The sequence below is a fragment of the Myroides sp. C6-3 genome (assembly GCF_050522425.1).
In the GTDB taxonomy this organism is placed as follows: domain Bacteria; phylum Bacteroidota; class Bacteroidia; order Flavobacteriales; family Flavobacteriaceae; genus Flavobacterium.
The window spans coordinates 1-53,672 of the sequence record NZ_JBMVQP010000026.1 but is presented as its reverse complement, the minus strand read 5'-3'; the positions used below and the strand labels follow the sequence as shown (position 1 = coordinate 53,672).

The window sequence follows — 53,672 nt, the reverse complement described above, 5'->3', positions numbered from 1 at the left end:
TTTTCATCCTCTTTATCCGTATTAAAAGAATAGCTATCATCTTCATGAATAAAAATAAAGGAATCTAAAGGTACAGAAGCAAGCACTATTCTGTTTTTTAAATCAAAAAATAGATTCTTCGTAATCGCAGGAGATACATACATTCCAGCTTCCTCCTCTAGTGTGCTTTTTTTTCTATCCATTAACTCTCCGTGATATACAATATAGCGGTCGCTAATCTTCCCATAGCTGAGACAGTTACAGTCTATAGGGAATATACTTTTTAACCTTTTCAGAAATTCATTTTCCGATAGTTGTATATAGCCATTTTTCTTATATTCATGTAGCATCAAATCTGAAATCAGATCTAAGTCTACTTGTGCCAAATTATAAGCTCCGTCATCTTCATCACTATATGATCTGTCTTTCTGTAATTCAAACTGCTTTTTCAACAAAGAGACATTCACAATGTCTGACAACTCCGCGATATTATTCTTTTTTACTTGTTCCATTACACTCTCTTCTTGTGGTTGTTTTTGCAAGTCATTCTCTGCTTTTTTACATCCTAAAAACAGCACTAGAAATAACAAACTGAGATTTACTATTTTCATCTTTACTAATTGGTTTTATTTTTAGATTCTCTTTCTACTGATATTCCGAAAGACGAACCAATTATGAGTTCTAAAACTCACCACCTAACTTGTTTAGTTCTTCACTTTTCTTCCTTCACTCATCTTGGCGTTGTTACGTGCTATTCGTGCATTATAGGCTGATACTAAAAAAGCTCAACTTCCGCTGAGCCTCTAGTTACCACATCCCATGCTCCATACGCATCTCTTCGATCATCTCCGGATAATCACTATAGCCGAAATACTTATGTTTCTTCAAATAAGCGAGCAATTCGGTTCTGCTTTCTGGTAGATACAATTGAGAATATAACGCACTATAATGGCTTAAGCCTGGAGATAAAGCCGCTATATCCGGATTCTTGTCATAGATTTTCTGACTGTAATAGCACAAATGTGCGATTAGAAACATGCGGATATCTTTCGTTAATTTTTCATCTATCTGTCTGTTATCCGAAAAAAACATATTGTAATAGTCTATCGTTTCTTTACTGTTAATGTTAGCTATAAATTCCTGTATAATAAAAGGATACAGATAATCTTCTTTCCCATTAGTAAGAGTAACAAACTGCTCTAGTAACTTCTTATTGATCAAAAACTTCTTATCAAATCCTCGATAGGTACCAAAAAAAGAATGTGGATTAGCGAAGAGACTTCCGCCATTTGTTTCTGCACTTGTATAATCATCCTCAAAATACCTAAACCTTGTTTTGATATCGTATTTCAGATCGCGTTCATACATCGTCTTTACATCGTCTATATAAAACTGCGTTAATCGATCATCTCCATAGTATCCATATCGCTCATAGAGCATGGTCAAATAGGTAGGATCATTCAAATACAGCCAGTTAAGACTTATCTTACTTTTATTAAACAAATAATCGTTTTGATAGTAAATACTTTCTCTAAATACGAATTCCCAATTTGTAGTATTATACATATCCTCTTCTGTTTTAATAGTATCCTCATCAATATTAGATTGTACAGGATTTTCTACATAATACATACTTGCAGGAAATTCATTAAAATCAAGATAACCAGAAGCATATAAAAATGAAAAACCCTTCACGCCAAAAACATAATGCGGAATTTCTAAAAGGTCGTCGTCATACAAGCTAACCGCATAATCATCGTCTAATTTGAGGATTCCCCCTGTTCGAGAAAAGCCAAGTATATACGAATTGACAACCATAGGGTATCCATTCACTACCGTACCATCATACTGAAACACTTCTTTCAAGCGCTGGGTGTAAACTTCTGTTGAGGGAAATCTAAAATGTTTTGCTATCAACCAACTCTTTAAAACTTCAAAGACGTTATCCATATTATGAAAGTAATTATACCCAACATACTCAATACCCACATCCTCACCTCCATCTCGCACCATTCGTTCTTTACGTACTTCTGAAACTTTTTGTTTGATATGTTTTTTTAACATAGCGTATAACTCCTCTTTATTGACAAAATCAATCGTATCTAGATTGATTCTTATGTTTTTTGCGTTCATATTATTAACACTGTGGATTTCGATTTGTCTTGCCTTTCTTTCTTGTTCAATGACTGCCAACACACTATCTCTTTGTTGTTGAATATTAGCTTGCTTTATTTCCGTCTTTTCTTGGATACTCTCTTGCGGAAGTGTAAAACGCTCTGTAGAACTAGTATCTTTTCCTTGGCAACTGAATAACGCCAGTAGCCCAATGAATAAAATTAGTATTCTCATATTTTTATTGCCTTTGTTCTATTATCATTAAATTGTAATCCAACCCTCTCACATGGAGATGGTCATCGTGACCTTGCATAGTTTTACAATGGTTAAGTAAGAATTTATCATCTCCTTTATATGAAAACATCATTGAAAACATTTGATTTTTACCTCTTGCAAATCCATAGCGATGCAGGGCTTCATTAAATTCTATTTGTTTTTCTACTTCGGAATTTTTTACCAACAATCCTCCTCTATGTAGGTTTCTATTTTTAGGCACATAGCCTAAATCACATATCCCACCATTCAAATGTTCTTTACTCGGATCGGGATATCCCTTATAACTACTAGCGCCATTAAATGAAACATAATCGCAATTCATATAGCACATGGCGCCTAATAAGGGAGCCAAAAAATCAGGATTAATACTATAACGTTTATACGTTGTGGATCGATCTTCTCTAAACTTCACGACTAATCTATCTACTCCATCTCCTCCTTCATCATATCCTGTAAACTGCATAATATCCTCTATCATCTCAATCCTATCATTTGGATCCGAAGTATATACTCTTCCTTTTGCATCTACTTTTCCAGTGTATGATACTTTCGGAATAATTTTCACTCTTAATACACATAGTTCATGACGTTTATTGTTTTTATCGATATACACATACTTTCTATAGTCTGGACTCTTATTATTTCCTTCTTTCGGAATGATTTTTTTTATATATCGATCAGTTTCAAGCGCATGATAATACATTTCATACGTAATAATTTCTACATCTGAAACACTACTTGGAATAATCCATTTATGAGCGGTACAATCAGGAACAAAGAAAGCTGCAGAAGCCTTATTCTTGTAGGCGTTTGTCTTCTTGGTATACGAACCATCTGATGTATTATTTCCTATCGCTGACCACACTTCCAAAGCTTCTGCATCTGTATCACTTTCTCCATTACGAGGTAATTTATGAATTAACCAATTCAACTTCTTCATTGCAAAATATCCCATACCTGTCAATGTACCTATCTCTAAGTTATCTCTAACCTTAATGCTTCCTGACTTTGTCATAATATCTGACGTAATATCAGTATTAATAACGTCCTTTATTTCCCTTTGAACGTTATCATAAACATCTCTACCCGTAATTTGTATCAATCCACTACCGCGATAATTTACTCCGTCATCTTCACTGGTATTGCCATTTGTATCTTTGTAAATAAAACCAGCGATTGCCTTGGATTTATCTTGCCTCACTCCTTCAAAAGAATCAAAATAAACTACTTTGTCCCAAAGGGCTTTCGTTTTGAAGATGCGATTTTCATAGCCCTTTTTATCATCTTCTGTTTATATATATAATACCGTGCCGTTCCTGTTTACAGTTGCATACCAATCGTGCTTTTGGTAATTGCTATCTCCTGACTGAGCGATGTAAACATCGGATTGCCAAACCTTCTTCTTAGCTTCCGCACTATACACCATACTACCACTAAAAAAAGTTGATGGGAAATTTCGTAAAAGACTTAATCTCGAATAGTATAAATCTTCTTCGGTTGAATGATAGCGCCCTAGTATAGAAGTTCCTGCTTCTACAGAAGCTGCGGCAAAGAAGTAGGCCTTCTTTCTACATGTATCTAAGGAAAAATACTCCATAAACTTTGTATAAGCTTCTGCCACTTGTTGTAATGTTTCAGGTGTGGCATCGGGAAAAATAGGCTTTAACTGCGCTGGTGTAACCGCTGCTCTACAATTCGGACATCCAACGTGATTCGTAGATGCCACTTGTGCAGACCCACTTTCCACCTTCACCGGTACCCGCTTTTTATTTCGATTCTGTACCTCATTGTATATCGGATTAACCGCGAGTTTTAGCTGTTGAAAGTAGTTCTTCACGCCTTTTCTTCCTTCGCCCATCTTGGCGTTGTTGCGTGCTATTCGAGCGTTATAGGCTGATAGCGTTTGTATCTCCTGATCGATTGCCTTGATTTCACGATCCAATTGTTCGTAAATTTGAATAAAAGGAGCATATTTTTTTCTGAACTCATCACCTCTATCATTCATTCCTTCTATAGCATTTGCCATATACTCCTGATTGAGTTCTTGCTTGCGTTTCTTTTCCGCTTTCTTTTTCTTTAAATTTGCAATATACTGGGCTTTATCCTCCTCCTCTAATTCAATAATACTACTGTCATTTTGGCTTTTAACTCCCAAGTTTTCTGGATACATCACCCTAAATCTAAGTTTACTGCTATCGCTATACGTATACCTTTTTTGGGCGGGTTGTCCCTTCAAGCGATTAAACGCTTCTTGATCTTCTTTCTTCCATGTATATAGGATAAAATAAAACAACCGAGGATTTTTCTCATTGCCTTTATCTTGCACATGAGTAGATGATCCATACGCAGCACTAGAGGTAGGAAGTTGAATATAGTTGACAATTTCCGTTTCATGGGCTACTATATTGTAACACTCAATTAATTTATCGTCTCCTTTTTTATTCTCATAAAGGTGGAGTTCGTAAATCGTCTGATCTATTTCATTTTCAAATCCTTTATAGAGGTGAAGGGCAATAAAAGTCTGATCGGTATACTGAACAATAGCAGCTAACTCTTTCTTATCCTTATCGACAAATTTCCCAACACCATGTGGTTGCTCAGCCAAAATAGCATAGGTACCAGAAGCTATACTCTGATTGGGAAATACATGCCCTTTTCGAAATTCACTATGGTATACTTCTTCATTTTGATTCTCACAAGGCACTTCTACCTCAGAAAGGGTAAAATAAAAATTGAAAATTTCTTCTTTTGCCTGTTTGTTGTGAGCTACTTCTATTAAATTCTTCCAAAAATCAGTACCTTCTCCTATCGTTCTATTTATTACCCCTTTGCTGTCAAAAGTAACTTCTTGACTATAAATTAAGTGATGTCGCTCTTTTTCGATGGTTTCTTCTACCTTAAGGTACTTTAAGATTCTTCCTCCGTTTGTACGATTGTCCCACCAAATATGGAGCTTTCCTTTTTTGTTGGCCCATCCCTCTACCGTTGCAGCGATACCAAAGTTTTGTTTATATCCGATACGCGCTGTTTTGTGTTTGCCATCGTGAAAAAACCACTGTTTTATACGTCCCTTACTGCTGTTTAAAACGACCTCAACGGGAGTGTCATCACCCAACTGAACGTTCAAGAAATACATCCCTTCACTGCACAAAGTCAAGTCTAAGGTAGCTGTGCTTGCAGTAAAGTAAACAGGAGTACTCCCTATTTTTTTTGTTCTCTCCCTGCTTAGTTTTATTTCGCCTTCAGTTTGATTAGCACCTTTACCCAAATACGATAAGCTATAGAGCAACAAGGGGTCTTTTTTACTTTTATTTGCATTAATATAAGCTAGGGCTTCTTCTTTGGAGGCATGGAAATTCAGTACACTTGAGTTCGAAATAGGGACTACAGCCTCATAAACATAATCTAAAGGTGTACCGATACGAACTACAGCGCGCTGATGGACAAAGACAGTATAATTCTTTCCTTCTTCTTTTGCCACAGCATGTTGTACCGTTATGCTTTCTATTTTATTATCAATTACTTCAATCTGCTTCTGTACCTCCTCTAGGTCAAAAAAAAGGCGACTTCCATACAGGCATTGTAGGGTATACTTTCCTAACTCTCTAAAAACAAATACTCCTGTCTCCCCCACTTTTTCCTCTCCATACGTTCTTCCATGAGGACTGCGGATTCTCCATTTTATTTTAGTCGTATCTACTGTATTTCTATTCTTTAAAATTGCCTGATAACTAGCTTGGGTTCCGCGACGAATACGTCCTTCCACATGTTGAATATCAATCACTTTGTTTTCTAACACTTCCATAGATTGACGAAACGCCGTCAATTCTTGTCCGTCTTGTAGTACTTTAATCGTAAACAAACCAGAATTTACACAGGTAAACTTCGCCTCTAATTTATTGGCAGTCTGTGTATAGCGTTTAATGTCCACCAGTGATTCAATAGAAGAATCTCGATAACTATACAGTGTAGATTCCTCCCCCGTTATTGCTACTGATGCTATTGCTATAGTCAGACTACTCAACGTTGTTGAGGATAAAGGAAGGTTGCTAGTCACGGTAATTGTTACCTCATTTCCAATGAAAATCTCCTGATTGACTCCCTTTACACTAAGGGCAGTGATACTCGCTTGATCTACTACTTCAATATAACAATACTGGTCTTTATAGTAAGCCCATTCCCTACCTGCTTCCTTCTCACGGGAACTTGCATCTACAATATAGCGTCCGCTTTTGGCAAAGGCGAAACCAAACGGATTAGTGACTCGTTTAAAGGCTTTATACACAACTTTATCTTGGTCAACAACTTGTAATTTATAGGTCTTTGACGAAGAACTTTTCGCCTCTGTGAATACCTCTTCCGAGAGAATTTCAGTAACCCCCCAACTAATATTCTCTCCTCTTCTTTTGTTTTTATCCGCTGTATTGACGCTTACAGTTGCTCTAAAATCGACAAACTGACCTTTCAACACATAGAAAGCGCGCGTATTACCTTCGCTATAAGGGGTTAGGACAACATCCTCACTTAGTGTACAGGTTAGTTGGGACACATCACTAACATATTCTTCTGGGTATTTTTGTTCTTCTGATGGGAGTTCTTCATAACTCAGCAAGGCATTGATCGCACTCATATCAACAAAAGCATCCTCTACTTCTTGTACGTCCTCATCGTCTACGTCAACCGTTTGACCATGGGTCATAATTGTCAATGTCCCCCCTATGGCACAACTCAATGTTCCTAGTTCCGTGAGAATATCCTTACCTCCTACTTCTGGAAATTTGGCATTATTAGGCACTTTCCACTTCCCTTGGGGAGCATAGGTACACGTTTTATCATTGCCCTTTTTATGACTACAGGTAATAAAGGGGGAAACTCCTTCTTTAAACATTACATCTTCAACCGTAGCAATAGGCTTGTCTGCTTCTTGATCATTGATGTAGTACTTCTTATGGGTAGTAACCACTAAAGTTCCCTTAGCTGAGGGATTCCCATCACAGGTACAAGTAGCTCCTTTACAAACCACATATTGTGCTGCTATCGTTTCATTAGCGATATCATTTTCTCGCTTTTCTTCTTGAGTTTGCTCTACACTTGACATAACAGCATCACAGTGATCCTGATCCATTTGAGTGGTATCATTTAGTTCTTCTACCGAGATGATGAGACTTTCTCTTGCTTGTGTAGTAGTAGGTTCTCCTGAACCAACTGCTACCTGCTTGTTCGGAGGATCTTGTTCAATTGGGCCGACTGTTATTTGATTATCCTTTTTCATAGTCCGTTCTTTCGTATAGCTATAGCTAGCCTACTTTATTTTTTTATTATCATAAAAGCGGTAGTGCGTATCACATTTTTCCCTTGCTTGTAACGCTCGTTTCGAACGAGCTTAACAAGTTCTCGATCGCTATTATACACACTATTACAGTACTCTTCGCTATTCAACTCTTCCTCTACTTTTAGCTTCCACCTCGCTTTTAAGTATTCTAATTCAGCTGCGGTTTTCTTTCCAATTTCTTGTATTGTTCTCCCATTTTTTGTTTGTTCTATCTGATAGCTACAATGAGAACTCCCTACTTTTGTATAGGCGCCAGTAGTATCGTTTTTGATATACTCTCCTAGATTGTGCTTAATCCAGTGATAAAAAAACGGGTCCTGTTCAATTTTTTAACCCACTTAGCTCGTGCTTTTTATTTTCTAATTTATACAATGGCAGTAAATCACCCCAAACGTATAAACTATCAAGTAATTAAAAAAGGATTTTATCAAAAAAACAGAGATTAAAACAAACATACCTTGTTAAAAAAAGTTATTTAATTAATCAAATCACATAAAATGTATTTTAAAGACATCAATGTTCGCAATTTGAATTATTTCTAACAATTAGTTTTTCACAAGCTTAGTTAGAACAGCCAAACGATTACAAAATAGCGGTATACAGATTAGCTTGTTAACTACTCCCCACAAGAATTAAACCGAAATTCAGCTATTTTAGGTTTAAGCTGTGGTTTGTCAAAGCCGTATCCAGAAATATTCGATTTTTGACCAAAAATAGTTTCGTTTGAGCCTTTACCAGCTCCTTCGCCAAGGGCTACCATTGACGTAAAAGAAGCACATATACGGGAAAGTGATCGCTAAACCCCGGCTCATTGGTGGTATTCCGCAAGGGATACCCTTGATATTGCCCTGTAGTTTGTATCATAAAGGGCTTTTGAAAAATTTGAGCTTTCCAATAGCACCAAGAAGAATAGTCCTTCCCTAAAAAAGCTTCTGTCAGAATGAGGTGATCAAAAATATCCCAATGATCTCGATACGCTAAAGTACCATAACCGTTTTTGGCCATTTTATCCATGGGATTAAACAGTCCTTGAGGTTGTACCTTAGTTCGATCTCCCTCCGTTTGCAGTATCTTCTTTACACTCGTGTTGAATGGTCCATCGTTTAGATCTCCCATAGTAATGATTTTCGCCTGAGGATTTATTCTTTGTAAGGAGTCGATGATCTTTCTGTTCAAAGCGGCAGCTGCTTCCCTGTTCACACTACTTAATTTCTCACCTCCAACTCTAGAAGGCCAGTGATTCACTATAAAATGAACTTCTTCCCCCTCCAATAGCCCCGAAACCAATAGCTGATCCCGGGTATATATTCTCCTTTGAGCGGAACTATCTTTTGCCTTTTGTCTTTGATCATAAAGGTAAAGGGTGTGCTTTGTGCTTTGAAGTAAGACAAAATGTTTTCTCGCGTATAACAGTCCAACATCAATCCCTCTCCTATCCGGAGAGTCGAAGTGAACAATACCGTAATCACCCCGTTGTAAACTAGACTGTTGAACTAAATCTTCTAACACTTGGCGATTTTCAACTTCAGCCACACCAATAATTGATGGCAGTACGGGATTTTCCTCTCTGCCAATCTGTGATAAAACTCGGGCTACATTCATTAGTTTCTGTTGGTATTTCTTTTGATTCCATGCTCTTGCTCCTTGTGGCGTCCATTCTTCATCTCTATTTATTGGATCCTTAACGGTATCAAACAAATTTTCGCAATTGTAAAAAGCGATCGTCCGCACTTGATATTGTTTCTCCTGTGCAAAAACAGTTTCTCTTGCTATTAATCCTACAAGTACAATTAATAATTTCAAACAATAATTCATCATTTCATTCATTTTTATAATTTTTACTTAAAATAATAGATTTAAATTAAACAATAATTCAATAAAAAATTAACTTTATAAGAAATAAATCAATTTTAACTCCCTTTAATTCATCTATTATGCTTATGAAGTACTTTATACTTGCCTTACTTGTAGCCTTACTTCCTTCCTTTCTCTATTCGCAGGAAGAAGAAAAAATCACGGGAAAGGTACTTGATGCCAAAACGCGTCAGCCTTTGCAGGCTGTGGTAGCGCGCATAATAGGCACGCATCAATTTACCCTAACCGATAAAGAGGGAGCCTTTACTCTACACCCTTCAGCCCCAGGAAAATGGGAGATTGGATTTTCTTCTCCCGCCCACACCACTAAGCGATATGCCGTTGAAATTAGCGCACTAGAATCCCTCGATTTAGGTCATCTATTGCTCGAAGAAGATTGGATTTCCGCGGAACAATTGGGATTAATTACACTAACAGAAGAAGATTTAGAGGAGGACGAATCTCCTGCGATAGGTAGTGCTCGTTTCCTACAGGCAACTAAAGATCCTTTTCAGCAAGCCGCCGCTTATGCTTGGGGACAAAGCCAATTCCGCATTCGAGGGCTAGACAACGCTTATGGCAAGTTACTTCTCAATGGGGTAGTAATGAACAAAATACAAAATCATCGTCCGCAATGGAGCAATTGGGGAGGGTTAAATGAAGTAACGAGAAATCAACTTTTTTATCAAGGCTCCTCAGCAGCTGCGGAATCGTTTGGTGGTATTTGGGGTACACAGACTATCCAAACCCAAGCCTCAAGCTTGAGAAAAGGAACGCGAGTAGGTTTTGCGGGTTCAACTACTTCATACCTTTGGAAACCATTTTTTAGCTATGCCTCGGGCTTAACCCCAAGGAATTGGGCCTATTCTTTTTCGGGTTCTTATCGCGGAGCTAAAGCGGGGTATTGGCAAGGAACGAACTACGATGCCTTGTCGTTTTTTATCGGCATTGAAAAGAAAATCTCCGATAAACACAGCCTAAATTTCTCTGGTATTTATGCTAAAAACAAACGCGCTAAAAACAGTGCTAATACCCAAGAGCAGACCAAGCTGAAAGGAGTGACCTACAATTCCTATTGGGGTTGGCAAAACGGGGAAAAGCGAAATGCCCGTTACCAGAACATTGAAGAACCTCTAGTTACCTTGACGCACAGTTGGGCGATAAAGGAACAGACAAAACTAACGACAACCCTTGGTTATCAATGGGGATATCAAGGACAAAGCCGATTGGACTACCAAGACAATCTAAATCCAGATCCCGCCTACTACAAAAATTTACCTAGCTATTACCTCACTCAAATAGACAAAGCCTATTGGTCAATGACTAGGGAGGAATTTGAGATGCTTCCTAATGAAGATGCTTTTAAACAGGCTACTTTGGCCAATTTACAGCAAGCTGAGCAAGTTGGAACGGCCTTCCAACAACAGGGTCAACTCCATTGGCAAGAAATTTACAACAGCAATAGCCTTTTTAATGGGCAAAGTAAAATTGTATTATACGAGGATCGACAACAAGATCAAACACGCACGTTTACAACTAATTTTCAAACGACTTTTTCAACTAACATCACCTTCTATGCTGGAGTAAACTATCGTCATTTACAATCTTCAAACTTCAAAAAGCTCATAGATCTACTAGGAGGAACACACTATATGGATATTGATTCTTTTCAAGCCAAAGAATTACAAGACAGCAATGTACTCCACCCTAATCGCAGCATTGTCGTTGGTGATCACTACGGACACAACTATAAACTTTTCGCAACAACAGTTGATGCTTTCAGTCAATTTGTCTTTCGATACAATCGATTGGAGTTCTATTTCGCGGAAAATATTTCCTTTAGTCAGTATCAACGGGAGGGATTATACAAAAATCCACACTACCCTACACAATCCTACGGACCAAGCGAACGAGTAGATTTCAATACACTAGGCATTAAAGGAGGTTTCACGTATTATGTATCAGGTAAACACTTATTTCAAGCTCAAGCTATGTACTACAATCAAGCGCCTTCTATTCAAAATTCATTTGCCAACATTCGAATTAGCAACGCAGTAATCCCTCAGTTAAAAGCTGCCAACATCTTTAGTTTAGAGGGCAGCTATCGCTTTCGATCGCCTACTTTTCAAGGGAGGGTAACGGGTTATTTAGCAGAGATACAAAACGATACACAGCTTAACTTTTTTTACACAGAAGGCATTGCCATTTCTGAGGCTAAAGGAAACTTGGTTTCCGAGCGAATCACCAACAGCAATAGACGTCATAGGGGAGTAGAACTAGGTGCGGCCTATGCGTTAACTTCAACGGTCAACCTATCTGCTGCTGCTGCACTGGGGCAGTCTTCGTACACGAACAATCCCAATGTACATTACGATGCGATCGATACCGCTCAACCGGTAGACTTAGGTCAGGCTCTTTTGGCGAATTACAAGGTGTCTAATGGACCACAAACAGCACTATCTCTGGGTATAACCTACCGAGCTCCTACTTTTTGGTTTATTGGAGCCACAATCAATTACCTAGCAGATGCTTTTGTTCGCATAGCGCCAATCAAGAGGACTCAACATTTTATTCGCGATCCAGAACAAAGGGGACGCCCGTTTGAAGGATTAACCACGGCTCACTTACGTCAGCTTCTCCAACAAGAGCGATTGCCTGCCTATAGTCTCGTATCTCTTTCTGCAGGTAAATCTTGGCGCCTCTTTAATCGCTCCACCTTCGGTTTTTTCGCTTCTATACAAAATGTATTCAATACGACCTATCGCACTGGAGGATTTGAACAAGCCAGAAATGCCACTTACGCACAAGAACAAAAACACACAAGTGGAGCGCATACTGTATTTGGCACGAAATACTGGTACGGCTATGGTCGAAACTTCTTTATTCAGATTTACTATACCATCTAATCCCCACCTTTCATGAAAAAAAACTATACAATCCTAGGCAATTTCTTATTCATTCTGCTTTTTACTAACTGTGCGAAAAACGACAATTTTACTGTCCCTTCGCTCACTTGTATTGATCCTGTACGTCAGGTCAATACTACCATAGATGAGGTGTCCAAACGCATTGACGATAAGATTCGCCCCTATCCTGGTTCGAAAACCGATGCATTAACAGCTATTGTTATTTCAAGTGATCAAGGCGGAAATTTTTACAACAAACTTTACGTAGTAGAGGAACAAACGCAAACCCCTGCCATCATCAACTTAGAAATGGCAGCATCGTTTACCTCTTTTCCTCCGGGTACCAAACTCCTACTCCAATTGGGAAACCTGTATTGTACCAATAGCTATGGCAAATTAAACTTTGGTGGTGGTATATACACTGCTTCTAGTGGCAAACAATACATTGGAAGCATTGCTAAAAACGCTATTGTACAATGCATTGAAACCTATTGTAATCCTGTATCCGATTTTACAGTATACAACCACCTTCTCTCGCTAGAAGAGCTCAAACAAAACACAGCACAACACGTTGGCCAATTGCTTACCCTAGAAAACGTACAGTTTGACCCAAGTCAAATTGGCAAAAAGCTATACGATCCACTTGATGTAGATCTGCAAGGATATACCCTGAGAAAGGTAAAAGATGCCAAGGGAAACACCTGCTATATTCGAACCGGAAAAATGAGCAAAGACTTTGTTGACTATGTTATTACGGCCAACAGTGGTACAATTACGGGAATTGCCGATGTATTCAGCACACAAATTCAATTTTATCCCCGTGTGTTAGAAGACCTTCAACTCGATCAACCTCCTTTGGATGGATTTTCTTCAGAAACCGAAGGCGAAACAGATACGAATCCAGGCGAAGTCGAGCCAGAGGAGATTCCAGTTGAACCAGGTCCTATAGTAGCTTTCCCCGGTTCCGACTTTGAGCAATGGGATCATTTTATCGCTTCTATTGGCAAAACAGGATTAAAATTTGCCACGCAGGCGATCGGTTTGGGATGGGAGCAGTCCACAGGATTGGCTTTTCAAGGTTCTCCGACTAAAACAGATTATGCCTTTATCGCTTCATCAGTACAGGTTCCTCCACAAGCCACTGCACTTTCTTTTTTATTGAAAGGAACGGCTAGTCAGCGATCACTCTCCATCAACGTCTACAACGATATGGGCCATTTTATTGCCTATAATTTGGAGGATGTCCAAAAGAGTAAAACTGTACTTCCTACCCCACATACCAATCAACAGGGCAACGTCAATCAATACAAAGGAACCATTAACACCCAAGGCGAATGGATTAAAATCATCCTTCCTTTAGGTGATTTTGCCTACAATCAATCGGGAAAAGGTCCACTGCTGTCTATCCGTTTTGGAGGAAAAACCGCAACGATTTCCAGTGATTACGATTTGATGCTCGATGAGATTCGGTTTGAGATTCACGCTGATACTGTGCAAGTTGATTAACCTATCAATTAATAAAAGGATATCGTTTCAAACGAAGAAAGCGTGCAATTGCACGCTTTCTATTTATCGTTGTTCTCGAATCAGATAAATATAAACGGGAAAGTGATCACTGAATCCAGGCTCACTATTGCTATTTCGCAAAGGATATCCTTTATACTGTCCTGTAGACTGTACCATAAACGGTTTTTTAAAGATCCTTGCCTTCCAATATTTCCAAGACTCATATCCTTCTTGTAGATAGGCTTCTGTCAGTATCATTTGATCAAAAATATCCCAAGCATCGCGATACGCTAACGTTCCCAAACCATCCTTTGCCATCTTTTCCATCGGATTAAATAAGCCTTGTGGTTCCACCTCTTCCTTTTTGCCTTTGGCATTTAATACCTTCTTGATACTTGTATTATATGGACCATCATTCATGTCGCCCATCGTGATGATTTTTGCCTGTGGATTAATTCCTTGAAGGGAGTCTATAATTTTCCTATTTAAAGCCGCCGCAGCTTCCCTGTTTGGGCTACTCGCTTTTTCACCTCCCACTCGGGAAGGCCAGTGATTGACAATAAAATGAACTTCTTCTCCATCCAACAAACCTGTAACTAACAGTTGATCACGCGTATAAATTCGCTTATTATCCTTGAGCTGATCATAGATGTAAAGGGGGTGTTTAGAAGTATGTGTCGGTAAAAAATGTTTTTTGCTATAGAGTAGTCCCACATCAATACCCCGACGATCTGGTGAATCATAATGTACAATGTCGTAATCACCTGGTTGCATAGTTGGTGCGTGAATCAAATCTTCCAATACGGCTCTATTCTCCACTTCAGCTACTCCAATAATAACAGGCATATTGGGATTTTCATCGGTGCCAATTTGCGACATTACGCGGGTGAGGTTCTCAATTTTTTTCTCGTATTTCTTTTTGGTCCATGCCTGTGCCCCATCTGGTGTCCATTCTTCATCATAAATCTTGGGGTCTCGAATGGTGTCAAATAAATTCTCACAATTATAAAAAGCAATCGTGTGGATTTGATACTTTTTTTCTTGGGCATGAAGCGTTATACCCAGTCCTACTAGAATATACGCTAAAGTCAATATTTTTACTATTTTCTTCATAAGTTAACGTAATTTAGAAAAATACTTCACACAAAAATAGTAGTTTTTATCTTAAAAACTTAACTTTACTAGGAAAAGTATACGGCTTTTCGACTTAGCTCTTTAATAATTATTAGCACTATGAGGAAACTTTTATTTGTTTTGCTTTGTGCAATATCAACGGTGACGTTTGCACAAGACCACCATGAAATTAGAGGAAAAGTACTCGATGCCAAATCTCGAATCCCGATTAATGCGGTACAGGCGAGAATCATTGGGACCAATATTTCGACTCTAACAAACGGTGAGGGAATCTTTGTTCTAGAACTCCATTCATCCGAGGAACAAACAGTGGAACTATCCTATCCTGGATACGTTAATTTACAGCTGTATGTAACAGGAGAGGGAACTAACACCCAAGATTTAGGTGAAATTATTCTAGAAGAAGATTTAATGGCTCAAGCCCAAATAGGCTTTATCACTTTAACTGAAAATGATCTCAGTGATGACAATTCTGGTTCAGATACGTCGTCGGGATTATTACAGGCAACTAAGGATCCCTTTCAACAAGTAGCAGCCTTCAACTGGGGGCAATCTTTTTTTAAGGTTCGTGGACTAAACAACGAGTATGGAAAAACACTAATCAACGGTGTTGTGATGAACCGCATCTTAGATGGTCGACCGCAATTTAGCAACTGGGGAGGTTTAAACGATGTGATGCGCAATCAAGCGTTTTCTTCGGGTTCTAAGCCTTCCGATTATACGTACGGAAGCATTTTGGGAACGCAAGCCATTTCAACCCGAGCTTCTCATATTCGAAAAGGATCCCGTGCCGTTTTTTCAGGCTCTAATACCAACTACAATTGGCGACCAACCTTCATGCATTCTTCTGGCTTAAACAAAAAGGGATGGGCCTATGTAGTTGCAGGATCCTATCGAGGAGCTAAAGAAGGATATTGGGAAGGTACTAATTACGATGCGCTATCCTTTTTTACAGCAGTAGAAAAGAAATTCAATGACGAACACAGTCTGAATTTTTCAGCCATCTACGCCAAAAACAAAAGAGGAAAAAACGCGCCAATCACCCAAGAACAAGCTGATCTAAAAGGCTTTAAGTACAATTCCTATTGGGGCTGGCAGGAAGGTGACAAACGCACCTCTCGCTATCGAGCCATTGAACAGCCTATTTTTATGCTGACCCATTATTGGAATATGGATGAGAAAACATCTTTAACTACGACCGCTTCCTATCAATTTGGGTATATTGCAGATAGTCGATTTAGTTACCAAAATAACCTAAATCCCGACCCGACCTACTACAAGAACTTACCTAGTTATTACACCACGCAAATTGATCCTTCCTATTGGACCCTATCACAAGATCAATTCGACGCCCTTTCTCCTAACAATCCGATGAAAGTCAACACCCTATCCGCTTTAAAAAATGCAGAGGAAAACCGCGTTTCTTTCATTGAAGATGGACAAGTGGATTGGTCTAATATCTATGCGATCAATAACAGTTTTGACGGTCGAAGTAAGATCGTACTATACGAAGATCGTCAACAAGAAAAAATAGTCGCATTGAATTCTTCTTTCAAGCGAAAATTAGACGACAATATTACTTTGGATGCGGGCATAAACTATCGAAAACTGACGTCTACGAATTACCAAAAACTAACCGATTTATTAGGAGGTTGGTACTATTTAGACATTGATACGTATCAAGATCCCCAATTGCAAGATAAAGACAGTAACAACCCTAATAGACGTGTCAAAGAAGGAGATAAATTTGGGTACAACTATAAGCTTTATGCCGATATCTTTGATGCATTTGCTCAACTTGTATTTGATTACGGCCCCCTTGATTTTTATTTTGCATCAAATCTTGGGTACACCAATTACCAACGAGAAGGATTGTATAAGAACCCCGTGTACATGAACAATTCCTATGGAAAAAGCGGACATACAGACTTCACAACCTTTGGTTTTAAAGGGGGTGCTACGTATCAAATCACAGGTAAACACGCTTTGGATCTCAATATTTCTTATCACGAACAAGCTCCCACGATTAAAAATACCTTTGCCAATATACGCGTAAACAATGCACTAGTACCTTCACCCCAAAATGAAGCTATTTTTAGTGTAGATGGTAGCTATATCTTGCGCACGCCAAAGCTAAAAGCAAGGATAACGGGTTATTTTTCTGAAATCCACAACAGTACAGAGATTAATTTTTACTTTGCTGATGGTGCTGGTCTAAGGGATGAGAATGGAGAACTATACAACAATGGTAACAGTTTTGTATCTGAGGTACTAACAGGTATTGACAAAAGGCATCTCGGTTTAGAAATCGGTGCAGAATATCAGCTTACCCCTACCTTGAAAGCTTCAGCTGCCGCCGCACTTGGACAAGCTTTTTACACGAGTAATCCCAATGTATATTTATCCTCAGACAATCTATCGCGTACCTTTGACTATGGAGAAGCAGCCCTTAAGAAATACAAGCTCTCTAACGGTCCACAAACGGCTTTATCACTAGGTTTAGAGTATAGAGACCCCGCTTTTTGGTTTGTAGGTGCGAACGTAAACTATATGGCTGATGCTTATACGGACGTATCCGCTCTTAGAAGAACGCGAAACTTCGTTTTAGACCCTACAACACCTGGTCAACCATTCACGGATGTTACAGACGAAAAATTGCGCCAAATTTTAAGACAAGAGAAACTAAATGATTTTACCCTTGTCAATATTACTGGAGGTAAATCGTGGCGATTACCCAATAGAACTATTGTAGGCTTCTTTGCTTCAATCAACAATGTATTCAATAGGGTTTACAAAACAGGCGGATTCGAACAGGCAAGAAATGCAAACTACAAGCAAGAGATAGAACGAAACAGTGGTCCTTATAATCGATTTGGCAACAAATATTTTTATGGATATGGCCGTAATTTCTTTGTAAATGTTTACTACAACTTCTAAATTCTTAACTATGAAAACGATATTTAAATCTATATTTTTTGTCGCACTAGCCGGGATTTTACTCTCGAGTTGTGCCAAGAACGACGACTTTTCCGTTCCGTCTTTAAATTGTGAGGAACCGAAGGTAACGATCAACAAGACTATTGACGATCTATATGCATTAGCCGAAATAACAGTAAAACCCTATAGTGGAGACCCTCAAGATATACTAAAAGGCGTAGTTGTTTCCAGTGATAAAGGCGGGAACTTTCACAACAAAATTCACCTTGTTGATGAGAACACACAAAAACCACTGGTTATAAACTTAGAAAACAGCACTTCTTTCGTTCAATATCCACCAGGAACGATTCTTTACATTCGCTTGGGTGGCTTGTACTTCAATACCAGTTACGATGTTCTCAATGTTGGTGGTGGCACAAACGGTAAGTACACAACATCGATTCCCAAAGGATCCATTGACAAGTTTATTGGCAAATATTGTAAACCTGTATCAAACTTCAACACCTACAATCCGGTTATCACACTAGCAGAACTCAATGAGAAAAAAGAGCAATACAAAGGGAGATTGGTAACCATAAAAGACGTGCAATTCAATCGAAAAGTGGTTGGAAAAACGCTATATGATAAGACCGATGTCGATAGTCAAGGTCAAACCTTAAGAGAAATGGTAGACAAAGACAATCGCACCTTCTTCGTTAGAACGAGTCAATACGCTAGCGATTTTGTACCCTATGAGATTCCCAAATACAGTGGATCCATTACGGGTATTGTAGATATATTCAATAATGTAGTTCAATTCTACCCTCGTGTATTAGAAGATATTAACTTAAAAGAGGAACCCTTTGGCGATGATGAAGGACCAGTAGACCCGGGAGAGGTAGAACTAGGCAAATACTTGGCTTTTCCAGGGGCAGATTTTGAAGATTGGGATGCGTTCTTAGGGGTGATTTTCAAAAATCAATTGAGCGATGCTACAGCGCAAAAAGCAACTGGACAAGGCTGGAATAATTCAACGGGATTAGCCGTAAAAGGATCACGTGTAAAGAACGGTTATCTATTTTCAGTAGAGCACGTAAAAATGCCAACAGATGCGACCAAGCTATCCTTTGTGATGAAAGGAAAAGCAGCTAAATCACTATCAATCAACATACACAAAGCCAATGGAGTCAACTACTACGCCTATAACCTCGAAAGTGTAACGACTAGCAAAGTACTCCAACCCAACATGACAGAAACAGAGTATAATGGAATTCCATCAGGAAACACAACCAACATCTATGGAGGAACAATAGATACCAACGATAGATGGGTGAAGATTACACTCGATTTAAGCCCTTTAAACGGCGATTACCATACATCTGGAACGGGAACATTCATTAGCTTCAGAAATGGAAATGAAGCCGACTATGACCTTGTTATAGACGAGATTCGATTTGAAGACGGAACACCAGTAGAAGACGATGGCGGTGAAGGACCTGTTGATCCAGAACCAGGAGATCCACTCGTCGTGGCTGATTTCAATGCATGGGATGGATTTGTAGGTACTTTAAACAACTTTGGACTAAAACCTTATGCAACACACGCACCTGGTCAAGGAAGAAATGGAAAAGACGCCATGAAACTCTCCGGGACCACAACTGGAAACGACTACGTTTTTACCATTACAAACAAAGAAGTACTCGCTGGGAAAACCAAAGTCGTCGTTTGGATCAAAGGAACATCTACATCCAAATCTCTTTCATTCAATGTCAACAAAGCCGCTGGTGGCTATGATCCGTTTAACGCTGGTATTGTCGGCACAGAGAATCTCGAACTTTCAAAATTTACAACCAATCAATACAATGGCAGCATTGATACAGGGGGGCAATGGGTAAAATTGACGCTCGATTTAAGTGATACAGCCTATAACAGTACAGGTGAAGGAGATGTCTTCTCGTTAAAAACGGGAAGTGGATCAACCTATGAACTGCTTATTGATAGTATATATTTTGAATAAACGATACGTACTAAAACAAAAAAGGCTGTCTCTAAGAGACAGCCTTTTTTTAAAGTATAATCTATTTTCGATTAGTTTTTTAATGCTTCTGCACCACCAACAATCTCTAAAATTTCATTTGTAATTGCAGCTTGACGAGCTTTGTTGTAAGTTAATTTCAACGCATCTCTCAATTCTTGTGCGTTATCTGTCGCTTTGTGCATCGCAGTCATACGCGCCCCATGCTCTGAAGCTACTGAGTCAGCGATTGCTTTAAACATTTGCGTTTTTAACGACAAGGGGATTAAAGTTTCAATGATCTCTTCTTTTGAAGGTTCATAGATGTAATCTGATGCTGCTTCACTTGCTTCTGTTTCTATTGGCAATAATGGCAAAAATTGCTCTGTAACTACGATTTGAGTAGCGGCATTTTTAAACTGGTTATATACAATTTGGATGGAGTCATATTTCTCATTCACAAAAGCTTCCATTACATGTTCTGCAATAACCGCTGTATGGTCGAAATCGAAATGATCGTATAGTGAACTTTGATTATCAACAACAGTATATGACTTTTTAAGGATATCAAATCCTTTTTTACCGATTGTCAATAAATCAATATTAGCACCTTTAAACTCTGAATCCGCTAATACATTGATCTGTTTAATAATGTTGGCATTGAAACCACCACATAATCCTCTATTAGAAGTTACTGTAATGAACAATACATTTTTTACCTCTCTAACTTGCGAATATACACCTGAATTCTCTCCTTCTAAAGTAGAACTAACATTTTGAATAATCTCAGTTAGCTTCTCTGAATAAGGACGCATAGCTGTAATCGTATCAGTCGCTTTTTTCAATTTAGCTGCTGACACCATTTTCATTGCAGATGTAATCTGCATTGTAGATCCAATAGAAGAAATCCTATTGCGTATTTCTTTAAGATTTGCCATTTGAAAACGTATATAATTCAGAAAGAGAATAAGCTTGTAGCAAGCTTAAACTCTTTCAAAAAATTCTTAATATTTTGAAGCTAATTCTTTAGCTACTTTCTCTAAAACGCTAGTTTGTTCGTCTCCGAATTTACCTGCTTTTAATTGATCTAAAATATCTCTATGACGTGTGTTAAGAGCTTCGATGAAATCTTTTTCAAACTCTTTCACTTTGTTTACAGGAACATTTCTCAATAAGTTTTTAGAACCCGCATAGATAATTGCTACTTGATCTTCTACTGTATAAGGATCGTTCACTGCTTGTTTCAAGATTTCAACGTTACGTTGACCTTTTGAAATAACGTTCATTGTAGCTGCATCTAAATCAGAACCAAATTTCGCGAAAGCTTCTAACTCACGGAATTGCGCTTGGTCTAATTTTAAAGTACCTGCTACTTTTTTCATTGATTTAATTTGAGCAGAACCTCCAACACGCGATACAGAAATACCTACGTTAATTGCTGGACGTACCCCAGAGTTGAATAAGTCAGACTCTAAGAAAATTTGTCCATCCGTAATTGAAATTACGTTTGTTGGAATATATGCAGAAACGTCACCTGCTTGCGTTTCAATGATAGGTAAAGCAGTTAAAGATCCACCACCTTTAACGAAAGGTTTGATTGACTCAGGCAAATCATTCATGTTTTTAGCGATTTCATCATCACCAATAACACGAGCCGCTCTTTCTAACAATCTTGAGTGAAGATAGAAAACGTCTCCAGGGTAAGCCTCACGTCCCGGTGGTCTTCTCAAGATCAAAGACATCTCGCGGTAAGCAACTGCTTGTTTCGATAAATCATCATAAATAATCAAAGCTGGACGACCTGTATCACGGAAATACTCTCCGATAGCCGCACCTGCCATAGCAGAATAAACTTGCATTGGAGCAGGATCTGATGCGTTAGCCGCAACGATGATTGAATAATCCATTGCACCTTTTTCTTCTAGTGTTTTAGCGATAGCTGCAACAGTTGAAGCTTTTTGTCCAATAGCAACATAGATACAGTAAACAGGTTGACCTGCATCATAGAATTCTTTTTGATTTAGAATTGTATCGATACAAACGGTTGTTTTTCCTGTTTGACGGTCACCAATAACCAACTCACGTTGTCCACGTCCAACTGGGATCATCGCGTCAATCGCTTTGATACCGGTTTGCAATGGTTCAGTTACCGGTTGACGGTAGATAACACCAGGTGCTTTACGCTCCAATGGCATTTCATATAAATCACCTTCGATAGGACCTTTACCATCGATTGGTTGTCCTAACGTATTAACAACACGTCCTACCATTTTCTCTCCTACGCGTAGAGAAGCGATACGACCTGTTCTTTTTACTGTAGCACCTTCGCTTACACCAACAGAAGAACCTAACAATACAATACCTACGTTGTCTTCTTCTAAGTTTTGTACCATTGCCTCTAAACCGTTGTCAAATACAACAAGCTCTCCGTACTCTGCATTAGTTAACCCGTAAACACGAGCAACTCCATCTCCAACTTCTAGTACTGTACCAACTTCTTCTAAAGAAGCTTCAGAGCTAAATCCAGATAATTGTTTCTTTAAAATCGCTGAAATTTCAGCTGGTTTAATGTCCGCCATTTTTATCTATGTTTATACACGAAAAATTCGTGCGGTGATTTTTTTTACTTAATTAATTCTCTTTTTAATACTTGTAATTGATTTGCTAAAGAAGCATTGTATTGTAAATCTCCAATTTTCAAGATAAATCCTCCTAAAATTGACTCATCTACAATATTTGTAATTACAGCTTCTTTCCCTGGTGCTAACGTTTTAATTTTAGCTAAAACTTTAGCTTCAAGGTTAGCATCGATTGGCATTGCTGTAGTAACAGTTACTTTCTCAATACCTTTATACAAATCGTACTGTTTTTGAAACTCCAAAGCCGTTGCTTCAAGGATTTCAAATCTACTATTTGCTTTTAATAGTTTGAAGAGTTCTTTCACACTTTCGTTTACCGTTGCAAATACTTCTACTAAAGCATTTAATTTCAACTGATCTTTAACGAGAGGGTTTGCTAAAAACGCCTTCAACTCAGTGCTTTGAGTTATTGATTGAGAAATAAGGATCATATCCCCATTGATAGCATCAACATTTCCTTTTTCCAAAGAAACCTCAAGCATTGCTTTTGCATAACGTGCCGCAGCTCTTGTGCTTACCATAGTGATATTAGTTTAATTTTACATCATCTAACATTTTCTCAACTAATTGTGTTTGAGCTTCTTTGTTAGATAATTGATCTTTCAATAATTTTTCAGCGATTTCAATTGAAATTGATGAAACTTGAGTTTTTAAATCAAGAATAGCCGCAGCTTTCTCGCTTTCAATTGTAGCTTTTGCTTGAGCGATTAATTTTTCACCCTGTGCTTCTGCTTCTGTTTTAGCATCAGCGATCAATTTTTCTTTGATCTCACGAGCTTCTTTTAGTAAAGTATCGCGCTCAGCACGAGCTTCAGCTAATAACTTTTCGTTATCTGCTTTTAAATTAGCCATTTCTCTTTTAGCGTTTTCTGCAGCTGCTAATGCATCAGTGATTCCCTCTTCACGAGCTTCTAAAGCATTTACAATTGGTTTCCACGCGAATTTTCCTAAGATAACAACAATTACTATCATAATAATTAGTTGCCAGAAAAATAGTCCAAAACTGAAATCGTTAATTAACTTATCCATTATCTAAAATTATACTTTTTAATACCTGATTTTGTTTAATTAAAATAAGAAGTTTACCTGCAACCAACCGTTGCAGATAAACTCTTTGTACTGACTTGGATTATTTACCTAAGATTAAAGCACCGAATGCTAAACCTTCCAATAAAGCTCCAATGATAATCATTGCAGTTTGGATTTTTCCAGCAGCTTCTGGTTGACGAGCAATAGCGTCCATTGCAGAAGAACCAATTTTACCTAAACCGTAACCAGCTCCGATTACGATTAAACCTGCACCAATGATAGTTGGAATTGTCATAGTATTGAATTTAATATTAATTAAACAAATTTATTTATACTCTAATTTTTATTACTCTTTTATTAATGTGCCTCTTCGTGATCGTGATCTGCTACAGCCATTCCAATAAATAATGACGATAACATCGTAAAGATAAACGCTTGTAAGAAGGCTACTAAAATCTCCAATACAACTAAGAACGTTGACAAGAAGAATCCGATTCCAATCGCTCCACCTGTTCCTAACGCTTCTTTCATCACGAAGATGATAGCGATCAATCCGAATACTACCGAGTGTCCTGCTGTAATGTTAGCGAATAAACGCACCATTAAAGAGAACGGTTTAATGATTGCACCTAAAATCTCGATTGGCATCAACATCAATTTCATTGGCACTGGTACACCTGGCATCCAAAACATATGTTTCCAGTAGTCTTTGTTTGCAGAAAAATGTACAATAAAGAATGTACAAATTGCCAAACATACGGTTACAGAAATATTTCCAGTTACGTTAAATCCTAGTGGAGTTAGCCCCAAGATGTTTAAAATGAAAATCAAGAAGAACACAGACAACAAGTATGGCATAAACTTTTTGTATTTCGCTTTACCAATATTTGGCACAGCCATCTCATCGCGTACATAAAGCACTAAAGGCTCTAACCCTCTAGCAATACCCTTTGGCAAGTTGTTTGGTCCGTTTTTGTATGTTTTTGCTAATCCTAAGAAAAGGACAAACATTAAAATTGTAGTGAAGAGTAAAGAAGCTACGTTCTTTGTGATAGAGAAATCAAGTGGTTTCTCATTGATTGGGTGGTGTGCTTCATCGTACTCAATCGTACCTTCCGCATCCGTTTTGTATATCTTACTGTGATATAGCTTGTAGAATTGTCCGTCTTTTTCTACTACTTTTTTCCCGTAGTCGAATTCTGAAGACATGAAGATTTTAAGACCGTTGTCGATTAAGATAACTGGCAATGAAAAACCATAGTTTTTACCTGTCTCTTCATCAGAAAAGAAAACAAATGAATAATCATCTGCTAAGTGATGGGTAATATGAGCTTGAACTTTCTCAGCCTGCGTCATTTCAGCAGGAGTCCCTACTCTTTCCCCTTCAACTACTTCAAGGGTTTCTTCAACAGATTGCTCAGTTTCTTGAATTGAGTTTTCAAGTTTTTGAGTAGTAGTTTGCGCGTACGAAAATACCGACGAGGCTGTAAATAAAACAGCTGCTAATAAATTCAGTGATTTCTTGAGAGTCACCATATCTTAACTTCTTGAATATTTTGGTTCCTAAAATTTTGTGCAAAAGTACAATAATTCTTGTATTATCATACCTTTATATCAAACTTTTTTTACTTAGTTTCTCCTGACGTAGTATTCTTATTTAAAATACTATAGGCGACAAATGCATCCCCGCCAAGGAAAACCAACACAATGAGTAAAAAATTGTATTTAAATCCTTCGTCAGCCATTTCGTGATTCAACCCCTCTTTTGCGAATAAATAACTCGCAATTAATCGCAAAGTAATGAATCCCAAAAAGACAAAACCCAAATTATTAGGCAGACTATTTTTGATTCCAAATAGAGCAAAAAAGATGATAATAGAAAAGACCATTTCAAATCCGTAAAACTTTTCTAAACTATAACCGAGTTCAAGTAGAGCGTTTCCCGCATCTGTAAAAGCGATCACTGCATAGTGCAAGGCGAATACCACGACTAAACCAATAAAAAGTTTTAATCCAATTTGTAGTGTTTCTTTGTCCATTGTTTTATTTATTTAACTGATTGACTTGTTTGATTACTTGGTACAAAGCTAAACCTACTCCTACTAACGTACAAATTTTATTTGCAATTGCATTTTCAAATCCGTATCTATCATCTAACCAAGTACCTAACAGGTGTGATAAATAAATAATTATCCCCATTTGAATGGGGATATTAATTAGAGATAACCACTTGTTAGGTGATTTCTTGTCTGTCATTACGATCGTTGTTCATTGCCAACCATTTGACATTTAACGTCAATCTTGGCTCCTGGTTCAACGGCTAGGCGTCCTACTCTGATATCTCCTTTAATTCGTGCAGCAGATTTCACTGTCAATAGATCATTCACTAGAATATTACCTACTATCTCCCCTTCAATCTCACTATTTTCACAACTGATATCTCCTACAATTCTCGCTATAGGCCCCAACACTAGTCGTCCTTTAACAACCACATTTCCCTCAATAACCCCGTCAATTCGGATATCCGCTATTGCTTCAATATCCCCTTTAATCGTTGTTCCTTCTACAATGCGATTTGTTTGTCCCAACAAATCTAATCCTGTTCCTTTTGCTTTCTTTTTCGATTTATCAAACATTGTCAATACAATTTAATTAGACCCCACTTGCAGTGGAGCTTTATATTCCTGTAAATTCTTTTTAATTTGGATAACGGCATAATCTTCATGCATAATAGAGAGATAAGATGGATCATCGCCCAAACGACCAATCATTTGCTCTGCTTCTACTTTGGATTTAAACCCGTGTAATACATATATCTTCGTCGATTTCGTATAATAATCTTCTGTAAATTTCAACCCCGTTCCTGCCTCTACTCCAGCGAAACGCTGCATATTGGTTTTTATCGCAGTAAAATTAGCCGTTTGATCTATAGGCACTGCCACAATAATTTTCCAGTTATTAGAATCTGTACTAGAGAATTTTTTACCTTCTAACGCAGGGATTACATTTTCCAACAACTGCGCTGCTTCTCGTCCTTCTGCAGTAGTACTATACGTCAATGCCAAGTAGTTCAACGCCTCTTTATAAGGCACTAAACCTTCTGTGCGTGCAATCATCATAGCATTGAGGAGTTCAAACTTACTAACGTACTCATCATCAATATTTTCAAGCGCATTTTTCATCATGGCTTGCGCTTCTTCAAAATTCTCTGCCCTAAATACTTGATAAATACCAGCATATATTTGCTCAGGTGACAGATCACCGTCATTTTCAACGTTTAGATTCTGCATTAATTTAGCATAACGAGAGTTTGGATGCTCTTCGATAATACGCGCTTTCATTTGCGCTGCTTTTATTGGATCTATTTCTTGATACAACTTGTACAATTTATACATCGTTGGAAGAATCAAACGCTCTTTTGGATCAAACAACAACAACTGTTCTAAACGGTCTATTCCTTCAACAATTTTTCCAAAGCGCTCACTGTAAATTGCACCTAGTTCAAAATAAGCCAAATCTCTATCGTCTTTCAACTTGGCAATTTGAGTGCTATCTGTTGGTATTTTACTTACATAGGTATCTAGTTCATAACGTGGATCGACGAAATCATCTGCTTTCGGATTTGAAGTTCCACTATTTCCAGCGTTAGCAGCTACTTGCTCTTCTTCATCGCTTCCTAATGCAGCGGATGATTGCATCGCACTCCACCTCCAGTTATCCGTCAACGTACGATTCCCCCAACGGCGCTTAAAGTCTTGACGACCGCGAGTTATTGCTTGATTAGAGTAGAAGTAAAACGTTGTTTTTCCACCCATACTTCCGAAATTGGTTTCTCCGAAAGATTTTTCAATAGCCTCCCCAAAATTAGCCACATTAAAAAAGTCAGCACCCGTATTGGCCCCTTGTGCTAAGTTGCTTTGTATTTTTCTAAAATCTTCCTTGCGCAAAGCATCAATATAGGCTTGAAAATAAGCAGCTCTCCCTTCTTCCGAAAGCGATACTAAGTGTAGAATACTATCGTTCGTACTTGCTATCACCTCTAAATCAACCACTTCACGCAGTGATTCTCTGCGTTTCGTTATTCTAAATGTTTCTTTTGCTTTAGGAGGAAGTAAGGCAATTGCACTGTCATAATATTGCCCTGCAACGGCATAACCCGCCGAATTAAAGTAAATGTCAGCAATACTCAAAAAGTTTTTGGCTTTCAATTGCTTGTCCTGTTGTCCTTCTTTCACTGCCACCTTCAAATAGACTAAAGCCTGTTCTTGTTTGCCAATATCGCGATAAAAAAGACCAACTTGACGGTTTAACACGTCCAAAAAAGGCCTGTTTTCTCTATCTTTCAACAAACTGTTATACTGCTTAAGAAAGGCTACAGAGTCAAGTTTTGTCGCACCTTCTAACTCAAACAACTCAGCATATGCGTGTATTGTATAGGTTCGCGGTGCTTTTCGATTCATCTCCAAGATGGCGTCAAAATTATTTTTTGCCTCTTCTTTCTTTCCTATACGTCCATTTAATTGCCCTAGGATGAAATTATACCTTGCTTTTTCTTCCGATGAAGACACCAAAGCTACGGCCGATGTTAAAGCCGTACTTGCGCTATCTAACTGTTCTAAATTGATATATCCTTGCGCCAGCATGGCATACGCATCTGATTCTACCTGTTTATTCAAGCGACCTTTGCGTTCTCTCAATAGCTCTTTCAAGTTCTTAATCGCTAAATCGTCATAGCGCAGACGCAAGTTTGTTTTTTCGCGCCAAACTTTTGCTTCACCAATTAAATCGCTATCGGGATATTTATATAAAATATAATTAAAAGCCTCTAAGGCAGGGACAAAACGCCCGTCGTAGTATCTCGATTTTCCAAGCAACAGATAGGCATTTGCCATTTGGCTATTGCGTTCTCTACCTTTGATGTACATCGAGTGTTTTTGAATGGCTTTTACAGCCTTATTTTCTGCACGCGTAAACCCTTGTCCATCCGTGCTCTCCGGTCCGCCAAGATTCGTTCCTCCTACAGCTAAGTTATCCAACACATTTCCTTGTTTGGACTCTAATGAAACACCTCGCTCAAATTCTCTTTCGGGATCTACTTCTATATCGATACGCTCGATGGGTAAAATTTCCCAATAGTCGTCAAAGTAGCCTTCTTTCAAAGCATCAAGTGCCTCTACATAGGACTCGTTACCGTGAAAAAGGATATTGTATTTTGTCGTTAAAGCATGATAGCCTCTATTCAACATCTTATCCTTTTTTACAGAACACGCTATAAAAGACATAAAGAGCAGGATAATTCCTCCAAACCGAATGACAATCTTTGTTTTCAATATCTAGGCTAAACTTTATATAACAACTATTTTTTCTTTCTTTTAGTATAAACCAAACAGTAAAAATACATCACTTTTTAATACTTTATGCAAATTTTCTTAAAAATAAGAAGGCTTTATTTGCCAACATACTCAAAGTTTACTGCTCAAATCCCCTTTCTTCTTCTAAGCATCGAAGAAAATTAATTTGCTGCAAAATACAAAAGAAACGCTTAGAACAATTTAATGGTACAAATAAAAATACTCGGAAAACACCTACAAAAAAAACAGCGCTTGTTTTCAAGCGCTGTTTTTATAGAGACTGTAGGTTTAGCTTACTGAACTAAAGAAACCTTCTAGTTCTTGATACGTAATTTTTTCTGTGTGTACGTCATGTAGCAATCGCCCTTTTTCCAAAGCAATAATACGATCAGATACTTCATACGTATGTTGTAAATCGTGGCTAGAAATAATCAGCGTCATCGTTTTGGTTTCCTTTTTTTTCTTGACTAATTCTTTTAGTCGAATTTGTGTAGAAGGATCGAGATTAGCAAAGGGTTCATCTAAGATAACTAGCTCAGGATTGCCAATAAACGCAGCAACAATGCCAATTTTCTTTTGGTTCCCCTTAGAGAAGTCGCGAATGTACTTCTTCTGTCCTAACACCTCTCCATTAAAGAACCCCAGGTGTTCTTTGACGAATTCCTCTACCTCAACCTTAGACCACCCTCGTAGAGTGCCTAAAAAAATAAAGTATTCCTCAGCCGTCAAGTAACCAATGAGAAACGTTTCATCCAAAAATGAAGTGGTATACGTTTTCCACTGCTCTGAAGTAGCCACATTGTGCCCTTTCGAAAGAATTGTTCCTGTGGTGGGTTGAATCAAATCTAACAACAAGCTGAAAAAAGTTGTTTTTCCCGCTCCATTATTTCCAACTAAACCGATACTTTCTCCTTTGCCGATAGACAGCGTTTCCAATTGTAGAACAGTTGTTCCGTTATATGTTTTACGTAAGTTATTAACTTGTATCATAGGATTTTTATTTTTTATAAGCGGCTAAAGCCGAATATTTTTCGCGGATATAAATTTTTTCAATGTACTTAAAGGCAAATGAATAGCAGAATAAACCCGCCATTCCCATCAAAATCAACAGAGCAAAACCACCCCAAAACGGATAAATTAATGACCCTATATAGTAAAAGACAAGAGGAAGGATCATTTTGGGAAAACTAATCAACATCACGCGTAAATTAAAGGCATTGACATCTCCAAATACATTTTTCACAGCAGTTAAATCCATGGGCATTTTCAAATAAGCTCCTCCCCATAACACGAAGTATCCGTTAATTCCCATATTGAAAATTCCCATAGCAAGGACCAAATAAAAGAGTTCCCTATCGATAAGGATATAAAAAAAGCACACCAACGTCGACACCAAGGTTCCCAATACGATGATCAACCACTTAGACATTAAGTAATCGCGATACATTACGTTTTGCGTCATCAATAAGGGGTAATAAGACGAATCCCAGCTTGGCACATACTGTCCAAATAACATCAGGAACCCCCCAGTTGAAAAAAAGGCTAGAAATACAGAAAAAAGAGCAGGCACCTCTCCTCCATCCACTGTATTAAACATAAACAATCCATAGAACATAAATACCACACTCATCAACACCGTTACTCTAGCTCTTTTGTTTCGAACAATTAATCGAATATCATTGCGCAAGAAATTGGCATAACGACCAAATCGATCAAGCCAACTCATTTCTAGTGTAATACTTTCTTTGATGCGTACTTTTTCAAGATCGTCTAAATACATTCTCGTCAAGAAAAAACGATGTGTTCCCCAAAGCAACCCAATGAAGAGCCCTAGATATCCGAGTATGCTAATTGGATACTGATAAGGCAATACATAAAGGTATTGTGTATACAAAGTAGGATCAACAACTTCGTAGTAATGCAATCCAAAGCACAGGGCCACAAAGCCGACAACCGCATAAAAAATAGGCGGATACGCACCCATCAAAATATTGACACAATGCATCATAAACACCATACTATAAAGGGCCAGCGCCCAAGTTAGAACAGCAACAACAGGTTCACCTTCGACAATCGCTATACTGACAAATGGGAGAACAAAAAAAAGTTGAATGATATTAAATGCACTCAAAAACGTCTTTCCTACATAAAAAGTAACGATTTTCGATCGTGGTATGTTGAGTATTAAATAAGGCTTAATACTGGCAACAGGCCCTTTTTGCAAGAAAAAGCGAAAAAAAAGTTCAATTGTAAAATAGTAAAGTAAATAACGACTAACCACTTCAATCGGCGATGCTGTTGCATCGTCTTCTATTATTCCGTGATAGATCCCTATTCCAGCTAGCAACATCATACAAGCGACATAAACGATCCCCAACCACTTAAAAACACTGGTTACGATATCCATGCTACTTTTATTTCCTCTCGCTAAACGCTTCCGTTCAAGCGTAAAAAACCATTGGTAAATCATGATCCTCTTCTTTTGGTATATAGTCTATTAGTATAAGACCCTACAAAAACGTTACAAAAATTATAAACCTTTCCTAAAATAAAAAATCTTCCAATTATATTGGAAGATTTTTACTCAAACATAAAACCAAAAAAACTATCATTATCGATCTAAGTATACCAAATTTCAGACCAAACTTGTAGCCAACAAAACAAAAAGTAGAATCGTAGAAATAATTTTATCTTTGCGCAAATTTTATTCTCATGAAAAAAGACATTGAAATACCAGAAGTAAAAGACGTTGAAATTGCAGTTGTAAAAGAATATAATGAGGATTTCTTACAAGATGCTTGGTATGCCTATTTATTTAATAACTCAAAAGAACCTATCGAAGCAATCATGATTGTTTCTAAGGCAAGCGGTCAAATCGATGGAGAACAACGAGATTCAAGTATTTTCAGACATGCTTTTCCTTCTTTAGCAGCAGGTGAATCGATTAAAGTTGAGCTATTAGATGAGGCTATTTTCGATTTGGACAATACGTTTATGTTAACTTATTTTCAAGGTGCTAAACTTTACGACAAAAATTTCACTTTCCCTGCGAAAAGTATCACAACGGAAGCGTTACTAGACCTTTCCTTTGCAAACAAAAGAGGCATAACGCATACAAAATAACTATATACCAAAAGGTTACTCCTAATTTATACTTATTCCAAAGGTTTGGTTTTGTATCTTGTCTAAAACAAAAATGCACAACAGATGAAACTAAAAGACACGGGAATTGTATTGGCCTTCTTCGGCTTGATGATTAGTTTATTATCATTCAAAAGCAATACAATAGTAACTGAGCATACGGTAGTTCAATCGCAATGGAAAAACTTAACGGTGCTTCCACAAGATATCTCAAAAGATGAGTTAGAAAAAGTGATGAAGGGTTACAATGTTGCTTTAGGCGTTAAGTGTAGCTATTGTCATGCGGCAGCGCAAGATAAAGATGGTTTGGACTTTGCTTCAGACGCAAAAAAGGAGAAAGACTTTGCTCGTCATATGATTGTTATGACGCGAAAAATTAATGCAGAGAACTTCAATTGGGATCAAGACCCCAATCCAGAAAATATTCAGGTTGTAACCTGTACCATGTGCCATCGCGGCAATACAAGTGCAACAGAATCGATGAAAATATAATTCCATCCCATAAAAAAAGGCTGTCCAACTAATTAGACAGCCTTTTTTATTTTATACGCGATCGCAACATTTATTTCTTAGGAGGAAAAAGCAGAGACAAGACAACCGATAAGGTTAACACACTTGCGATAACCGCCAAGGAAACTAATGAGTCAATATGTACAAATGGAGAAATAATCATCTTAACTCCAATAAACGAAAGAATAATCGCTAATCCGTATTTCAATTTAGAGAACTTATCCATGAAGTTCGCTAGTAAAAAATAAAGGGAACGCAAACCTAGAATGGCGAAGATATTTGAAGTATACAGAATAAAAGGATCATCAGGAGCAATTGCAAAAATCGCAGGAATACTATCCACAGCAAATACCAGATCCGTAAATTCAATAACCATTAAAGCGACAAATAGAGGAGTTACCATTTTTACTCCATTCTTTACGGTAAAGAATTTATCTCCATCGTATTCGTTGCTAACTTTAAAAAACTTATGCACCATACGCACGGCAAAATTTTTCGTCAAGTCTTGTTCTTCGCTGTGATCCTCTTTTGCAAACCACGATTTTATTCCCGAAACAAGGAGGAAAATTCCAAAAATAGTCAAGACAACGTTGATTTCAACCAGATGTCCAAACAATTCAAAAGCAGGTAAATAGGTATGGTTAATTAACTCAACCCCTGCAAAGATAAAGATAGCTCTAAACACTAAAGCCCCTATAATTCCCCAAAACAACACACGGTGGTGTAATTCTTTTGGTACTTTAAAGAATGTAAAGACTAGGATAAAGACAAATAAATTGTCAATAGACAGGGCCTTTTCGATCCAATAAGCAGATTGAAAACGCGCAAAGTTCTCAAAGTCCATATAGTAGTAAATAACCCCACTAAAGACCATGGCTAAACCAATCCACACGACGGTCCAAATTAATGCTTCTTTGGTTGATACGACGTGGCTATTTCGATTAAAAACACCTAAGTCTAACAAAAGCATGACTAAAACTACAATTCCAAAAACAGCCAAAAGGCCTGGGTGATTAATTAAATGATCCATTCTATTTATTTTTTAACAGCACAAAACTACTTGATATATTTTTCCCCTAGGCAAATGATTACAACTAACTGTAAATAAACAATTTACAACTAAAATTTCAAATATACCAGAAACAAAAATAGCAGTATAATAAACTGAAAATCAGTTTATTATACTGCTATTTTTAGTTTAAAAACCCATAACGGGTATTTTTATACTTTTTTAATCTAATTTTTCTGTTAGTTTCCTAAACGTCTTTTTTGGATCTTTGCCATTGTACAAAATATCATACACCGCATTGATAATAGGCGTTTTAGCTCCATACTGTGCATTGAGTTCATAAGCACTCTTCGTTGCATAATAGCCCTCTGCTACCATATTCATCTCCATTTGAGCCGATTTTACCGTATAGCCCTTTCCGATCATATTACCAAACATGCGATTGCGTGAAAAAAGAGAATACCCTGTAACCAACAAATCGCCTAAATAAGCTGAATTATTGATATTTCGCTTCATGTGATGCACCTTCTTAATGAATTTTTTCATTTCTCGAATGGCATTGCTCATTAACAGTGCTTGAAAATTATCTCCATACCCAAGGCCATGTGCCATACCACAAGCAATAGCATATATATTTTTCAGTACAGCAGCATATTCTGTTCCGATAATATCATCTGTTAGCTTTACTTTAATGTAGTGGCTACTAATACAGCTTTCGATCACTTGCGCATGTTCTTCATTGCGACAGGCAATAGTTAAATAAGAAAGTCGTTCAAGGGCAACCTCTTCTGCATGACAAGGTCCTGTTATTACGGCGATATTATCATAAGAAACACCATACGTTTGATGGAAATGCTCCCCAACGATCAAACTTGTTTCCGGGATAATTCCCTTAATAGCCGAGATAACCACTTTATTTTCAAGGCTAACGTATAAATGCTCCATTTCTTCACTTAAAAAAGCGGAAGGAATAGCAAAAATCACGTAATCTGCATACGAAACAGCCTTATTGATGTCATTGGTCAACAGCAGTTGATCAATATCAAACTCAACTGAACTCAAATAATTCGGGTTATGATGGTTTACCTTAATTTCTTCTATCGCATTTTCATTCCTCATATACCATGCTATTTGCTGTAGATTTTCACTCAGCATTTTTACGATAGCCGTTGCCCAACTCCCTCCCCCAATTACTGCAAACTTTGGATAATCACTCATAATTTTAGCTTATAACTTCGTCAAAAGTAACTAAAAAACTTAATGCAAACAATTGAAAAACTGTAAAACAATTTGTTCAAGCTACTTAACTTTTACTTCATTCTTTGGCACGCTATGGAAAAAAAAACTTGTTCGCTAAAGCATCATCAAGAAAATTGTTTCCACCTAATCGAGACGTCAACAAAGAAAAAGAGCTGAAAAACAGCCCTTTTTAGTTTGTTTATTTTTTATAAAACAGATTGTGGTCGATGTAGTTCCACACCTCTTTATCTACTAATGGTTTTACGTTTTTTCCTTCTTTGATTGCAGTTCGAATAAAAGTAGCGGAAATTTCCATCACCGGTGCATTTTCTACCCTAACAATATGAGGATGTTGCATCAGTGGGCTTTCTTTTTCTCTCTCGCGATCTAAGCGTGGATAAACGTATATTTTATATTGCTCCAGCAATACTTCGTAATTCTTCCATTTCGGTAACGAATCTAAATTATCTTCTCCCATAATCAAGGCAAACTCGTGTTTGGGAAAACGCTCGTGTAAATAGGCCATGGTATTGGTCGTATAATTGGGCTGAGGCAAATTAAATTCAATATCAGATGGACGAATATAGTCGTAATCCGCCGTAGCTAGATTAACCATGTGCAAACGGTGAAAGTCTTCGAGTAATCCCTTCTTTTTCTTTAGGGGATTATGGGGTGTTACCACCATCCAAACCTCATCTAAATCCGTGTATTGTACCAAGTGATTCGCAATCACTATATGTCCAATATGCACCGGATTAAAGGTTCCGAAATACAAACCAATTTTCATCTTCTTTTATTTTACAAAGTTACGCACCAATTGACTTGCCTCTTCTTTGGCTGTTTCTAAGTCGTAATTTTTAATAATCGTATCAAATTGAGGAGCAGTCGCCAATTCAACCGAAGCTTTGGCAATACGCATATTGATTTTGTCTTCGCTCTCCGTGGAGCGTTTCTTCAGACGAATTTTCAATTCATCAATACTCGGTGGTTTAACGAAAACAGCCAATGTCTCATCTGGAAACTTGCGTTTGATGCGCAATCCACCTGCCACATCAATATCAAAAATAACATTTTTACCCAAAGCCCAAATGCGCTCTACTTCTGCTTTTAACGTACCATAGAAATTATCGCGATACACTTCTTCCCATTCCAAAAAATCATCATTTTTAATGTGCTTTTTAAAATCGTCCAATGAGATAAAGTAATAATCTTTCCCATGCTCTTCACCAGCTCTAGGCTCACGTGAAGTACACGAAATAGAAAAATCTAGATTTAAATCCGCTTGTTCTAACAAATGTCGTACAATAGTCGTCTTTCCCGATCCTGAAGGAGCAGAAAATACGATTAATTTCCCCTTATTCATCTTATGCTTGTGTTGTTATAATACGTTTAATACTTGCTCCTTAATTTTTTCCAACTCATCTTTCATGCGCACAACAATTTGTTGCATCTCCGCGTGATTGGATTTAGACCCCATCGTATTAATTTCTCTTCCCATTTCTTGCGCGATAAAACCTAATTTTCGACCGTTCGCTTCACTTCCGCTTAGCGTTTCTAAGAAATAATCCAAGTGTTTAGTTAAACGCACTTTTTCTTCCGTAATGTCTAATTTTTCTAAATAGTAAATTACCTCTTGTTCAAAACGGTTCTCGTCGATGGTCAATTGCAACTCTGTCAAATTCGCACGCAAGCGTTCCTTAACACTTACAATGCGTTCTTTGTCTAAAAGAGTTACTTGTTCCATATAAGCAAAAATATTGGCAATACGCGCTCTGAAATCATCTTCTAGAGATTTTCCTTCGCTTAAGCGAAATGCCTTCATATGCTGAATTGCCTCGTGAACGACCACTTCAATCTCCTTCCATTCTGTTTCGTCAAAGTCATTGCGTTCTACCTTCAATGCGTCTGGCATACGAACCGCCATTTTCATCAATTCTGTTTCATCCGCGTGAGGGATGATTGATTTCATTTGCTCAATATACGCTAAAACAATAGGAGCATTAATCTTGCTAGATGTCTCTTCTGCAGTAATCTCACAAAAAAGAGAAAAATCTACCTTTCCACGTTCTAGTTCTTGAGCAATTTGATTGCGCAAAGCCAACTCTTTTTCTCTATAACTTAAAGGCAAACGCACGTTTAAATCAAGACTTTTACTGTTTAGTGACTTTACTTCGATCGTAATTTTTTTGGTTGGCAATTGCAAGCATGCTTTACCAAATCCCGTCATTGAATGTATCATATACTATTAGATAATGACTGCAAAGGTAACAAAAACTCAAATATATAGTACAGAAGTAGTTGTGAAGTTGTTTTTTTATCTCGACACAAAGCAGTAGGAATAAAAAGACAAACAAAAAAGGAAGCCGAAGCTTCCTTTTTCAAACCAACGTTGTACTTAACTGTAACTTTTAAAACAAACCAATCTTTTTAACTACGTTAAGTCTTAACCAACTTCACTCTATTATGAAATAAAAATGTTCTTTTTCAATAGCAATTTTTCTTCTTTAATAAAGAACTATACCGGTTCTTCTTTCTGATTGAACCCCTTAATAAACAATTAAAAATCCAAACCAGTATAGTGTAATTTTCTCTTTCTTATTAAAATCTGAAAAATTTCATAGCAATTATTCCCTTTTTCAATATTAAGACAAGAAGGATTGTATTTGGTCACATTTTTTATGTAAAAAAATAAAAACTAACCTGTAAAAGACTAGAAATCAATCATTTTAAAACATAAAAAAGTCGAAGTAAAACTTCGACTTTGAATTATTGTGCAGCCTTTGCAAAGGCTTCTTCTAGTACTTTTTTACTATTTCCAACAAAATAAATGCCATCGATATACAAAACAGGTCTATTTAAGAAGGTATAGTGTTCCAAGATTAAATCTCTATACCCCTCTTCTTGTAAGTTTTGATCTTTCAGTCCTCTTGTTTTATACAGCTGTGCTCTTTTGTTAAAAAGCTTTTCATAGCTCCCCACTGCGGCATACATTTCTTGTAATTGCTCTGCTGTTACGGGTTCCTTTTTAATATCCTGTAGTTCAAACTGCTCGGCATTCGGCATTTCTTTTAAAATGCGTTTACACGTATCACAAGAACTCAGGTAATACATTTTTCTTTTCATCTTATACTTCTTTTACGGTAATAATATGTACAGGACATACTTTTTCAGCCTGTTCGCAGCTGTCTAATATCGTATAATCTGGTGACTTTAAGGTATGAAACCCTTTATTATTTATTGCTTTTAACAACACTGTTTTGCCATCCTTTTTTGACATTTGAAACTGCTGAGGGGCAACTTCAACACAGTAGTTGCATCCAATACACTTATCGCGTTGTAAGGTAACTACAATCATTCGGTTGTAACTATTTTATACATTTTATCTGACAGGCGAATGCGGAACGGCAATTTTAAGGTACAATCATCTCCTTTGGTTGCTTTTTCTACGGCTTGTTCCTTGACGAATAGCTCTTCAATGGTCAACTCTTGTGCCCCTGTACTAGGCCCGGTAATTAAAATACGATCGCCAATTTTGATGTCATAGGCTTCAATTTTAAACTCACCAATAGCGGCTTTTTGGAAATAATGTGCAGCTTTCCCCACGTATACTTTCTTCTGCGTTGCAGCACTACCTGGATTATCACTCCACTCTCCGAGCTTTTGTCCTAAATAGTAGCCACTCCAAAATCCACGATTGTAAACCGTTTCTAAAGCCTCCATCCACGTAGCCACTTTCTCTTTGCTATAGGTTCCTGTTGCAATTGCATCAATCGCTTCTCTATACGTACGGATTACCGTTGCTACATATTCTGGAGCTCTTCCTCTCCCTTCTATCTTCAGTACCTTTGCGCCGGCCTCAATCACTTGATCAAGGAAATCAATTGTACACAGATCTTTAGGAGACATCATATATTCGTTGTCAATCTCAATTTCAAAACCACTTTCCTGATCAATAACCGTGTATTTTTTTCGGCAATTTTGTTTGCAAGCTCCGCGATTCGCAGAAGAATTATGTGAGTGTAAACTCAGATAACACTTGCCTGAAACCGCCATACACAGTGCTCCATGACCAAAAATTTCAATCTCAACCAAATTTCCAGAAGGTCCTTTGACTTGTTCGCGTTCTATTGCTTCCGTAATTTTTTTGACTTGACGCAAGCTCAATTCACGCGATAAAACAATCGTATCTGCAAACAAGCTATAAAACTTAACAGTTTCAATATTGGTTACGTTCAACTGCGTAGAAATGTGTACTTCTAAACCGATAGCTCGTGCAGAGGCAATCACCGCTTGATCTGATGCAATAACAGCAGTCAATTCGGCTTCTTTTGCTTTTGCAAGCAAGGTTTTAACCACCGACAAATCATGATCGTAAATGATCGTGTTTAGTGTCAAATAGGTACGTACCTTTTTTTCTTTACAACGTCTGGCTATTTCGGGTAAATCATCAACTGAGAAATTAACCGTTGAACGTGCTCTCATATTCAATTGATCCACTCCAAAATACACTGAATCAGCTCCGTTGTCTATTGCAGCTTGCAACGACTCGAAGTTTCCAGCGGGAGCCATCAATTCAACTCTTCCTGAAACTGTCATAGCTTATATATTTAATCTAGAATTTTAAAGATTTGGTCGTTTTTACGCACGCGAAAGGTCAACTCCATCGTCATACGATCTCCTGCTTGTGCAACTGTTACCTCTTGTCCATTCACCATCATTTTATCCAAGGTTAAACGTTCTTCACCTGTTGTTGGTCCAACAATAACAATTTTATCACCAAGGTGAATTTCTTTGTCCAACAAGAATTGTCCGACTCCAGCTTTTGTGAAATAATGTTGTACACTTCCCACGAGCAGTTTGCGCTCTACTTGTTTTTTGCGGATTTGTGTAACGGTGCTCACCTTTACAGGTTGAATCTCCGTCGATCCTTCAACATCTTTCTTAAACTTCAACGATTCTGAACGCCCTTTTTTAAATACTAAGTTTCCTTTTTGAACCCCTTTTCTCAAGCGTTTTTGTTCCTCTACAGGAAGTTGGATTACCTCTAAACACTCATTTGAACAACAACCGTGCATGTGTTCAGCACATTCGTCACACTGAATAAACAACAAATGACAAGCTTCATTCGCACAGTTTACGTGAACATCACAAGGCTTTCCACATTGGTGGCAATTGGCGATTACATCATCTGTAATACGCTCACCCAAGCGATGATCAAATACGAAGTTCTTTCCGATGAATTTACTCTCTAACCCCTCTTCTTTTACTTGACGGGTGTATTCAATAATTCCTCCTTCTAATTGGTAAACATTTTTAAATCCGTGGTGTTTGAAATAGGCAGAAGCCTTTTCGCATCGAATTCCACCCGTACAATACATCAATAAATTCTTCTCTTCTTTGATCTCTTCCAATTGCTCTTTAATGATTGGCAAAGACTCGCGAAACGTATCGACATCAGGTGTAATAGCACCAACAAAGTGTCCGACTTCACTTTCATAGTGATTTCGGAAATCAACTACAACCGTATTGGGATCTTCTAGTAATTGATTAAATTCATTGGCTTTTAGATGAATACCTTTATTCGTTACATCAAACGTATCGTCGTTTAAGCCGTCGGCTACAATTTTGTGTCTAACTTTTACCGTTAGTTTTAAAAAAGATAAATCATCTTGTTCAACCGCAACATTTAGACGAATGCCCTTCATAAAATCATACGCTTCTAATGTTGCTCTAAAAGCTTCAAATTTTGATGCAGGAACAGACATTTGAGCGTTGATTCCTTCATGTGCTACATAAGTACGTCCAAGGGCGTCTAATGCATTCCATGCTAAGAACAAATCATCTCTAAATTGTTGTGGGTTTTCGATTTTGGCGTACGCATAGAAAGACAAAGTCAAGCGATTTTCTCCAGCTTGCTCTATAAGTTCTGCTCTTTCTTCTGCGCTTAATGTGTTATACAGTTGCATGCTATATAAATTTAAGTGTAGAATAATAAAAAAACGGGTTGAAATTCTAAATTGGAAGAATTTCAGGGTGCAAAGATACGTGATTGATTTTAAAATCAAAACACTAAAATGTAAAAGGCTAATGTATATTACTATACATCAACCTTTTATAAAATTATACCTTTTTATTCTAAACGCTTAAGCGGCAGGTCTTCAATAGGGTTAATAATCAGCGGGAATCGCTCAACTTTCACCGCGCTACTGTCTAGTCCAAATGCTTTTTCTTCTGATAAAGAGATCTTCTTTAGGAAGTCATACAGGTCGAGAATAATCTTTTCTTTCATTGGCAGATCATTGTCGTAAGACAGCTCTTTTTCGATGAGGACATATTCAAAATCTCCGATTGCATCTATTTTATGTAGTGATTCATAACGCGTAGTAATATCGATTTCGCCTTGTAGCATCAATTCTGTTACCACTTGTTTCATCAAGACATTAATGCGTTGTTCATTTCGGAATCCCAAGTAAAAGTCAATGCGCAAAATATTCTGATTTTTTCCGTATTTGACAACTTTATACGCTAATTTATAAGGTTCATCCACAACGTTTACATGAACAAACCAGTAGTTATCGGCGCGTTTTGGTCGACGATTAATAATAGAGAACATCGCTTTATACTCAATTTTTGACGGGTTATACGCATTGGTCAAATACACCAAATTCGTCACATACTTAGGCATGCTTTGATCTTGGCTCAAATCAGTTAGAATATCTTGATAATCAACAATATTAACGAGATCCGTATAATTGCGTCGAATTTTTTTACCCAAGTAATTCACGGTCATAACACTCGCTAAAATTCCAGCAATAATCACGGTTACATAACCACCATGAGAAAACTTTTGCACATTGGAGATAAAGAACGAGACTTCAATGGAGAGATAGACGATTTCCACTAAAATGATAATGATCATTGGCACTCGCTTTAGCACCATAAAATAGCCCAACAAAATAGTTGTCATAATCATACATAGGGTAATGGCTAAACCGTAGGCTGCCTCCATATTACCGGATTCTTTAAAGTGTAATACCACGAAAACACAACCGATAAACAACAAGAAATTGATGGATGGAATATAGAGTTGTCCGCGGATATTAGTGGGAAACTTCACGCGTATTTTGGGCCATAAATTCAATCGAATGGCTTCGTTAATCAACGTAAAGGATCCACTGATCAAAGCTTGCGAAGCAATAACAGCAGCTAGTGTAGCGATTCCGATTCCGAAGGGCAAAAACCAATCAGGCATCACTAAATAAAATGGGTTCGCAGGTTGATCTGAATGAGGAGATAGGTCAATTAGTGTTTTACCCGCATGTTCAATAAGCAACGCCCCTTGCCCAAAGTAACTCAAGACGAGCATTGATTTGACAAACGCCCAACTGATTCGTATATTTTTAATACCACAATGCCCTAAATCACTGTAAAGAGCTTCCGCACCCGTTGTACAGAGAAATACAAATCCCAAAACTAAATAGCCCTCAGAGTGAATGGTCAAAAGGTGAAAAGCATAATAAGGATTTAAAGCTTTGAGAACGTGAAAATTCCCAATAAGATGGCTAAACCCCAAAACACCTAACATCAAGAACCACAACATCATCATTGGACCAAAAAACTTACCAATGGTTCGAGTACCAAATTGTTGAATGAAAAAAATACCGACCAAAATTCCAATCACTATGGGAATTGTAGCCAATTCAGGCTTGTAGATCTTTAAGCCTTCAACAGCGGAAGAAATAGAAATAGGCGGTGTAATAATTCCGTCAGCCAATAGCGCACTACCACCAATAATAGCAGGAACAATGAGCCAGGGCTTTTTTAGTTTTTTTACCAGAGTAAATAACGAAAAAATACCACCTTCTCCGTTATTATCCGCTTTTAAAGTTAAGAAGACATATTTGACTGTTGTTTGTAGCGTTAAGGTCCAAAACACACAAGAGATCGCCCCCAAAACTACCTCTTCTTGAATAATGGCCTTTCCCATAATCGCTTTCATTACATATAAAGGAGACGTTCCAATATCACCATATATAATTCCAAGTGTGACTAATAACGTGCCTAAGGTTACGCGATCTAAATGCGTCGTTTTTAATTGTGACATCACAAAATAAGATTTAGTACTAATTAAATTCCGTGAACTTGACTGATTAATTTCTACAAAGGTATAAACTAAGCACATACAAAAATCAAATTGAATACGAAATTTACAACCAAACCACATATTAACAAAGAAATCCTAACTTATACATGATTATTTTTAACATTATCCCATATCTACAGCTGATTTTCCGTTAAAACAACAGCACTAAATTCGCAAAATGCAACAAGAAAAGGCGATAAAAGACAGCCAAATCACAAAAAATAGCGTTCTTATAGGAAAACCTTGAAGGTTAGAGAAAGAAGAAATAAAAAAAGTGAGCAAGTAAAAAACCAAATATTGCTACAATTTGTAGCATAATTAAGTACAAAGGAAAATCTCTGCTTTTTTTATCTTATTTTTACACAGTTAAGAAACAATAATTTCAAAAAAGATGAGTGCAGATAAAGAAGCTAAATTGAAAGCCTTACAGCTAACGTTAGACAAATTAGACAAAACCTACGGAAAAGGAACGGTAATGAAATTGGGAGATACAGCTGTAGAAGAAGTTGAAGTCATCTCTTCAGGTTCTCTAGGTGTTGACTTAGCTTTAGGAGTAAGTGGATATCCGAAAGGAAGAATTATTGAAATCTATGGACCTGAATCTTCGGGTAAAACAACCTTAACTTTACACGCCATTGCAGAGGCGCAAAAAGCGGGTGGTATCGCAGCTTTTATTGATGCGGAGCATGCGTTTGATCGTTTTTATGCACAGAAATTGGGTGTTGACATAGACAATTTGATCATTTCTCAACCCGACAACGGAGAACAAGCATTGGAAATTGCAGAGAATCTAATTCGTTCAGGTGCGATCGACATTGTTGTGATTGACTCAGTAGCAGCTTTAACACCAAAAGGAGAAATTGAAGGAGATATGGGGGATTCTAAAATGGGTCTTCACGCTCGTTTAATGTCGCAAGCCTTGAGAAAATTGACTTCTACAATTAGCAAAACGAATTGTACGGTTTTCTTCATCAACCAGTTGAGAGATAAAATCGGCGTAATGTTCGGAAGTCCAGAAACAACAACGGGAGGTAATGCGTTAAAGTTCTATGCGTCTGTACGTATTGATATTCGTCGTTCTACACAGATTAAAGATGGAGAAAATGTCATCGGTAACCGCACAAAAGTAAAAATCGTTAAAAATAAAGTAGCACCTCCATTCCGTACAGCGGAATTTGATATTATGTATGGAGAGGGAATCTCAAAAGTAGGTGAAGTTTTAGACTTAGCTGTAGACTATGAAATCGTGAAAAAGAGTGGTTCTTGGTTTAGCTATGGCGACACAAAACTAGGACAAGGGAGAGATGCCGTTAAATCCTTAATCAAAGACAATCCAGAACTAATGGATGAACTAGAACAAAAGATTAAAGAAGAAATCAAAAATAGAGAAGCACAATAAACGTACTTCATTAAAAAAGCCTCAACGTAGTTTTTGAGGCTTTTTTTTCTTAGTAGGTATTGATATGCTCTTACTTGTTAAGCTTACATCCTACTTTATTTTCTTCTCCCAACTAGAAAGAACCTCCCAAATAAGTTGAAAAGCACGATGCTTTATTTCTTTCTTATCGTCTTGGGTTGCATCTGTTGTAGAAATGGGTTGCAAAATAGCTACGGGTACTTTACCAGGCTTGCCTATCCCCCATTGAAATGGAAAATAGTACTTTAAATAGCCCATAGCCAAAGGCACTATCGGAATTTGATGATCAATCGCTAAGCGAAACGCTCCATCCTTAAATGGATCTAAGATAATCGTGCGATCATCGGGAACACCACCTTCAGGAAAAATACAGATACTCAATCCTTGATTGAGTTTAGCCTGTGCGCTTTCAAACACTTGATACCTACTTTTAGCATCTTTCCGATCTACTAGAATACAGGTTTTCTTGTAAAAAAAACCAAAAATAGGCAGTTTCGCCAATTCTTTTTTTCCAACAAATACAAAAGGATTGTCCTTGATAAGAAGTAGCATCATCAGAATATCCATCATCGAAGTGTGATTGGCAATAAACATATAGCTCTTTCCCTTTTCCAACGGATGCGATTGTTCAATTTGATAAGACATTCCCATACCATAAAAAGTAAGACGCGCCCACAATCTCGACACTTTATAAAAAGCAGGATAGGTAGAATCAGACCATATGGTAACAAAAAGAAAAGGCGATAAAACCAGTATTACAATCAACATCCACAGGTAAAACCAAGCACGCCACAGAATACTAAAAAATGCGCGAATATATTGCATTAAGTACTAAATTTAAGAATTGGCAAGTAGCCACTCAAAAATAAAAAATAAAGCAATGGTAAACCAAGGAAAAAGAAAAAAAGAAAAACAATCCCTACAAAAAGCGCTATCTTTGTTCTCATTAAAAAAACAAACACGCAATGGCTAAAATTCTAACGGGAGTTCAGAGTACAGGAACTCCACATTTAGGGAATCTCTTAGGTGCAATTCTACCTGCAGTAGAAATGGCAAACAACAAAGAGAACGAGTCTTTTATTTTTATTGCGAATTTACATTCAGCAACGCAAATTAAAGATGCAAAAACATTACAGGAAAACACCTATAGTGTTGCGGCTGCTTGGCTTGCTTGTGGTTTAGATGTTAATCATGTAACTTTTTACCGCCAGTCCGATGTACCGCAAACAACGGAGTTAACGTGGTACTTAAGTTGCTTTTTTCCATATCAACGCTTAACATTAGCGCACTCTTTCAAAGATAAAGCAGAAGTGCTTGCTGATGTTAATACAGGGTTGTTTACTTACCCGATGTTAATGGCCGCAGACATTTTATTGTATGATGCCAATTTTGTACCTGTCGGAAAAGATCAATTGCAACACTTGGAGATCACTCGCGATGTTGCGGCTCGATTCAACCACCAAATGGGTGAAACTTTTGTTCTTCCAGATGCTAAAATCTCCGAAGATGTTATGATTGTTCCAGGACTTGATGGAAACAAAATGAGTAAATCAAGAAACAACATCATCAACATCTTTGAAAATGATAAAGCCTTGAGAAAACAAGTCATGAGTATTGAAACCGATAGCACTCCTTTAGAAGAACCGAAAAATCCAGATACTTGTAACGTATTTACCATTTACAAACTTTTGGCTACGCCAGAACAAATTACACAAATGCGCGCTAAATACGAAGGAGGAAACTACGGATATGGTCATGCTAAACAGGAGTTATATGAATTAATTCTCGACAAATTTAAAGTAACACGTGAAAAGTACAACTACTATATTAACAACTTAGAAGAAGTAGATCGCTTGTTACAAATTGGTGCAGCAAAAGCGTCCACAGTAGCAACAGCTACATTAAATCGCGTACGCGAAAAACTAGGATATTAAATATCGAAATAAACCATAAGCGGGCATTTACTTCCAAATGCCCGTTTTTTTTGCCTATGCTCTACATTCAAAATATTTACCTGGCAATGGTTTTACTAAACCTTGCAATTCTAACTGTAACAAAAGCGTACTCACTTTGTAAATAGGCAAGTTACACTCCAAGGCAATTAAGTCAAGAACTTCTCGTCCTACTAGATTTAAGTAGTCATAAATGCGCTGTTCCTCATCCGATAGATTCAAAAAAAGTTCTGGTTGAATGAAGTGAACCTTCTTTTTTACTTTATTCCAATTCAAAACATCAATAATCTCTTTTGGATCTTGAAGTAACTGTGCCCGGTGCGTGCGAATCAACTCATTGCACCCTTGACTCATTAAATCCGTCACACGTCCAGGTACCGCAAATACATCTCGATTATACTCATTGGCAAAAGTAACCGAGCTCATTGATCCGCCTTTCATCGCACTTTCGACAACAACTGTGGCTTGACTCATTCCTGCAACAATACGATTGCGTTGGATAAAATTCTCTCTTTCGATCTTCCGTTGCGTAGCAAACTCCGTCAAAATACCACCTTGTTCCATCATATCATTGGCGAGCTTGCAGTGATTGGCGGGATAAATACGCTGCAACCCATGCCCTAATATCCCAAAAGTTTCCAAACCAAAAGCCAAAGCTTCTCTGTGTACGCATGCATCAATTCCATACGCCAATCCACTAATCACAATCGGATTAAAAGGCTGCACTGCTTCCATAAATTGCTTACAAAACGCAAGCCCTCTAGCAGTAGGTGTACGCGTACCGACCAAGCTCACAATAGGACGACTCTTCCAATCGGGTAGATTAGTCCCTTTGTGAAACAATACAATAGGCGCATCATCGCACTGACTCAAATAGAAAGGATACATTTGTTCTTGATAAAACAGCGATTGAATGTTGTGCTTTTGCATTTGTTTAAGCTCTTTTTCCGCCCAAAGTAAGTGTCCTTTCTCTTGTAGTTGTTTTGTTAATTGACCCGATACACGCTTTGCCCCTAATTCTTTTGCGCTTGCTTTAAATACTTTCTTTGCTGATCCAAAATTTTCAATTAATCGCTTGCCAATAATAGGTCCCACCCCATTGACTTTCGTTAAGGCTAACGTATAGAACAAATCTTCTTCTTTCATCAAAACAATGTTAATTAATTAAATTTTCTTATCTTAGTAGTTCTAGTATCAAAAACCTAACCATTCATTACCAAATACTTACCAAGTATACCTTAGTATACTAAATTGTTAATAAAAAAAAGCCGCTTATTATTTGCTAAGCGATTGGTTTCGACTAATTTTGTTGTATGAAGATGACTCAATACATATCAGCCCTATTATATCGCTATCCATGCGTTATTGTTCCGGGATTTGGTGCTTTTATCACTGAAATCCAATCGTCTTTTTACGATGAGGAAAAACATCTATTTTTCCCTCCACAAAAGCGAATCTCTTTTAATAGAAATATTGTGAATAACGATGGATTACTAGCTAATCACATTGCGATGCAGGAGCGTATTTCTTATGAAGATGCCGTGATGCGCATCCAAAATATGGTTGCTGATTGGACAAATACATTAACCTCTTTTGATACGCTGAATTTAGAATCAATTGGGGTATTCACTTATAACGAAGAAAAAAGCTTGCAATTTGATCCAATTCAACATCAAAATTATTTAGCCACTTCTTTTGGTTTATCATCAGTTGGAGTTCAAACGATTACACGTGGAAAAGAGTCAACTCCACAAGTTATTGCTTTAGAACCAAAGTCGATCAAAACAAAACGCACGGCAAACTTTTTCAAATATGCCTCTGTACTAGTACTCGTTGCTGGTATTGGAAGTGTTTTAGTACAAAATGGTTATACGGCTTACGTTAATGATCAAACCCTTTCTATTGAGAATAACGTGCAATCGAAAGTTCAAAATAGATTACAACAGGCCACTTTCCTTATCGAACCAACAACGGAGACCATTGCCTTACCCGTAAAAGATGAAACGGTTGCTATAGCAAAACCGTACCACCTCGTTGCAGCGGCTTTTCGAAGTGAAGAAAATGCAGCTATAGAGGTTGAGCTGTTGAAAGAGAAGGGTTTTGACCAAGCGTCTTTCTTAGGTCGAACGAAATACGGAATGTATCCTGTTTTGTATGCTAGTTATGCTACACAGGAAGAGGCTAAAGAAGCCTTAAAAGAAATTCATCGCAAAATGAATAAAGAAGCTTGGATTTTTATTAAATAATACGTTAAATATACGAACCGAACGCTAAACGTTCGGTTTTTTTTTGCTTTGTGCCTATCTTTGTCAAAAATATACTCTTTATGAAGGCAAAATTAGTATCTGAATCAGCTACTATCATGAGCGATTTAGTTCTCCCAGGAGAAACAAATCCATTAAATAATATGTTTGGTGGAGAATTATTAGCGCGAATGGATAGAGCTGCAGGAATTGCTGCAAGAAGACATTCTAGAAGAATCTGCGTAACAGCATCTGTCAATCACGTTGCTTTTAATAAACCGATTCCCCTAGGAAGCGTTGTAACCATAGAAGCTAAAATATCTAGAGCCTTTACTTCCTCTATGGAGATTTACATCGATGTTTGGATAGAAGATCGCGAATCCGGTAGCAAAACAAAAGCCAATGAAGCGATTTATACATTTGTTGCGGTGGATGATATGGGCAATCCCGTTCCTGTTCCAGAACTTATTACAGAAACTGAACTAGAGCATCAGCGTTATGAAGCTGCGTTGAGAAGAAAACAACTGAGCTTAGTCCTTGCTGGTAAATTAAAACCAAGTGATGCGACGGAACTAAAAGCTCTATTTAATTAATAGAAAAACAAACAATGAGAAAAATTTTATTTGCCTTAGTCTTCGCGCTTTGTCTATTACAATCTACAGCAATCTTTGCATGGGGAACGACTGGACACCGCGTTATTGCAGAAATAGCGGAAAGAAACCTAAGCAGAAAAGCTAAAAAGGAATTAAAAAAAATCATCGGAGATCAACAATTAGCGTATTGGGCAAACTGGCCAGACTTCATCAAATCGGACTCTACGTGGAAATTTGCGGACGGTTGGCACTACATCAATATGCCAGGTAACTTACCTCGTCCATCCTTTGATCAAGAATTAGCTAATTCTACTGATGAAAACTTGTATAAACGCGCGTTATTGTTGATTGAGGAACTCAAAAGCAATACACTGACGTTAGAGGAAAAGCAACAAAAACTATATTTTTTAATCCACATGATCGGTGATGCACACCAACCTTTACACATTGGAAGATTGGAAGATTTAGGTGGGAATCGCGTAAAAGTAGAATGGTTTAGAAAACCGACAAACTTACACAGCTTATGGGATTCTGCTCTAGTGGATTTTGACAAGTACAGCTATACTGAATATGCTACTGTTTTAGATGTTCATGGCAAAACGCACAACCAAACCTTAATCAAAGGAAATTTAGAAGATTGGATTTTTGATTCTTACACGATGGCTAACACAATTTACAACAGTGTGGAAGAAAATGAGAACTTAAGTTACCGCTACCACTTTGACTTTAAAGACACCGTAGAGGAACAACTTCTAAAAGGAGGACTTCGTCTAGCAAAGCTGTTAAACGAAATTTATAAGTAATAAAAAAAGAGCAAGCTAAACTTGCTCTTTTTTGTTGTTTATTTTTTTGTGCTTATCTACTTCTAGAATACGAAGACGAGGATGAAGATCCACTACTTCTTGAACTTGATCCCGCGCTAGATGAACTACGGGAGTAACTCGATCCGCTGCTTCCAGAGCTATAATTCGATGAACTTCGAGAATAACTCGGGCTACTGCTCGATGAGTTGTAACTTGACGAACTACGCGAGTAATTCGGGCTACTGCTCGATGAGTTGTAACTTGACGAACTGCGCGAGTAATTCGGACTACTGCTACTACTTCTTGAACTCGAGGTAGCGCTTGATCCACGCGAGTAATTCGAACCACGACTTCCAGAAGTCGTGGTACTTGAAGAACTAGATCCCCTTGAGTAATAACCCGAATTCGAGCTATTTGAGTTGCTATTTCCTGTTGTACCTGAAGCATTTGAACTACGAGAATAATACCCGTTCGCTGTACTTGTTCCTTCAGACGTACTACTTGATCCGCGAGAATAATATCCTGTATTTGAATTCGCTGAATTCCCATTACTACTACTAATCGCTTCTCCTCGTTTATAGGTATCCCCACTTGACGTTGTTGTACTTCCTCTTGAATAATAATTGTTATCCACGCGATTAATATCTCGCGTTGACGTATTACTAGTTCTGCTTGATGCATTCGCATCTCGAGAATAGTTATTCGTTTCCCTCGTATAAGAAGAAGATCTAGAATCTGCTAAATCACGTCTGTTTGAATAACCATTATTTCTATCATAAAAGGAATTATTTGGATTCGAGCGTTCGTAGTAGTCTTTTCTCACCTCACTATACATCGATCTGGATCGATTGTTGTAATGATTGTTGGTATAAACATATCTGTTGCTGTAATTGATGTGATTATGCACGTGAACAACATAGGTTGCTGTAGGATAAGGTGCATAATACGAGTAATAAGAAGGGTAATATCCCCAATACCAAGAAGAATAGTATGGACGATAAGATACTCCCCAAAACAAGCTAAATACTGGAGGTGTAACTACATAAACTGGTTCATAAATATAATTGGGACCATATAGATAACTATTTCCTACAATTTGGATAGAAACTTGATTACGGCGACTATTTTTTTCAATTTCAATTGTTGCTACATCTTGATACATATCACGTCCCAAAACGGCTTGAATTACAATTAAATGCGCTTTACCTTCCACTACCTCAATAACGCGTAAATAGTCTACGTAACCATCTCTGTTTAAATCGAGGTTATTAATTCTCAAACTCGGATCGTTTAGGCGATACTCAAAATCCTCAAGGTCCTTTGAATCCCCAAATATAGAAGCAACAGCTTGTAAATCTAAGTTATCGCTAATGTCGTAATTCGTTGCCGTTACTACCGCTTTTTGTGCCTGTGTTGGAAGAGCACATAGGAGGAATAAGGCAACCATATGATAATATAAAAACTTCATTTTGTCTACTTTTTAAGTTAAACACCTCTTGTATTTCAAATAATGTGCCAACAATTTATAACTAAGGTACAAAAAAAGCCCTTACCGATATGGTAAGGACTTCTTAAAATATACTAAACTTAGTTCTTATTCGAATTTATTTGATTATTACGAATTCACTTCGTCTGTTGATTGCGTGCTCTTCTTCTGAACAATTCGACTGACAATCAATTTTCGGTGCACTTGCACCATATCCTTGTGATTCTAAACGGTAGGCTTCAATACCTTTTGATAAAACGTATTGAACCGTCGTTTTCGCACGGTTCTCCGATAACTTCTGGTTGTACGTTGCACTTCCGCGGTTATCTGTATGAGAGCCAACCTTGATGCGCATCTGTGGATTGCGCTTCATTACCTTCACTAACTTATCCAGCTCAAATGCCCCCTGTTGGGTGATATTTGATCGATCAAACTCGAAGTAAATATCCCCTAGAATAATCTCATCTTTGGTCACAATCACCTCTATCGGACGAAGGGCTACATTCACTAGCTGACGACCGCCTTTGCGGTTCAACGGAACTTCAACAGACTTGCCCTCGAAATCCTCTTTGTCTACCTGCAAGTGATAAAACTTATCACAGTCAACCACGTATTCCACAATACCACGGTGATCCGTAAACTTCGTCTCGATCAGGTTCTTGCGATCGTCAAAGATATCCACGCGTGAACCTTCTAATAACTGACCCGTATCTTTGTGTGTGACCGTTACATACATCTCTGTATTACACACGGGAATCGCTTTGTAGATGTCATCGCGACCAATGCGGTTCGTTGAGAAGAAGCCAATGTCTTTACCTGGGTAAAAGGAAAAAGCAAAATCATCTTTCGCCGTATTGATCGGAGAACCTAAGTTCTTCGGTTCGGCTTGAGGGATGGCCAAGTCTACCACGTAAACATCCAATCCGCCAAAGCCCTTACGAGAATCAGAAGCAAAGTACAACTTCCCGTCTTCTGAAATAAACGGGAAGGACTCTCGACCTTCGGTATTAATCTGACTTCCCATATTAATCGGAGTTCCGTAGTTACCCTCTTCATCAATATCCACTTTCCAGATGTCCGTGCTTCCCATCGTTCCAGGCATATCTGAAGAGAAGTAAAGCGTGCGACCGTCTTTGCTCACACTCGGGTTACTAACGGAGTAATCACTTCCGTTAAACGGTACTGGTTCAAAATCCGTCCACTTGTCTTTCTTCCTTGTTGCGCGAAAAACACTAACTTTTCCTAGCTTTACCAGCTTGGCTTTGTTCTTGGTAAACTTACCAGCGCGGAAACTCTCCGTGGCAAAGTACATCGTCTGCCCATCTCCTGTAACGGTAGACGGACCATCGTGATACTTCGTATTCAATTCCGATACAGGTTCTACATCATACAAAGGATCCGTAGCGTTTTTGTATTTCGCTTGGTAGATATCCAAGTAGCCTTGGTTATCCCAACCATACTTCTTCTTCGAGTTATTACCCGCACGGGTAGAGGCAAAATAAAGCGTGTCACCCGTAGTTAAGAAAGCACCGAAATCATTCCCTTGACGGTCATTGAGCCCCGATTCTTCAAAGGTAAACAACTCCTCTTGCGCTCGTAAACGAGGAATGTAATCCGGCTCGCGCAAAAACGCAATAGCTCGTTGATCCTCAGGATTGCGCTCAGCGAATTTCTTCATCGCTGCATTGGAAGAATCATAGCGACCACTCGCTTTGAGCATCTGAGCATAGCGGTAGTACAACTCAGAATCCAAACTAGGGTCTTTCTCCAAAGCCTTGCCGTAGTACTTCGCGGCTTCTACTGTATTAAATATGTTGTAATAACAATCCGCTAATTGTAAATAAATATAATTATCTGTCTTAGCACCGCGGATCAACTTCTGGTACACCTTAGCCGCCTCTACAAATTCGTAGTGCTTATAGTGACCATCGGCAATCTCCAAAGGTGTTTTGATAGGCTCTTGAGCACTTATACTTTGAGTGGCTAAAAATCCACCCAATAACAGACCTAAATAAACCTTTCTTATTTTCATTATATGTGTGTTTGGCTATTAGAAATAACGAGACGAACTTGATACTTTTTTAG

General features: G+C 37.8%; 42 protein-coding genes and 1 pseudogene. 11 read left to right on the top strand and 32 right to left on the bottom strand.

The window, feature by feature from the left end; translation table 11 throughout:
- The 5 genes and pseudogenes from ACPDG9_RS11565 to ACPDG9_RS11545 form a co-directional block, all read right to left on the bottom strand.
- A pseudogene (locus tag ACPDG9_RS11565) lies at positions 1-590 on the bottom strand (hypothetical protein); the annotation flags it as partial.
- A gap of 196 nt (positions 591-786) precedes the next feature.
- Positions 787-2,328, bottom strand: a complete 1,542-nt coding sequence (locus tag ACPDG9_RS11560; protein ID WP_430527900.1) for a hypothetical protein — start codon at positions 2,326-2,328, stop codon at positions 787-789.
- A gap of 4 nt (positions 2,329-2,332) precedes the next feature.
- Entirely contained in the window at positions 2,333-3,571 is a 1,239-nt protein-coding gene (locus ACPDG9_RS11555) for a hypothetical protein (RefSeq protein ID WP_430527899.1), read from the bottom strand.
- Between the two features lie 90 nt (positions 3,572-3,661).
- On the bottom strand, positions 3,662-7,642 hold the full coding sequence (locus ACPDG9_RS11550; RefSeq protein WP_430527898.1) for a PAAR-like protein: 3,981 nt from the start codon (positions 7,640-7,642) through the stop codon (positions 3,662-3,664).
- Positions 7,643-8,455: 813 nt separating this feature from the next.
- Positions 8,456-9,517, bottom strand: a complete 1,062-nt coding sequence (locus ACPDG9_RS11545; RefSeq protein ID WP_430527902.1) for an endonuclease/exonuclease/phosphatase family protein — start codon at positions 9,515-9,517, stop codon at positions 8,456-8,458.
- Between the two features lie 125 nt (positions 9,518-9,642).
- On the opposite strand from ACPDG9_RS11545, the gene ACPDG9_RS11540 reads away from it, so the two are divergent.
- Complete coding sequence (locus ACPDG9_RS11540) at positions 9,643-12,462, top strand: carboxypeptidase-like regulatory domain-containing protein (RefSeq protein WP_430527897.1); 2,820 nt, start codon at positions 9,643-9,645, stop codon at positions 12,460-12,462.
- A 12-nt stretch (positions 12,463-12,474) separates the two neighbouring features.
- Entirely contained in the window at positions 12,475-13,968 is a 1,494-nt protein-coding gene (locus ACPDG9_RS11535) for a DUF5689 domain-containing protein (protein ID WP_430527896.1), read from the top strand.
- Positions 13,969-14,031: 63 nt separating this feature from the next.
- Here ACPDG9_RS11535 and ACPDG9_RS11530 read toward each other — a convergent pair whose 3' ends face one another.
- The gene (locus tag ACPDG9_RS11530) at positions 14,032-15,081 is read right to left on the bottom strand and encodes an endonuclease/exonuclease/phosphatase family protein (protein WP_430527895.1); all 1,050 of its coding nucleotides are present in this window, start codon (positions 15,079-15,081) and stop codon (positions 14,032-14,034) included.
- Between the two features lie 120 nt (positions 15,082-15,201).
- Here ACPDG9_RS11530 and ACPDG9_RS11525 point away from each other — a divergent pair, with 120 nt between their 5' ends.
- Positions 15,202-18,039 carry a carboxypeptidase-like regulatory domain-containing protein gene (locus ACPDG9_RS11525; RefSeq protein WP_430527894.1) on the top strand — a complete coding sequence of 946 codons (2,838 nt, stop codon included), beginning with the start codon at positions 15,202-15,204 and terminating at the stop codon, positions 18,037-18,039.
- 10 nt (positions 18,040-18,049) lie between these two features.
- Positions 18,050-20,035: a DUF5689 domain-containing protein gene (locus ACPDG9_RS11520; protein ID WP_430527893.1), complete on the top strand. Its 1,986-nt coding sequence runs from the start codon at positions 18,050-18,052 to the stop codon at positions 20,033-20,035.
- 71 nt (positions 20,036-20,106) lie between these two features.
- On the opposite strand, the gene atpG is transcribed toward ACPDG9_RS11520, so the two are convergent.
- From atpG to ACPDG9_RS11460, 12 genes are all read right to left on the bottom strand, one after another.
- The gene (gene atpG / locus ACPDG9_RS11515) at positions 20,107-20,970 is read right to left on the bottom strand and encodes an ATP synthase F1 subunit gamma (RefSeq protein WP_430527892.1); all 864 of its coding nucleotides are present in this window, start codon (positions 20,968-20,970) and stop codon (positions 20,107-20,109) included.
- A 66-nt stretch (positions 20,971-21,036) separates the two neighbouring features.
- The gene (atpA, locus tag ACPDG9_RS11510; RefSeq protein ID WP_430527891.1) at positions 21,037-22,611 is read right to left on the bottom strand and encodes a F0F1 ATP synthase subunit alpha; all 1,575 of its coding nucleotides are present in this window, start codon (positions 22,609-22,611) and stop codon (positions 21,037-21,039) included.
- A gap of 44 nt (positions 22,612-22,655) precedes the next feature.
- Positions 22,656-23,192, bottom strand: a complete 537-nt coding sequence (gene atpH / locus ACPDG9_RS11505; protein WP_430527890.1) for an ATP synthase F1 subunit delta — start codon at positions 23,190-23,192, stop codon at positions 22,656-22,658.
- Positions 23,193-23,199: 7 nt separating this feature from the next.
- Positions 23,200-23,700, bottom strand: coding sequence for a F0F1 ATP synthase subunit B (locus ACPDG9_RS11500; protein ID WP_182625951.1), 501 nt, complete (start codon positions 23,698-23,700; stop codon positions 23,200-23,202).
- 100 nt (positions 23,701-23,800) lie between these two features.
- On the bottom strand, positions 23,801-23,995 hold the full coding sequence (locus ACPDG9_RS11495) for an ATP synthase F0 subunit C (protein ID WP_060874638.1): 195 nt from the start codon (positions 23,993-23,995) through the stop codon (positions 23,801-23,803).
- A gap of 62 nt (positions 23,996-24,057) precedes the next feature.
- Entirely contained in the window at positions 24,058-25,236 is a 1,179-nt protein-coding gene (gene atpB, locus ACPDG9_RS11490) for a F0F1 ATP synthase subunit A (protein WP_430527889.1), read from the bottom strand.
- A gap of 89 nt (positions 25,237-25,325) precedes the next feature.
- Positions 25,326-25,739, bottom strand: a complete 414-nt coding sequence (locus ACPDG9_RS11485; RefSeq protein WP_430527888.1) for a DUF6168 family protein — start codon at positions 25,737-25,739, stop codon at positions 25,326-25,328.
- Positions 25,740-25,743: 4 nt separating this feature from the next.
- Positions 25,744-25,956 (bottom strand): AtpZ/AtpI family protein, encoded by a 213-nt coding sequence (locus tag ACPDG9_RS11480; protein WP_430527887.1) that lies wholly within the window; start codon positions 25,954-25,956, stop codon positions 25,744-25,746.
- The gene (locus ACPDG9_RS11475; protein WP_430527886.1) at positions 25,956-26,336 is read right to left on the bottom strand and encodes a bactofilin family protein; all 381 of its coding nucleotides are present in this window, start codon (positions 26,334-26,336) and stop codon (positions 25,956-25,958) included. Before ACPDG9_RS11475 ends, ACPDG9_RS11480 begins: the two co-directional genes overlap by 1 nt.
- A gap of 12 nt (positions 26,337-26,348) precedes the next feature.
- On the bottom strand, positions 26,349-28,946 hold the full coding sequence (locus tag ACPDG9_RS11470; protein ID WP_430527885.1) for a tetratricopeptide repeat protein: 2,598 nt from the start codon (positions 28,944-28,946) through the stop codon (positions 26,349-26,351).
- A 393-nt stretch (positions 28,947-29,339) separates the two neighbouring features.
- The gene (locus tag ACPDG9_RS11465; RefSeq protein ID WP_430527884.1) at positions 29,340-30,041 is read right to left on the bottom strand and encodes an ATP-binding cassette domain-containing protein; all 702 of its coding nucleotides are present in this window, start codon (positions 30,039-30,041) and stop codon (positions 29,340-29,342) included.
- 7 nt (positions 30,042-30,048) lie between these two features.
- Complete coding sequence (locus ACPDG9_RS11460) at positions 30,049-31,521, bottom strand: DUF5687 family protein (protein WP_430527883.1); 1,473 nt, start codon at positions 31,519-31,521, stop codon at positions 30,049-30,051.
- A 242-nt stretch (positions 31,522-31,763) separates the two neighbouring features.
- Between ACPDG9_RS11460 and ACPDG9_RS11455 the strand changes: the two genes are divergently transcribed.
- Positions 31,764-32,174 (top strand): hypothetical protein, encoded by a 411-nt coding sequence (locus tag ACPDG9_RS11455; protein ID WP_430527882.1) that lies wholly within the window; start codon positions 31,764-31,766, stop codon positions 32,172-32,174.
- Between the two features lie 84 nt (positions 32,175-32,258).
- The gene (locus ACPDG9_RS11450; RefSeq protein ID WP_430527881.1) at positions 32,259-32,684 is read left to right on the top strand and encodes a c-type cytochrome; all 426 of its coding nucleotides are present in this window, start codon (positions 32,259-32,261) and stop codon (positions 32,682-32,684) included.
- Positions 32,685-32,754: 70 nt separating this feature from the next.
- Here ACPDG9_RS11450 and ACPDG9_RS11445 read toward each other — a convergent pair whose 3' ends face one another.
- The 10 genes from ACPDG9_RS11445 to ACPDG9_RS11400 all read right to left on the bottom strand — a co-directional run bounded on the left by ACPDG9_RS11445 (position 32,755) and on the right by ACPDG9_RS11400 (position 43,054).
- A complete protein-coding gene (locus ACPDG9_RS11445; protein ID WP_430527880.1) occupies positions 32,755-33,732 on the bottom strand; it encodes a TerC/Alx family metal homeostasis membrane protein in 978 nt (325 codons plus the stop codon).
- A gap of 201 nt (positions 33,733-33,933) precedes the next feature.
- Positions 33,934-34,929 carry an NAD(P)H-dependent glycerol-3-phosphate dehydrogenase gene (locus tag ACPDG9_RS11440; RefSeq protein WP_430527879.1) on the bottom strand — a complete coding sequence of 332 codons (996 nt, stop codon included), beginning with the start codon at positions 34,927-34,929 and terminating at the stop codon, positions 33,934-33,936.
- Between the two features lie 220 nt (positions 34,930-35,149).
- The gene (gene nadD, locus ACPDG9_RS11435) at positions 35,150-35,737 is read right to left on the bottom strand and encodes a nicotinate (nicotinamide) nucleotide adenylyltransferase (protein WP_430527878.1); all 588 of its coding nucleotides are present in this window, start codon (positions 35,735-35,737) and stop codon (positions 35,150-35,152) included.
- A gap of 6 nt (positions 35,738-35,743) precedes the next feature.
- Complete coding sequence (gmk, locus tag ACPDG9_RS11430) at positions 35,744-36,313, bottom strand: guanylate kinase (protein ID WP_430527877.1); 570 nt, start codon at positions 36,311-36,313, stop codon at positions 35,744-35,746.
- A 15-nt stretch (positions 36,314-36,328) separates the two neighbouring features.
- Positions 36,329-37,177 (bottom strand): YicC/YloC family endoribonuclease, encoded by an 849-nt coding sequence (locus ACPDG9_RS11425; protein WP_430527901.1) that lies wholly within the window; start codon positions 37,175-37,177, stop codon positions 36,329-36,331.
- Positions 37,178-37,716: 539 nt separating this feature from the next.
- Positions 37,717-38,073 (bottom strand): arsenate reductase family protein, encoded by a 357-nt coding sequence (locus ACPDG9_RS11420; protein ID WP_430527876.1) that lies wholly within the window; start codon positions 38,071-38,073, stop codon positions 37,717-37,719.
- A 1-nt stretch (position 38,074) separates the two neighbouring features.
- Positions 38,075-38,305 carry a ferredoxin gene (locus tag ACPDG9_RS11415; RefSeq protein ID WP_430527875.1) on the bottom strand — a complete coding sequence of 77 codons (231 nt, stop codon included), beginning with the start codon at positions 38,303-38,305 and terminating at the stop codon, positions 38,075-38,077.
- The gene (locus tag ACPDG9_RS11410) at positions 38,302-39,546 is read right to left on the bottom strand and encodes a peptidase U32 family protein (protein ID WP_430527874.1); all 1,245 of its coding nucleotides are present in this window, start codon (positions 39,544-39,546) and stop codon (positions 38,302-38,304) included. Before ACPDG9_RS11410 ends, ACPDG9_RS11415 begins: the two co-directional genes overlap by 4 nt.
- An 11-nt stretch (positions 39,547-39,557) precedes the next feature.
- Positions 39,558-40,916: a rhodanese-related sulfurtransferase gene (locus ACPDG9_RS11405; RefSeq protein ID WP_430527873.1), complete on the bottom strand. Its 1,359-nt coding sequence runs from the start codon at positions 40,914-40,916 to the stop codon at positions 39,558-39,560.
- Between the two features lie 164 nt (positions 40,917-41,080).
- Entirely contained in the window at positions 41,081-43,054 is a 1,974-nt protein-coding gene (locus ACPDG9_RS11400; RefSeq protein ID WP_430527872.1) for a KUP/HAK/KT family potassium transporter, read from the bottom strand.
- 430 nt (positions 43,055-43,484) lie between these two features.
- Here ACPDG9_RS11400 and recA point away from each other — a divergent pair, with 430 nt between their 5' ends.
- The gene (gene recA / locus ACPDG9_RS11395; RefSeq protein ID WP_182625969.1) at positions 43,485-44,492 is read left to right on the top strand and encodes a recombinase RecA; all 1,008 of its coding nucleotides are present in this window, start codon (positions 43,485-43,487) and stop codon (positions 44,490-44,492) included.
- Positions 44,493-44,582: 90 nt separating this feature from the next.
- Here the strand turns inward: recA and ACPDG9_RS11390 are convergent, their stop codons facing one another.
- Positions 44,583-45,335, bottom strand: a complete 753-nt coding sequence (locus tag ACPDG9_RS11390; protein ID WP_430527871.1) for a lysophospholipid acyltransferase family protein — start codon at positions 45,333-45,335, stop codon at positions 44,583-44,585.
- 140 nt (positions 45,336-45,475) lie between these two features.
- On the opposite strand from ACPDG9_RS11390, the gene trpS reads away from it, so the two are divergent.
- Positions 45,476-46,444 (top strand): tryptophan--tRNA ligase, encoded by a 969-nt coding sequence (gene trpS / locus ACPDG9_RS11385; protein ID WP_430527870.1) that lies wholly within the window; start codon positions 45,476-45,478, stop codon positions 46,442-46,444.
- Positions 46,445-46,498: 54 nt separating this feature from the next.
- On the opposite strand, the gene dprA is transcribed toward trpS, so the two are convergent.
- Positions 46,499-47,608: a DNA-processing protein DprA gene (dprA, locus tag ACPDG9_RS11380; RefSeq protein ID WP_430527869.1), complete on the bottom strand. Its 1,110-nt coding sequence runs from the start codon at positions 47,606-47,608 to the stop codon at positions 46,499-46,501.
- A gap of 173 nt (positions 47,609-47,781) precedes the next feature.
- On the opposite strand from dprA, the gene ACPDG9_RS11375 reads away from it, so the two are divergent.
- The 3 genes from ACPDG9_RS11375 to ACPDG9_RS11365 all read left to right on the top strand — a co-directional run bounded on the left by ACPDG9_RS11375 (position 47,782) and on the right by ACPDG9_RS11365 (position 50,101).
- Complete coding sequence (locus tag ACPDG9_RS11375; RefSeq protein WP_430527868.1) at positions 47,782-48,708, top strand: SPOR domain-containing protein; 927 nt, start codon at positions 47,782-47,784, stop codon at positions 48,706-48,708.
- A gap of 80 nt (positions 48,709-48,788) precedes the next feature.
- A complete protein-coding gene (locus tag ACPDG9_RS11370) occupies positions 48,789-49,298 on the top strand; it encodes an acyl-CoA thioesterase (protein WP_182650114.1) in 510 nt (169 codons plus the stop codon).
- A 14-nt stretch (positions 49,299-49,312) separates the two neighbouring features.
- On the top strand, positions 49,313-50,101 hold the full coding sequence (locus tag ACPDG9_RS11365) for a S1/P1 nuclease (protein ID WP_430527867.1): 789 nt from the start codon (positions 49,313-49,315) through the stop codon (positions 50,099-50,101).
- 52 nt (positions 50,102-50,153) lie between these two features.
- Here the strand turns inward: ACPDG9_RS11365 and ACPDG9_RS11360 are convergent, their stop codons facing one another.
- Together ACPDG9_RS11360 and ACPDG9_RS11355 are read right to left on the bottom strand one after the other, a co-directional pair.
- Entirely contained in the window at positions 50,154-51,569 is a 1,416-nt protein-coding gene (locus ACPDG9_RS11360) for a hypothetical protein (RefSeq protein WP_430527866.1), read from the bottom strand.
- 136 nt (positions 51,570-51,705) lie between these two features.
- Entirely contained in the window at positions 51,706-53,619 is a 1,914-nt protein-coding gene (locus ACPDG9_RS11355) for an OmpA family protein (RefSeq protein ID WP_430527865.1), read from the bottom strand.
- Positions 53,620-53,672 lie beyond the last annotated feature (53 nt).

Excerpts from the sequence above, each read along its gene's own strand:
- ACPDG9_RS11415 (WP_430527875.1), bottom strand. The coding sequence starts at position 38,305 with ATGATTGTAGTTACCTTACAACGCGATAAGTGTATTGGATGCAACTAC.
- atpG (WP_430527892.1), bottom strand. The coding sequence starts at position 20,970 with ATGGCAAATCTTAAAGAAATACGCAATAGGATTTCTTCTATTGGATCT.
- ACPDG9_RS11390 (WP_430527871.1), bottom strand. The coding sequence starts at position 45,335 with ATGCAATATATTCGCGCATTTTTTAGTATTCTGTGGCGTGCTTGGTTT.
- ACPDG9_RS11545 (WP_430527902.1), bottom strand. The coding sequence starts at position 9,517 with ATGAATTATTGTTTGAAATTATTAATTGTACTTGTAGGATTAATAGCA.
- ACPDG9_RS11500 (WP_182625951.1), bottom strand. The coding sequence starts at position 23,700 with ATGGATAAGTTAATTAACGATTTCAGTTTTGGACTATTTTTCTGGCAA.
- ACPDG9_RS11425 (WP_430527901.1), bottom strand. The coding sequence starts at position 37,177 with ATGACGGGATTTGGTAAAGCATGCTTGCAATTGCCAACCAAAAAAATT.
- gmk (WP_430527877.1), bottom strand. The coding sequence starts at position 36,313 with ATGAATAAGGGGAAATTAATCGTATTTTCTGCTCCTTCAGGATCGGGA.
- ACPDG9_RS11480 (WP_430527887.1), bottom strand. The coding sequence starts at position 25,956 with ATGACAGACAAGAAATCACCTAACAAGTGGTTATCTCTAATTAATATC.
- ACPDG9_RS11375 (WP_430527868.1), top strand. The coding sequence starts at position 47,782 with ATGACTCAATACATATCAGCCCTATTATATCGCTATCCATGCGTTATT.
- ACPDG9_RS11465 (WP_430527884.1), bottom strand. The coding sequence starts at position 30,041 with ATGATACAAGTTAATAACTTACGTAAAACATATAACGGAACAACTGTT.
- ACPDG9_RS11540 (WP_430527897.1), top strand. The coding sequence starts at position 9,643 with ATGAAGTACTTTATACTTGCCTTACTTGTAGCCTTACTTCCTTCCTTT.
- ACPDG9_RS11535 (WP_430527896.1), top strand. The coding sequence starts at position 12,475 with ATGAAAAAAAACTATACAATCCTAGGCAATTTCTTATTCATTCTGCTT.
- ACPDG9_RS11550 (WP_430527898.1), bottom strand. The coding sequence starts at position 7,642 with ATGAAAAAGGATAATCAAATAACAGTCGGCCCAATTGAACAAGATCCT.
- ACPDG9_RS11405 (WP_430527873.1), bottom strand. The coding sequence starts at position 40,916 with ATGCAACTGTATAACACATTAAGCGCAGAAGAAAGAGCAGAACTTATA.
- ACPDG9_RS11370 (WP_182650114.1), top strand. The coding sequence starts at position 48,789 with ATGAAGGCAAAATTAGTATCTGAATCAGCTACTATCATGAGCGATTTA.
- ACPDG9_RS11365 (WP_430527867.1), top strand. The coding sequence starts at position 49,313 with ATGAGAAAAATTTTATTTGCCTTAGTCTTCGCGCTTTGTCTATTACAA.
- dprA (WP_430527869.1), bottom strand. The coding sequence starts at position 47,608 with ATGAAAGAAGAAGATTTGTTCTATACGTTAGCCTTAACGAAAGTCAAT.
- atpA (WP_430527891.1), bottom strand. The coding sequence starts at position 22,611 with ATGGCGGACATTAAACCAGCTGAAATTTCAGCGATTTTAAAGAAACAA.
- ACPDG9_RS11485 (WP_430527888.1), bottom strand. The coding sequence starts at position 25,739 with ATGGACAAAGAAACACTACAAATTGGATTAAAACTTTTTATTGGTTTA.
- ACPDG9_RS11520 (WP_430527893.1), top strand. The coding sequence starts at position 18,050 with ATGAAAACGATATTTAAATCTATATTTTTTGTCGCACTAGCCGGGATT.
- ACPDG9_RS11440 (WP_430527879.1), bottom strand. The coding sequence starts at position 34,929 with ATGAGTGATTATCCAAAGTTTGCAGTAATTGGGGGAGGGAGTTGGGCA.
- ACPDG9_RS11525 (WP_430527894.1), top strand. The coding sequence starts at position 15,202 with ATGAGGAAACTTTTATTTGTTTTGCTTTGTGCAATATCAACGGTGACG.
- ACPDG9_RS11530 (WP_430527895.1), bottom strand. The coding sequence starts at position 15,081 with ATGAAGAAAATAGTAAAAATATTGACTTTAGCGTATATTCTAGTAGGA.
- ACPDG9_RS11445 (WP_430527880.1), bottom strand. The coding sequence starts at position 33,732 with ATGGATCATTTAATTAATCACCCAGGCCTTTTGGCTGTTTTTGGAATT.
- ACPDG9_RS11560 (WP_430527900.1), bottom strand. The coding sequence starts at position 2,328 with ATGAGAATACTAATTTTATTCATTGGGCTACTGGCGTTATTCAGTTGC.
- ACPDG9_RS11410 (WP_430527874.1), bottom strand. The coding sequence starts at position 39,546 with ATGACAGTTTCAGGAAGAGTTGAATTGATGGCTCCCGCTGGAAACTTC.
- trpS (WP_430527870.1), top strand. The coding sequence starts at position 45,476 with ATGGCTAAAATTCTAACGGGAGTTCAGAGTACAGGAACTCCACATTTA.
- ACPDG9_RS11360 (WP_430527866.1), bottom strand. The coding sequence starts at position 51,569 with ATGAAGTTTTTATATTATCATATGGTTGCCTTATTCCTCCTATGTGCT.
- ACPDG9_RS11455 (WP_430527882.1), top strand. The coding sequence starts at position 31,764 with ATGAAAAAAGACATTGAAATACCAGAAGTAAAAGACGTTGAAATTGCA.
- ACPDG9_RS11400 (WP_430527872.1), bottom strand. The coding sequence starts at position 43,054 with ATGTCACAATTAAAAACGACGCATTTAGATCGCGTAACCTTAGGCACG.
- ACPDG9_RS11450 (WP_430527881.1), top strand. The coding sequence starts at position 32,259 with ATGAAACTAAAAGACACGGGAATTGTATTGGCCTTCTTCGGCTTGATG.
- ACPDG9_RS11460 (WP_430527883.1), bottom strand. The coding sequence starts at position 31,521 with ATGATTTACCAATGGTTTTTTACGCTTGAACGGAAGCGTTTAGCGAGA.
- atpB (WP_430527889.1), bottom strand. The coding sequence starts at position 25,236 with ATGGTGACTCTCAAGAAATCACTGAATTTATTAGCAGCTGTTTTATTT.
- ACPDG9_RS11475 (WP_430527886.1), bottom strand. The coding sequence starts at position 26,336 with ATGTTTGATAAATCGAAAAAGAAAGCAAAAGGAACAGGATTAGATTTG.
- ACPDG9_RS11420 (WP_430527876.1), bottom strand. The coding sequence starts at position 38,073 with ATGAAAAGAAAAATGTATTACCTGAGTTCTTGTGATACGTGTAAACGC.
- ACPDG9_RS11355 (WP_430527865.1), bottom strand. The coding sequence starts at position 53,619 with ATGAAAATAAGAAAGGTTTATTTAGGTCTGTTATTGGGTGGATTTTTA.
- atpH (WP_430527890.1), bottom strand. The coding sequence starts at position 23,192 with ATGGTAAGCACAAGAGCTGCGGCACGTTATGCAAAAGCAATGCTTGAG.
- nadD (WP_430527878.1), bottom strand. The coding sequence starts at position 35,737 with ATGAAAATTGGTTTGTATTTCGGAACCTTTAATCCGGTGCATATTGGA.
- ACPDG9_RS11470 (WP_430527885.1), bottom strand. The coding sequence starts at position 28,946 with ATGTTGAATAGAGGCTATCATGCTTTAACGACAAAATACAATATCCTT.
- recA (WP_182625969.1), top strand. The coding sequence starts at position 43,485 with ATGAGTGCAGATAAAGAAGCTAAATTGAAAGCCTTACAGCTAACGTTA.
- ACPDG9_RS11495 (WP_060874638.1), bottom strand. The coding sequence starts at position 23,995 with ATGACAATTCCAACTATCATTGGTGCAGGTTTAATCGTAATCGGAGCT.